Genomic DNA, 57,671 nt, shown 5'->3' with positions numbered 1-57,671 from the left:
GTATGACTATGGTACTCATTACAGGAGGTATTGATATTTCCATTGGCTCAGTTATTGGTATGAGTTGTATGATGCTGGCTTGGATGATGGAAAAACAGGGGATGAACCCTGTTGTGAGTATTGTCATTGTCCTTATTGTAGGAGGCGTATTTGGTCTAGTACAAGGCTTTTTTGTAGCTTATCTTAAAATACAACCGTTTATTGTGACTTTAGCGGGCATGTTCTTTGCGAGAGGTATGACGGCTGTCATCAGTTCAGATATGATTAGTATTACCAATGAGACTTTCTTAAAAATAGCTAACTCTAAAATCTACCTGCCTTTTCTAGCTATAGTGAATAAAAAGGGTAATCTCGTCTATCCGTATATTTACCCTAGTGTAGTTATTGCAGTAGTAATTTTAATCGTTGCCTTTATCGTACTTAGATATACAGCCTTTGGGCGATCTATCTATGCAGTAGGGGGAAACGAACAGTCCGCTCTTCTTATGGGGCTAAATGTAAGGCGTACTAAGCTGAAAGTTTACGTGCTCAATGGTTTTCTAGCAGGTCTAGCAGGCTTTGTATTTTGTCTCAACTCCTGTGGTGGTTTCGTAGAACAGGCACGTGGTTTTGAGATGGAAGCCATTGCTTCATCGGTTATAGGGGGAACTCTTCTAACTGGTGGTGTAGGAAGTGTGGTAGGTAGTTTATTTGGTGTACTCATTAAAGGAACTATTGAATCACTTATTACATTCCAAGGCACCTTATCTTCATGGTGGACTAAAATTGTTATTGCAGCATTACTTTGCTTCTTTATTATTCTGCAAAGTATTTTTGCAAAGCTTAAGGATAAGAAAAAATAATAAGTAATAAAAATAAGAATAGGGCAAATACAAACAAAGGAGTGGTTAAGGTGAGTAAACAAAAAGTTTGGTTTATTACAGGGAGTCAACATCTTTATGGAGAAGAGTGTTTAAGGCATGTAGCAGAAGATGCTAAATATATAGTAGATACATTTAATCAATCTTCTTATATTTCACTAGACATTGTATGGAAACCTACAGTGAAGACACCAGAAGAAGTACACACTTTATGTATGGAAGCAAGTAGGGATGAGGATTGTATAGGTGTCATTACTTGGATGCACACCTTCTCACCTTCTAAAATGTGGATTAATGGATTGAAAATTTTAACGAAGCCTGTCCTACATCTTCATACACAAAGAAATAGAGAGATTCCTTGGGATACTATTGATATGGACTTCATGAATCTGAATCAATCTGCTCATGGGGATCGTGAGCATGGCTTTATTTATACACGTATGGGTATTAATCGCAAAGTAGTAGTAGGTTACTTTGAAGATGAAAAGGTACAAAAACGTATTGGTAAGTGGGCACGTGTAGCCCTTGCAGCAAGTATGGGACACACTTTAAAGGTAGCAAGATTTGGAGAGAACATGCGTGAAGTAGCTGTGACAGAAGGGGATAAAGTAGAAGCTCAGGTGAAATTTAGGTGGTCTATTAATGGCTATGGTGTAGGCGATTTAGTAGAAGAAATGCAAAAGGTCACAGAAAAAGAAATTGATGAACTTATGGGAATTTATGAAGAGCATTATGACTTTGCACCAGATTGTATAGCTGGTGAGAAGTTCTACGAAAGTGTAAGAGAGCAGGCCAAAATGGAAATTGCCTTAGAGCGATTTTTAGAAGCTAGGGGCTGTAGTGCTTTTACTAACACCTTTGAAGACCTACATGGTATGAAACAGCTTCCAGGACTTGCAACCCAAAGATTAATGGAAAAAGGTTATGGTTATGGTGGTGAAGGTGACTGGAAAGTGGCTGCTTTAACAAGAGTGATGAAGATTATTGCAGATAACAGAGGCACTTCTTTTATGGAAGACTATACGTACAACATGGCACCAGAGTATGAATGTGTATTAGGTGCACATATGCTGGAGGTATGCCCAACTATTGCAAGTAATAAGCCACGTATTGAAGTGCATCCGTTAAGTATCGGGGATAAAGAAGACCCTGCAAGACTTGTCTTTAATGGAGGTGAAGGTGAAGCAGTCTGTGCATCTCTTATTGATATGGGTGGTAGATTTAGATTAGTCATTGCACAGGTAGAAGGCATAGAACTTGAAAAGGATATGCCAAACTTACCAGTAGCAAGAACTTTATGGAAGCTTAAACCTTCTATGGAGATAGGTGCTACAGCATGGATCTTGGCAGGAGGTGCTCATCACACAGTTTTTTCTTATGAGGTAACGTGTGAGGATTTAGTAGACTGGGCAGAAATGATGGATATTGAATATGTAGTGATTAATGAAAAGACAGATATTTTAGAGCTTAAACAGATGCTTAGAACGAATGAATTTATTTGGAAGTTCAGGTAGGGGGAAGAAATATGGATAAAAAATATGTCATTGGTATTGATTACGGCAGTGATTCCTGTAGGGGCGTTATTGTAGATACCACTAACGGGGCTGAACTTGCAAGTCATGTGTTTTACTACCCAAGGTGGCAGAAAGGTCTGTATTGCAATGCAGATAAATTCCAATTTAGACAACATCCATTAGACTACATAGAAGGATTAAAGGCTGTTATTGTAAATACTGTAGAAAAAGTAGGAACTGAAGTTACAAAAAATATTGTAGGTATTAGCGTAGATACAACAGGTTCTACACCTTGTGCTATTAATAAGGAAGGAACTCCTCTTGCACTTCTTCCAGAGTTTGCAGAAAATCCTAACGCCATGTTTATTTTATGGAAAGACCATACAGCAGTAAGAGAGGCAGCAGAAATTACAAACTATGCTAAGACTTGGGGGGGCACTGACTATACTCAGTATATAGGAGGTGTATATTCTTCAGAATGGTTCTGGGCAAAGCTCTTAAAGGTTATAAGAGATGATGAAGCTGTAAGAGAAGCGGCTTATAGCTGGGTAGAACACTGTGACTGGATTCCAGCACTGCTTACAGGTGTAAAAGATGCTAAAGCTATTAAAAGAGGAAGATGTGCTGCGGGACATAAAGTTATGTGGCATGAAGCCTATAATGGACTACCAAGTGAGGAATTTTTCAAAGGTATAGACCCTCTGCTTGAAGGCATGAGAGATAGAATGTTTGAAGAGACTTATACTGCTGATGAAGTAGCAGGTACACTAACAAAAGAATGGGCCAAGACACTAGGACTACCTGAAGGTATAAAAGTAGGATGTGGCGCCTTTGACTGCCATATGGGTGCTGTAGGTGGTAACATTAGACCTAAAGCGTTAGTGAAAGTTATGGGTACGTCTACTTGTGATATTCTAATGGAAGATATGGAGATTATGAAAGATATTTTAGTAGAAGGCATATGTGGGCAGGTAGATGGGTCCGTTATTAAAGGTATGCTAGGTATGGAAGCTGGTCAATCTGCTTTTGGTGATGTATATGCTTGGTATAAGAAGCTTTTAGGATGGCCGCTTAAGCATGTGCCCGAAGTGCAAAGAGCAGAGATTGAAAAGAAAATGCTTTATGAACTTGAAAAAGAAGCAAGTGAAGTAGACCCTGTAGAAAGTGGAGTCATTGCAATAGACTGGATGAATGGTAGAAGAACACCTTATGCTAATCAAAACTTAAAAGGTGCTATACTGGGGATTAGCCTAGGAACGGATGCAGCTAAAATTTACAGGGCCTTAATTGAAGCCACAGCTTATGGCGCACGTGCTATTGTAGAACAGTTTAGAAAATGTGGTGCTGAAATTAATGAGGTGATTGCCATCGGAGGTGTTGCTAAAAAGTCTCCACTCAATATGCAGATTGTAGCTAACGTACTCGGGATGCCTATCAATGTAGCCCAGGCGGAGCAGGCTGTAGCCTTAGGGGCAGCAATCTTTGCATCTGTAGTAGGTGGGGTGTATGAAACAGTAGAAGAGGCACAAGCTCACATGGCGAGTCCAACAGAGAAAGTCTATTTGCCAGAACCCGGAATGGTAAAGGTATATAACAAGCTGTATCAGGAATATGCAGAAATAGGCGGCTTTATAGAGAGGGGGAGTAAACTTTGTTAGAAGCATTAAAACAAGAGGTTTATGAAGCAAACTTAGAACTTCCTAAACATGGATTAGTCGTTTATACATGGGGGAATGTAAGCGGCATTGACAGAGAAAAAGGTTTGGTAGTCATTAAACCAAGTGGAGTAGAGTATGATGAACTTAAGCCTAGTGATATGGTTGTTGTAGATTTAGAAGGCAATGTAGTAGAAGGGCGCTACAGACCTTCTTCTGATACACCAACTCACCTAGAACTTTACAAGGCATTCCCTCAAATAGGGGGGATCGTGCATACCCATTCTTCTATGGCAGTAAGCTTTGCACAAGCTGGTCAAAGTGTAACAGCCCTAGGCACTACTCATGCAGATTATTTTTATGGTCCCATTCCTTGTACTAGGGCTATGACGAAGGCAGAGATAGAAGGTGAATATGAGAAAGAAACAGGTAAAGTCATTGTTAAAACCTTTAAAGACATTCATCCGCTAGAAGTACCTGGAGTGTTAGTAAGAGAACATGGACCTTTTACCTGGGGTCGTACACCTAAAGAGGCTGTATACCACTCTGTGGTACTAGAAGAAGTGAGCAAGATGGCTTTTCATACAGCGCTTTTAAGAGAAGGAGCCATGACATTAAACATGCAACAGGAACTACTAGATAAGCACTTTTTAAGAAAACATGGTAAAAATGCTTATTATGGGCAGGAGAAGATAGGTTAATTTAAAAGGAGCTAGAATATAAAGTCTAGCTTCTTTTTTTGTTGCATAAAGAAGCACTCGAGTATACGCCTAGAGTTTAAAAAAGCTTAGAGTTATGAGTAGAGAGAGCGTATAACCTAGAGAAAAATTAACAAAGAATATATATTCTTGTGAAAAAATTATACTGTAGTAAACGTTTTCTAATTGTCTTTTTATGTAAAGTATGCTATATGTAATAAGGACGTAAGGAGGGAAATATGCCGAATTGTATGGTAAGAATTACAGAGATAAAGATTAGAAACTTAAAGAACGTAAAACAAGGGGAGATAAAGTTTAAAAATTATTCCAAGCTCAGGAAAAATATGAATTTAGAAAAGGGAGATATGCTTGGGATTTATGGCCCCAATGGATCTGGAAAGAGTACCGTTATAGATGCGTGTATTATTTTACAGGCACTTATTTTAGGAGAGGCTTTGCCAGACAAGATGGCATATGTGATTTCAATAGATGAACCTACTGCAGTATTAGAGTTTGAATTTTTTGTTCAAGTTGGGGATGACAAATATAGAGTAGCATATGAGGTAGAACTAGGACGAGATGAAACAGGTGGACATTTAAATGTATTAGGAGAAAAACTAGTCTGTAGTACTTTAAAAGAGGGTAAATGGAAAGTACAACCTATACTCATAGAATATAGGGCGAATGAGGAGGAGTACTTTAAAATAGCGCCTCGTTATAAAAAAGTTCTTGGAGAAGATAGAAAGCTTCTCGTAAGGGACTTACAGCGTTCTTTCATTTTCAATAAACAAAATAAGCAGATTTTTAGAGAGAAACTAGGACTTGGGAATCTTTTAGTGGAAATCTTGCGTACCTTCCATCAATTTGGGTATTTTCAGCTGTTTGTTATGGCAACAGGCCATATTGGGATTATGGAGTGCCTAATTGATACTTCTTTAATAATGGGAAATCAATATGAAGTTTTTGTTAGGCGTGTGGAGCAGATGGATAAGGTGATAGGGATTCTTATACCAGGCTTAAACTTAGAGGTAGAGCATCAAGAAGATGGGAAGACTCAAGTTGTTTCTATAAGAGAGGGAAGAAAGATACCTTTAAAATATGAATCAGAAGGAATAAAGAAGTTGATTACTCTTTTAGGTGTACTTATTGCTGTGTATAATAAGCGAAATATTTGTATGATTGTGGATGATTTAGATAATAGAATTTTTGAACCCTTACTTAATCAGCTTATGGAAGTGTTCGCGAGTGAAATGGAAGGGCAACTTATTTTTACAGCTCAAAGTCTAAGCACCTTAGAAAAACTCGATAAGAACCATGTTATTTTTACAACTTTAAATAAGGACAACAAATATATTTATTTAGAAAAGATGCCTCGCAAGAAGAATATGAGGGAAAATTATTTAAAAGAGTTACATTTAAAAGTCCAAAAAGAAAGGCTTTATGTAAGTTCAGATAATGATACGCTCCGAGAAAGTTTAAGAAATGCGGGAAAAATGCGTGAAGTTATAAAATAAATACATATCCGAAATAGAATTTAAGGTATTTCCTTAGATTCTATTTTTTTATTTTAAAAGGGACACCCAGTAGGGCAAGTCTGCGTATTATATTAAAAAGAACCTATTAGTACAAAATAAATAGGTTAAAGGAGGGTTAAGATGAGTAAAGAGAGTTATAATCATGATCATTGCTGTAATGGAGGAACAGAGACGACAGGGGAAAGTATTTTGTCAAGACCGCAAGTTGCTAATGAGTTAAAAGAACTTTTGGGCCAATGTATACTAGTTACTCTAGCACCCAATCAATTAAATATACTCAACCAAGTTTTTAGACCTATTATGTGTGGGAGGTTAATAGAAGTAAGTGATCAGTATATTGAACTAGAAATTGTTAATATTAAAATGAGCAATGCACCAGAGTTTATTTTTCCAACAAAATTAATTATTCCACTTATACAGTTGATTTGGTATATGCCTTTTGATTGTAATACAAGATTTCCATTATATTAGGAGGGGTAGGAAATGACATTATCTGAAAAGTTAAGCCAGGGCATAGGAAGAAGAGCACTTGTGATGATAGAAGTTTTTCCATTCTTTATAGTGGGAACATTAGATGATGTGCAGGGGGACCATATTAATATTATTGCAGAATTTGGGGTACCACTGCAATTCCAAGGAAAAGACTTCAACTTAAATATTGCTAATATAGCAGCTTTATATGTAGAAGAAAATGAGGGGGAAATCCCGCGAATGCAATAGGGATATGGCGAAAGGGAGAGATGTAGATGATTAGACATTTTGATGTATCGGCCATTCAGGTGCCTATTGTATATAATAAATATGGAGACAATGACCCGAATGGGCTAATGTATGTTTTAAATGACAATATAGAAACTATAAGACAAGCAATTAAGGCAAATCCGCTAGGAATGGTAGAGCTTGTACAGCCACTTGTTATAAGAGCACATCAAGGAGACACAGTAGAAATAGCCTTTACAAACAGATTAAACTTTCCTGCATCGATTAATATAAAAGGCTTACCCTATAAAATACAGCAATCAGATGGAGCATTTGTAGGAGATAATGAGAATACAGTAGCGCAGCCAAATGAAACACTGATTTACACGTGGGAAGCAACTATTCAGGGGACTTTTCATTTTAGTGATTTAGGCAATGCCAAAAGTACAGAGGAAGGTAGCAATATTCATGGACTATTTGGGGCTATTGTAGTGGAGATGCCAGGTAGTAAATGGACTCATCCACAGACAGGGGAGTATCTTAAAAGTGGTGTTTTCGCAGATATTCATCATCCATTTGTACCCGATTGGAGGGAATATGTCACTATTTTCCATGATGAGGCACCTGTTAAGGATAAAAATGGTAATGTGCCAATAGATCCTATGACCAACGCACCCGAAATGACACATTCCATTAACTACAGGGCAGAGCCTATGCGTAATAAAATGCATCTTATTATGCATGAGTCATTGTGTCCTGAATGTGAAGGAGAAGAAGTTCATCATGACTCATGGGTATTTGGGGATCCACCAGATAATGTTTTGCCAAGAGCTTATGTAGGAGACCCTGTAAGATGGCATGTGGTGCATGGTGGTGTACAGGAAACGCATATTTTCCATCTTCACCTTCATCAATGGCTTTCAGAGAAAATGGATCAAGAGTCTTTCCTTAATGACTCAAGAGCATTAAGTCCAGGACAGTCTTTTACTTTCGATATTTTATATGGAGCAGGTAGCTTGCAGAAAGCTTATGGGGATGTTATTTATCACTGTCACTTATATCCTCACTTTACTGAAGGTATGTGGGGGATTTTTAGAATTCATGATGTGTTTGAGAATGGCACCAGATTTTACCCAGATGGTACACCTATTACAAAGCTTCAGCCTTTACCAGATAGGCCATGTCCACGAAAACCTACACCTAAGAGACCTGGATTTCCACTTTTTATCCCAGGTACAGTAGGCAGGAGGGCTCCCGTTCCACCTATTGGATGGGATAGAACCCATCCAAATGGAGATGATTTTCCAATTACAGAGAAGGAGTGTAACGCACTTGCACCAAATTGGCAGCCCGGGGCACTCTTTGTTAATCCATGCCCAAGATGTACTAAAATCAGACGTTATGATATTGTAGCTATACAGATGGAGTTAACTTATAATGAGGCAGGATGGCATGATCCGGAAGGTAGGTTTTATGTACTCAAAGAAGATGAAGCTGATATAAGGGCAGGCCGTAAGAAACCAGAACCTCTTTATATTAGGGCGAGGGCAGGGGAATGTATAGAGATTCACTTTACCAATAAATTACCTGAACAGCTTGGACCTAATGGCTTTCAACTTTTAACAAATACTATCTTTGCTTCTACACACGTACACTTTGTAAAATTTGATGTTTTATCTTCTGATGGAGCTAACACAGGATGGAACTATCTCACAGGTGCAAGGCATGAACAGGAAGTTATCTTCAGATGGTTTGCAGATGTAGATCTTAAAACTTGTTTCTTCCATGACCACTTATTTGCTAACTCCCATCAATTCCATGGCTTATTTGGTGGATTGATTATAGAACCAGAAGGTTCTACTTTTAGAGATAGTTTTACAGGTAAACCAATGCGTGCAGGAACGCAAGCTATTATTGAAAATCCATTTATCCCAGACTTTAGGGAGTTCTGCCTAGCTGTGCACGATTTTGTACCTCTTTACAATACTAAGAATGAGCCACTTAATCCACCAGAGGTACTAGGTATGATTGGAGATATGGGTGTTATGGCTTTCAACTATACCAATGCACCATTCCAAGTTAGAGGTGGAGAACCTGCGTATGTACTAAGTTCTTATTTACATGGTGATCCATGGACGCCAGTTTTCCAAGGTTATGCGGGTGACCCTGTCAGAGTAAGGCTTTTAGATGGTGCGCATGAAGAATCTCATTCTATTAACTTTAATCGATTCATCTGGCACAGAGACCGAATGGATGTAGATTCACCACTTACTCAGCAACAGCATATTGGTATTTCAGAGGCTTTTACTTTTGAATTTGAGCTTCCATCCAATGATTATAATCAAGATTTTGATACACTGTACTATTCAGGAGCAATAGATGATTTGTGGTTAGGAACATGGGGGATTACTAGAGTAAGAGGTACTTCTGTACCATTTCTTAAGAAACTACACGATAGGCCTAAATTGCCAGCAAGGACACAGCCATTACCTCGTCGAACAGGTATGCCACCTCAAAAGGCAGTACACCCAGGTAATCCTTATCCAGAAGGTGCTAAAGTGAATTACATTCATGTAGCAGCTGTTCAGGTGCCTATTGAATATAACAAATTTGGAGATCGGGATCCATTTGGTATGGTTTTTGTACCTTTTGACCAGGCAGAGGATGTATTAGAAGGCAAAATGAATCCGAAACCTTTTATTTTTACTATTAATGGAGGAGAAGGCATTGAATTGACGCTAACCAATCTTATGAAAGAAGAGGTAGAGGTGCCACAATTCCCAGAGGTGCCTGTTCAAGCAGAGTGGCCATATAGTCCAAGAGTTTCTATGCATAGTCAATATGCCATTTATGATGTACTAGGTTCTGATGGTGCTACAGTAGGTTTTAATCCAGATCAGACTATAGGTGTAGGCGAGAGCATTACTTATAGGTGGTACTATGAAGAGATGGTTAATGAAGCTTTAGTTGTAGATTTAGCAGATGTGATGAATCATAGAAAACATGGATTATTTGGGGCTATTGGTGTAGTAGAAGCAGGCTCAAAGCATTATGATTCCTTTAGTGGTGAACTAAAGGATTTAGGTGAGCAGTTGACCATCACGAATCCATTCATTCCAAATTATAGACAATTTATTGTTATGCCACACAATGGTATTTATCTTGAAAATAAAGGGGGAGAAATTCTGCCACCAGGTGCGGAGGAAGAATTTGATGATGAAGACCAAGGTATGAAGGGGTATAACCTTAGAAGTGAGCCATTCCTTAATAGATTAGAAGCTGGGGTAGAGATTAGTGAAGTGTTTGCTTCGCAAGGCGTGGGTGATCCAAGTACACCAATTCTGTATGCTAAAGTAAATGACCCTGTAACGGTTAAAGTCTTAATGCCAGCAGATAAACCAAGAGCCACCACGTTTGACTTACATGGTCATGCAAGTTATGCAGAAAGTGAAGATAAATACTCTGAGATTATAGGTGTACAAGGCGCAATCACCATTGGCGGCGATTACAAGAGAGAATTATTAGAAGGTGCTTCAGGCGGAACAGGTGAGCCAGGGGATTATATGTACCGTTCAGCTAATATTACGTGGGATATAGAACAAGGTATGTGGGGCATTATGAGAGTATTACGTCAAGATAATGAAAAGATTATTCCATTAAATGTGGTTTAAATTTTAGTTTTACTAAAAAAGTAAAAGCTATGATATACTAACAGTAAAAGTGAAATGAAGTAGAAAGAGAGAAATACCATGGCAAAAGTTTATCAGTTCCCAGGTAACGGGAAAAATACACAAAAAGTTAAAGCAAATCCAAATCCGATTCGTTCTGAAGAGGAGATGCAGCTTAAAAATACAGTGGTACTGCTTATTGTAAGCTATGAAGAAAGCAAAAGAGGTCTTGAAGAGATTAAGGCTGAGATTAAAGAGCTTGATGGTATGCATCTTAAAAGTGCTAAGGAAGTCATAAAATCTATTAAGGATTTGAATAAACGTTTTCTCAAATATGGTGTTAGTGTAGGGGGATACAGATTTATTGCTTCAGATGAAAGGGAAGTGATTTATACTAATGCCAATGAACTTTTTTACGTATGTGAAGATGATGAAAATGCGACTACTTATTTAGCGGGGGCTTTTATTGAGCAGTTTAATCATTATAAGTTTACCCTTCTACTAGATGAAAGTATTTATCATATTTTAGATGAACGTATGTATGAACTCGAAATCACAATTAAAACTTTAAAGAATACAAAGATTTAAGATTAAAGAAAAGCGTTGAGACTTATAAAAAGAAAGTGTATTTGGCATACTAATTTCTAAAAAGGAGGAATGACTTATGCCAAAATTAAGATGTACAGTGGATAACTGCTCTTATAATAAAGAACAATATTGTACCCTTAACGCTATTAATGTGGATGGAAATGGAGAAGGTGCAACGAATGTAGAAGATACATGCTGTGCCAGCTTTGATGCAACAGAATATACTTTAAGTAATAAAGAGCATGTAGTTCAAGCTGTCGTAGATGTAAAATGTACTGCAGATAATTGTATTTTCAACCACCATACAGTTTGTAATGCAGAAGAAATCGGTATTGCAGGTGCTTCTACATGTACTTGTAGCCATGATACACAATGTGGAACATTCCGTTGTGGAAGAGATTAAAGAATTAAAAATAGAAAATACAAAAAAGAAGCAGCTTACTGCTTCTTTTTTTAGCATTAAGTGTCTTTTGAAAGTTTTTGAGAATTTTTTTCAAAAAAGTATTGAAAAGCATTCTCAACTATGGTAATATAATCTTACCACAGACAAAAGCAATTACATATATTTCAAACTATTAACAACCTCCATCGTTAATAGAAAAGACCACCAGAAAATCCCTCTCTGGTGGTCTTTTGGTTTTTAAATGTGAATGTCTATACCCGTATTTTAGGTTTAACTTAAGCACCTTTAATAATTTTGCGACATAAGATATAAAATAAAGAATAAATATTGACAATATAGATTATTAATGTGCAAAATGGAACATTTATATTATAGGGAATGTGAAGTTTTTGAAAGAGCAATGGGGGTAGACAGATGGGGGATTCCGAAAATTTACTTATTGCGAGTGAAAGGTCAATGGAATGTTTAAAAAATTATTTAGCGATTGTACGTTCTCTTCAGAATGAGGCTATTGAAAATCTAAAAAATACAAGTAAGAAAATAATAGAAAAGAACAGGAACAATGAATCTCAAGATAGGTTTGAAGAGATAGAACAATCTTTAGAAGCCTTTTATGAAGCTGTTAAATTGTATCAAATAAGCATAGATAAGAAAATTACAGTATTAGATGAAATGAATGCTCTAGAAAGTAAATATTTGGAGAAGCAGGATATTGAAGAGGAAGTATTAGATCAGGAACACATTAATCATAAGCGTATTTCAGGGAATGAAGAGGTTAGTGTTCGTAAGGAAATAAAGCGACATAAGGAAATACCTACTGAAAATATAAATTCAAGGAGTTATAAGAGAGTTAACCATTACTGTAACAAAAAGAGGCCTCTTACTAAATATAGTTATTATGGTAGAGAGTATGAATCTTTCTTTTATAGGTATTGTGATAGGAATTATGATTTTTGACATTGCGATTAATGCAGAAATACTAAAGGATAAAAGATAGAAAATTGATATATTTTAATGAATCATGTAATCGTAAGGCACATTTTAAGGTAAAGGACATAGTATATTAGAGAGATAAATAAAAGATTATTAAAAGCAATAAGGAACAAGGTACGGCATTAAGAACTAAAATGCAGTTTAAAATTACCTTACTAAATATTATATAAAAGGAGGAGTTTTAAATGATTAAAGAAGTATTTGGGCAAGATGCTATGACTCAATTTATGAAAGAGGTATTCCCAGAAGGGACAGAAGGTAGTACAGAAAGCCTTGAAGAGCGTTTTGGATGGCTTGATTGTGGTTTTTGTCCTATCCTTTGGCCAGTTGCTATTTCTATTGCAGCAGTTGAATTTGGGATTGCAGGGGTACTAGTAAGTGCAGCTTTAACTAATAGTGTTGCAGAACTTAATGCTCTTGCTGCTATTATTGGAAATACTGCTACCTTTGAACAACAATCTGCTGGCAAACTTAATGCTTTATGTAAATGTAAAGATAGAGATCATAATTATCCATGTGTATAATACTATTGGTTTAATGATTTAAATCTTTATAATAAAGGATAAGTTGATATTTTATAAAAATAAGATATCAAAAATTCTTTTAAAGGCTTGAGAGTAGAGATGCTCTCAAGCTTTTTTCTTCTTGTTTTTAAGAAAAACTGGAAAGGTTAACATTTGTTATTTTTGCCCTATGAGCACTAGTGGTATAATAAATCTATATCAATGAAATGGGGGCGATAAAAATGGAAAAAGTAGTAAGCTGTATAGCTTGTGGCAAAGTAGATAAAGAGCATACTTTATACAATAATGAATTACATGATGACGAAAGATTTCAAATGCTTGTAACTTCAGATGGACAAAATCCAGTACTTTGCTTTGAGTGCTATGATGAACTATTAGAAATTACAGCAAGACTTTATAAGCTCTTTAATGAAGATACAGAAAAAATGATTCAGCTTTTAACAAGAAGTGATATTTTACATTGTTTACAAAATAAACTTTGTTTATAAAAGTCTAAATAAGATGCCCTTTACACATTTAAGTGTAGAGGGCATTTTTGATTTATTTAATTAAGATTCATATAGTCTACTATGCCTTTTACGATCGCTGTAGCACATTGTATTCTATAGGCATCTGAGCGTAGTAGCTGTGCTTCAGGTTTATAATCCATAAAACCACATTCACATAAAATAGCAGGCATATGTGTTTCTCTTAAGACAAAAAAGTTAGCAGTTTTAACACCACGGTTGCGGCGTTTAGTATGGATAATAAGTTGCTTCTGAACAACTTGGGCAAGTTTTAAACTACATGAACTACCAGTGGATAGATAATAGGTTTCGATTCCATTGGCTGTTCCCCAATTTTCACTCATAGCATTAGCATGTATAGAGATAAAAATACTATTAATATTAGTCTTACCATGGAGCCAAATGAAATTTTGTAAATAAGTATTTGCTCTACTACTTCTAATCCTTAAGGGAACATCTTTTTCTTCCTCGGATACCCACTTAAGCTGACAATCATATTCTTTGAGTTGATTAATCATTTCTTTGACAACTGCTTGGTTAAATGAGCGTTCATGCATAAAACTTCCATCTTTAAAGAGTGGTGTCCTTTTCCCTGCGGTGTCCATACCGTGGCCAGCATCTAAAATAATAAGGTTTCTCACCCTTAATCATCTCCTATAAAATTGTTGCATTATAATATATGAAGATGTAGCAGCATAACGATACCTTAAAGTTAATCAGATTTGTGAGCTTAATCCAGATAGAAGCATAGGTTGAAGTTGAAAATTGAGATTATTTTATTGAAGGTAGAAAAAAATGAATTTAAAATAAATATTGGGAGTACAGGTTATCTTTTAGGATGTGAGTGGTAACCAATATAGGAGGAAGATAAAATGAAAAAGATATTTAAGAAATTACTTCTAGTAGGTGTAGCCGTTATAATGGTCATGCCATGTCAAGCAAGAGGCTTAATAAATATTTATTATAATGAACAAGAAGTATACTTAGAGCAAGAACCTAAGCTCATTGATGATACCGTATTGCTGCCACTTAGAGCATTATCGCAGCAATTAGGTTACAGCGTTAATTGGGATCAGGAAGCAAGACAAATTGATGTGATTAATGGCAATGCAAAAGTTACATTGTTTATGGAGAGTGATAAAGCCCTAGTGAAAGGTGAGGAAGTTAAGCTTAGTGTACCAGCGCAAAGGATAGGAGGTACAACTTATGTGCCCTTACGATTTGTAGGAGAGGCTTTAGATCTAGAAGTAGCTTGGGATAGCAGTACGCAGAGTGTGAATTTAGAAGGTAAGTATACAGTAGATAGGGATAATAAAAAGTTAATGGTCAGAACAAAAGATGGGAAACAGGTGCTTGCAGACATTAAGACATTAGAAGGAGCTGAAGATCAGATACCAAGTGTAAGTTCTATCATTACTAAAAATGGAAGTGAAATTGTTTCAGTGTCAGAGGTGATTCAAGGTGCCTTAACAGGGACAACTTGTACCAATTTCTATATTAAGGATGGAAAAGTCATTGATAAAATTGAAAGACCTTTCCATTATATAGCGGAAAATGGTATTGCCTACTTAGAAGATAAAATTGCCTTTGGTTATGGACGTTACTTAAGAATTTATAATGATAAGACAGGAGAGCTCATTAAACAGTATGATCTAAATGCATTTCAAGAGGGCTTAACCTTAGATTTAATGAAGCTGGGACAAAACTATGCCATGGGAAGATATGAAAATACGCTTCACATCATTGACTTTGAAACGGGAAAGGTGACTAGGATTTTGGACCTTATTCCTAAAGAAGATCAAGGTTATGTTTTTGAAAGTGATATGCATCTTGCTACAGACAAATTCAAACTAGTATGGGAAACAGAAGATGCACTGGTATTTAAATATTATAGTATTACTGAAGGGATAGACAAAACAGTTACATGTCGACTGGGAGAATAAAAGATAAGTAAAAAGTGGAAGAAAATTTCATAAAGGGGTAGTCTATAATGAAAATGCTAGAAACTGAACGTTTAATACTTAGGGAGTGGCAGGAAAGTGATGCTACTGACCTATTTGCATTTAGTAAAAGTCCAAGTGTTATGCAGGCGGGTTGGAGGATCCATCAGAATAAGGATGAAAGCCTTCAATATATCCGTGCATCTATTAAGTATCAAGAATCTTGGGCCATTGTATTAAAAGAGAGCCATAAGGTTATTGGAACAGTTGAACTTTCTGATAGTAACAGACATGATAGATATAAAGAGATAGCCTATATTTTATCAGATGATTATCAGAATAAAGGCTATGCCACAGAAGCTGTAAAGCGTGTACTAACACATGCTTTTAGTGAACTTGATTTAATGGTCGTAGCAGTTTGTCATTATCCGTCTAATATAAAGTCCAAACGTGTGATTGAAAAATGTGGCTTCACTTATGAAGGAACATTACGGGGGTACAGCCGAAATTTAGAAGATAGCGTGAGATACTCCATGACCAAAGAGGAATGGGCGAGCTTATGAAAACACCAGAAGAAATCCAAAAACGTTATTCACAAATTATGAAGCAATCAAGTATGCAGATATTTTTAGTGCCGCTGCTTGCCATTGCAATGATAGTAGGGGTAGCAATGCATTCTCAAATCATCTCCTTAATAGGAATGCTGCCTATAATCGTCTATATGCTATGGTTTAGGTTGATAGTCTATAGATGTCCAAAATGTGGACATCTATTTGACCGATATCAAATTTATACATATGAGTGTAAACATTGTAAGACAAAGTTCGGAAGGAGGTAAGACAGAAATCGAGAGGCTTATAATCAATTCATGCAAAAGTTCTCTAAGGATAAGGAGAGAATTAAAACAGGAGCATAAAGTTGTTGGACTAATTCACTTATTCCAGGCGGATAAACGTGCTGTTTGGGCTTATGAAATAGGTTATGCTTATGAGGCCGTATCCTATGTGATGCAATAGTGTTTTGATGAAGTACATAGGGAGATGATGATCGCTAGTGTATTTCAAGGGAATGAAAAATCTATGCGTCTATTAAATAAATTAGGATTTGTAAAAGAAGGCATCACACATGAAGCAGCGAAGCAGGCATTGTCGATAGAAGTAATTATTATAAGATGAAGTCCTTATGACAGTAGGATAAGAGAAAGTGTTTGAAGAAATCAATAAAGTCATATATCAGATGATAGGGATTTTGATAGCTAGTTTATCTTATTATAATAACAATTGAAGAAAAGGATATTGTATTAGGAATGTCAATTTGAATCTAAGCAAGCACGCATTCAAAAATATCATAAAAATAGATTCAAGCTGATACTGATATAAAGAGTGAACAGTAAGGGTTTGACTTTGATAAAAGAAAGTATTTCATGATCAACTTTAAGTGTTTTAGATATGAATAAGGTAGGGAAGATGACTAGCGATATTATGGCACTAAAAAGAAGGTTTTTATAGAGGGATAAATTCTCTATAAAAACCTTCTTTTTATGATAGAATGCGGATTGAAATGCGCCTTATAGTGATTTGAAAGGGACTATTTCTATACTTATATTATAACATGAATTGTATATAAAATATAGACTTTTACTTTCTGTAGTAGATGATACAATATTAGAATCGTACTTTTCAATTTATTCATTGTAAGGAGGAAGATGATGATAATAGATGAATTTGAGTGGCAGTGTGAAAGTCAAAGGTTAGAAGAGGTAACAAAAGAGCTTATAAAGCAGGCTTATGAAGTAGGTGATTTAAAACAGGCATTGAGAACGGATACACTTGAAACACAGAGGGCGTTATGGGAAGATACGGGTTCTGTATCTATTATTAATGGATTAGATCAAATTGCAGACTTTATGCAAAGTATTCAGCTTATAAAAGAACAAAAGGCAGGGCATGAATTTAATAAAAAACTTGAAGAGCAATATAAGAGAATGCTTCTATCGCCTTATTTTGGGAGAATAGATTTCCTTGAAGAGGGGGAAGCATTAGCTGAAAAGTGTTACATTGGCATAGCTAATTTAATTTCTGATGATTACAACTTCCTTATATACGATTGGCGAGCACCTATTTCTAGCATGTTTTATGATTATGAAATAGGTGATGCGAGTTATACATGCCCTGAGGGACTTATAAGTGGTAAGCTTACAATGAAGAGACAGTACAAAATAGAAAATGGAAAAATTGAGTACATGTTTGATAGTAATCTTAAAATTGATGATGAAATACTACAGAGCCTTTTAGGAAAAAGTAGTGATAGCAAAATGAAAGCAATAGTCACTACAATTCAAAGGGAACAAAATAAAGTGATTCGTAATGATAGTTATAAGAATTTAATCGTTCAAGGCCCTGCAGGGAGTGGCAAAACATCTATTGCCCTTCATCGTATTGCCTACCTACTCTACAAGTATCGTAATAAAATAACCTCTAAAAATATCGTAATATTTTCACCTAATAATATTTTTAATGAGTATATTTCTAATGTATTGCCTCAGCTTGGGGAAGAGAATATGTGTCAAACAACCTTTAAAGACTATATGCATGAAGCTTTAGGGAATGAATTTCAAAAAGAAGGCTATTGTGAAATGATGGAATATATATTTAATGCTAAGCATGAAAGTTCTTATTTAATAAGGATTGATAATATACGGTTCAAATCTTCTATGCAATTTGTAGATGTATTAAAAGGATTTGTAGCACATTTGGAAACAGTCAATAAGAATTTTAAGGACATTATCATAAGAAATCAGTTAGTTATTTCGGCAAATGAAATACATGAACTCTATTCTAAAGATTATATACGTCTTCCACTTAAGAAGAAGCTTCAAAAGATACAAGAAAGACTCTTATTCCTTCTAGAGCCCTATGAAAAAAAGATGGTAGAAGAAAAAATAGCAGAGCTTGAAGAGTCAGGAGACTATGTAGATAGCAGAGAAATCATAGAGCGTAGTAAGGTGATTGTAAAAGATGAAATGAGTCCTATAACTTATGAGATAGATAAAATGACAAGGTTTAACCTGGTAGACAGTTATAAAGATTTTTATAAAGACTTAGAGATTTTCTTAGAGAGAGCAAATGTTAAGTATGATGATAAAAAGATTACCCAGATTAAGAACTATACTTTAGAAAATTTACGGGCAGGAAGGCTAGACTATGAGGATCAAATTGCTATTCTATATTTGAAAAATGCAACAGGTGATAGGCCGAAGACATCAGAAATCCAATATATCATTATTGATGAGGCGCAAGATTATACCCCTTTGCAATATGAAATATTTCATCAACTGTTTGGACAAGCACATAAGACTATACTTGGTGATATCGATCAATCTATCAATCCATTTATGAATGTAGGTGATTATAGAAATATCACGCAGATATTTGAAAAAGATAATACATGTGTGCTCAATTTGACAAAGAGCTATAGATCAACCATGGAAATCACGCAATTTGCAAGAGGTATACTGAATAATAAAGTTACAGAGGGATACGTAAAAAGAAGAGGAGAAGAACCTAAAGTTATAGGTTGTTTAGATAAAACCTCAATAAGGGAAAGTATTTTAGAAGATATAAAAGTATGTAGAAATAGAGGATATAAATCCATTGGCATTATAACAAAGACTATTGGAGAGGCAGAAGAGGTATACGATGCATTAAAAGATTCAGTTAATGTCAAAAAGATAGTAAGTGATGAGGATGAATATGTAAATGATATTGTGATTATTTCAGCATATCTTGCAAAAGGATTAGAATTCGATGTCGTTATGATATATAATGCAGGGCAAGAAATGTATAGTGGAGACGAGGATAGACTATTGCTTTATACTGCTTGTACAAGAGCACTACATGTTCTATGTATATACTATATAGGTAGTCTATCACCATTACTTATGAGTGAATACTAGATTATTGTAGGATAAATGATAAAGAGAGTTCAAGTGAAATAGAAAGTGTATAGATAAAGCTTAAGTGCGTTATTTATGCACTTTTATTTTTAAGAAATCTATTTATTTGATACTTCGCATAAATTAAAAAATTATATTATTATAAGTAAAATTTTTTATAGATACATTAGATATAAGGAATGAGATTTACTCGATAAGGATTACTTATTGGAGGAAAATAAGACTTAGGTATTTTTCAGGTTATATCTTATCAGAAACAGCCCAGATTTTAGAGATTCCACGAGGGACGGTTGTAACGAGACAAAGAAGAGCCTTGCAGTTATTGAGATTAGAATTAGGAGAGGGGATTAGAAAATGAAGAGAAATGAAGAATATTTAAAGTTGATGAAATCCTTGTAAAATACACCGCCACAACTTGAATATATAAGTATTGCGCCTATAGATGCAAATTATTTTTTGAATGTTTGATATTTATTATAAAATTATATTATAATTAAACTATATATAGACAAGCAACGGAGAACTTATTGATATGGGGGGAGTTCGGTGAAAAAGGTTATTATAAAGAAAGAGATGTTTTATTCATTACTGATACCTTATGTTTTATTAGGTATTGTCGGATTAATATCTTTTAGATATATGTATACGACATCTATAAAAAATGTGAATAATGAAGTTATTCGAGGTAACTATTCTATACTCAATAAAATCGTAAGGGAAATCGATTATTTAGTAAGTGATATTGAAAGATTAGTGATAGAAGTAGATTCTAATCCGAGGTTTGCAAGGATTTTAAACTTAGATAAAAATAGGACAGGCTCAGATAACTATAAACTTGCTATGGGAATTAATGAACTAAAAAAAATAAAGAAATATAATTACCTTATTGAAGATCTTATTTTATATTACCATAAGGGTGATTTTTTTATAAATGCATTAGGTATAAGGGATGCAGACTTATTATACACAGATTATTTGTTAGGGGAGAATAAGAATCAAGAAGAATGGAATCAAAAACTTAAGGGAAATTATCCAATAGGGAAGCTGATTAAAATATTAGATGAGATATTTTATATTGTTACAATTCCTACGAATGAAACAGTAGAGTATTCCAATGTTATTGTTAAAGTCAATACGGAGCAGTTTAATGCATTGATTGGAAGCTATAATAATCTTAATGAGGGCAAATTCTATATTTTAGATCGAGATTTTGAGCTTTTAGCGTCAAATGATGCTGATGGGTCTAGCAGTTTTGAAAAAGATATAGAGAATTTAAGAGCAGTAACAAGTACATTAAGCAATCAAGAAATAGGGAGTATTACTCTAAATAGTCAAAAGTACAGGGTATTTTATATTGAAGAAAATAGTTCAGATTTACACTACATATGGATGATAGAAGAGTATCAATTAAGAGCTAAATCAAGCTTTATTTTAGTTGCTTTTACAGGTATGGGGGTAGCATTTGTCCTGTTACTGATTTTAGGAATCAAGGGTGTTAAAAAAAATTATAAGAAAATAGAGCATATAATAAATCGATTAAGCAAAAGTAATTTATCTATAGAAGATCATAAGTATTCGGAGGTCACTTATATCAATAGCATTTTGAATAATATAGAGAAAAAATTAAAGAGTCAAGAAAAGATTATGATAGAAAGTATTCTACGTAAAGCGCTTTATGGCCTAATAGAAGAGACAGACGAAAATTATGCCTACATCTTAAAAAATCAAAAGACCCTTTGCACCCAAGGAAGTGTTATCACTCTTTTTGAGGATATGGATATAGAGAGAAAAAAGGCTAAAGATTTAAAGCTTAGTATTTTTATGATAGAGAATATTATTAAAGAAATTTTTAATGGGAATATCATGAGCTGGGTCATTCCTCTTAATGATTGGTATGTTATTATACTGAATGGGCAGGAAGAAGATGAAAATGAATTAGACTATATTTTAGAAGGCGTTGAAAGGACAAGGAAATTTTTAGCTGAGCAGCTTAAAATCGAGTACACTATAGGGGTTTCAAGCCCTATCATAGGGATCAGTAACTTTGGCGCCGGGTATAAAGAGGCATTAGAGGCGCTAGAGGAAAAGCAGATTATAGGTACGAAGCAAATGATTTATTATGGAAATATAGAAGAGCATCATAATCAATATGAATTTGATCAAACAAAACATAAGCAGTGGATAAATTCTCTGAAATTGGGTGATAGTGAGAAGGCTCATAAAATGATTGAGGAAATTTATCAAATTAATTTTAAGGAAAAGCAGATTTCAGCCGAATGTGGAAGACTTTTATTGCTTGACTGTCTAGAGACAATCAAACAGGTAGCAAAAGAATTAAACATTAGTCTAGAAATAGATACAAAGGATGTATTTAAAAAATCCTATACGGTTTATGATATAAGAGACAAAATAGATGATCTTATAGAAGAGATCTGTAAAATAACAGATCAAGTCAAAGAAAATGCTAAGGAGAGGGAAGAAAGAATTATTCAATATATTAAAGAGCATTATAAGGATATGAATCTCAATGTAGCTACAGTCGCTGACCAGTTTGAACTGAATGCGTCTTATCTCTCACGCTTATTTAAAGAGCAAACAGGAGAAAATCTATTAAGCTATATTAATAAATATAGAGTAGAACAGGCTAAGAAATTACTTCAAGGTACTACCAAGACGCTGATTAAGGTAGCTGAAGAGACAGGTTTCCTTAATACAGCAGCTTTAACGAGAGCTTTTAAGAAATACGAAGGGGTTATGCCGGGACAGTATAAAGAAATCTATGGGAATAAGAAATAATTTATAAATAAGGTAGTTATCCTTTTGTTATCTGATAAGATTAAGAAACGGATAGCTACCTTTTCCTATTTTATAAGCCTAAAAGCCTTTGTAAAGGCTAAAATTACTAAAGAAAAGTAAGAAAATATATAGGAGGTAAAAAAATGAAGGGGTCAAAAAGTAAAAAAATAAAGGTCATAAAACAATATGGGATATTTTAGAAAATGAAAAATGTGGTAGAGTGACCTTGTAATAAACAGTGAGAAAAAACTGAGGGGGAATAAAAATGAGTTTTAGAAAATTTGCAGTAGCATGTATGTGTGTGATGCTAGCAGTGGGGGCAACAGGATGTGGACAGAAGGAAGCAGGTACATCTTCTACAGATACATCTAAAGGATCAGCAGATAAGTCAATCACCTATTGGGCAGCTATGAATGGAAATGTTAGTCCAGTCGTCCAAAACTACGGAGAAGTAGAATACTATAAACAGCTAAAAGAAAAAACAGGTGTTGCTATAGAATTCTTACATCCACCAGTAGGTCAAGAGGCAGAACAATTTAAACTCTTAATTGCTTCAAGAAAAGATTTACCCGATGTTATTCAAGCACAATGGTTAAGTGAGTATCCAGGTGGGCCAGAAAAAGCAGTCAAAGATGGCATTATTATTCCTTTAAATGATTATTTAGATTTAGCACCAAACTATAAAGCAGCGATGGAAGCTAATCCAGAAATGTTTAAACAATGTAAAACAGATGAGGGGACCATTTATGCTTTCCAAGGACTTAACCAAGGAGATGTAAAAGCTTTCTCAGGTCTTGTATTAAGAGAGGACTGGTTAGAGGATTTAGGGCTTGAAGCACCAGAAACTATTGAAGAATGGGAAACAGTTCTTAGAGCTTTTAAAGAGGAAAAGGGTGTAGAAGTTCCACTAAGTATTAAAGCTTTAGATTTATCAGGAAATGGACTTAACTTATTTAATGCAGCTTATGAAATAGGTATTGATTTCTATTTAGATGATAATGGTAAGGTACAATATGGTCCAATACAGCCAGGCTATAAAGAGTATTTAACCACATTAAATAGATGGTATAAGGAAGGATTATTAGACCCAGATTTTGCTTCTATCGATAGTAAGATTATAGATGCAAATATTATTAATGGTAAAACAGGTGCTACTTTTGCATGGGTTGGAAGTAGTATAGGAACTTGGTATAAGGCAGCAACTGAGGAAGGGTATGAACTTGTAGGTGTGCCAAACCCTGTACTGAATAAGGGGGATGAAGGGAAATTTTTATCTGGGTATACAAATAGTATTGCAGGGCCAGCAGCAGCTATTACAGCAACAGCTGAAAATGTAGAAGAGATTGTGAAAATGTTTGACTATCTTTATACAGAAGAAGGAGCACTTCTTAAGAACTTTGGGGTAGAAGGGCTTACTTATAATATGGAAGATGGTAAACCTGTTTATACAGACCTTATCTTAAATAATCCAGATGGTTTATCCATTGGGCATGCAATGGGTAAATATATTCAAGCTAACTATGGTGCACCAGGACTTTGTGAAATACCAGAGTACCAAGAACAGTACTATCAATTAGATGCTCAAAAAGAAGCTGCGGCAGCATTTAATAAATATGTAGATAATGCAGCAAAACATGTTATCCCACCGCTTACAGCGACATCCGATGAATCTAAAGATCTAGCAACGATTATGACTGAAATAAATACATACAGAGATGAAATGTTTATTGCTTTTGTAACAGGTGCAGAATCGCTAGATAATTTCGATCAATATGTAGAGCAAATTAATAAATTTGGCATTGATCGTGCAATTGAGATTAAAGAAGCTGGTATTAAGAGATATGAGGCAAGGTAATTAACTGTAGACGAAGGGGACCAAACCAGGTTCCCTTTTAAAGAAAGGGGAGAAAAAATGGCAAAAGTAGCATTAGTGCAGGGGGAAGAAGTTAAGAAGCCAAAGGTATCTTTAGGAACAAAAATGAAGAAAGAATGGAATCGTAATAAGTATGTGTATGCATTAGCTATTCCACTTATCGCTTATTATGCAATCTTTCATTATGGCCCTATGTATGGCATTGTAATGGCTTTTCAAGATTATAGTATTGTAGACGGAATAAGTGGTAGTCCATTTATTGGACTTGATAACTTTATCAAATTCTTTGAAAGTCATTACTTTTGGCGCTTAATTAGAAATACACTGGCACTTAGTATCCAAAATATCCTGTGGGGATTTCCAGCACCCCTTATTTTGGCCTTATTGTTAAATGAGGTAAAACATAAAAAATTTAAAAAAGCTGTTCAAACGATTACTTACTTACCACATTTTATTTCCCTTGTTGTTGTATGTGGTATGCTCAATCAATTTTTAGCGAGAGATGGGTTCATTACCAGTCTCTTATCAAGTTTGGGATTAGTAGAACAGACTAACTTATTGGCGATAAAGGAATATTTTAGAACAATTTATGTAGCTAGTGGTATTTGGCAGGAGATTGGATGGGGAACGATTATTTATTTAGCAGCTCTATCAGGTGTAGATGAACAACTTTATGAGGCTGCTGCAATAGATGGTGCTAATCGATTTAAACGTCTTATTCATGTCACCTTGCCATCCATTGCACCAACAATCATTATGCTGTTCATCCTTCGAGTAGGTCAGGTTATGAGTGTAGGATTTGAAAAAGTCATTTTGTTGTACAATCCACAGACGTATGAAACAGCAGATGTACTATCAACGTATATTTACCGTTATGGACTGGGAGGAAGTTTTGACTATGGCTATACAACAGCTATTGGTCTATTCTCATCTTTAATTAATTTTATTTTAGTTATCTTAGCTAATCAGTTTAGTAAAAAAGTTTCAGAGACAAGTTTGTGGTAAAGGGGGATAAAGATGGTAGGTAAAGGGAGTTTAGGTGAAAGAATATTTGATAAGTTTAATATAGTCTTGCTTACATTCATAATGATTATTACATTGTATCCTGTTATCTATGTATTATTTGCCTCCTTAAGTGATTCCAATGCATTACTTGCACATACAGGATTACTCTTTAAACCACTAGGTCTTAATGTAGATGCTTATAAGGCAGTTATAAATAATCCTAATATTGTAACAGGTTATTGTGTTACGCTCTTTGTAGTGATAGTAGGAACTTTTTTGAATGTATTTGTTACAGCTATTTCAGCATTTGTATTAACACGTAAGCAGTTCCCGCTTAATAAAGTGCTCTTAGTATTTATCGTATTTACTATGTACTTTGGCGGGGGAATGATCCCTAGATATTTATTTATTAATGATACTTTAGGAATGGGAAATAGCATATGGGCGCTTATGCTTCCAGGACTTATTTCTACATATAATCTTATTATTATGAGAACCAATTTTCAATCTATACCAGATAGTTTAGAGGAATCCGCTAAAATAGATGGCGCTAATGATATTACAATTTTCTTCAAAATTATTTTGCCATTGTCTAAAGCCATTATAGCGGTTATGGTACTTATGTATGGAGTTGGACATTGGAATGCATGGTTTGATGCTATGTTATTTATTAGATCGAGAGATTTATATCCACTGCAAATTATATTAAGGGAAATTTTAATATCAAATTCTACAGATAGCATGATTGCTAGTGGAGCAGGTGGAGATATAGAAGCCATAGGTGAAAGTATTAAGTATGCAACCATTGTTGTATCAACCGTACCTATTTTATGTGTGTACCCATTTGTACAAAAGTATTTTACAAAAGGGGTCATGATAGGGGCAGTAAAAGGTTAATAGGGTAGGAAGAGAGACTTTTATTTAAAAGAAGTCTCTCTTTTTTATGTACTTACACATATGTAAGGTAGACAATGCATCCAATCTTTCGAATGCAGATTATTAGCTCCATAGGAGACTACTTACACGAGTATCTTGGTGTAGGCACTCCTAACCGTGGTTCGCTAAAGAACATAACCTTGAACATAAGCAAATCATCAGAAATATATCTACAAACATATGAAGTTGTGATATACTCGAGGAAGCAAAGCAGTAATTGTTATAGAGAAGCAGATGAAGCGATTTGAATTTTTATAATTTACACTGTATGAAACAGGAAGTATGAGGAAATGTTCTAAATAAACATAAGAAACAGCTCAAATAAAGGATGGTTATTACATGACAACTTCAATTAAAAGTACTGGCATTATTAAAGGTGCTTTAATCCTAGGTATTGCTATGTTTTTAAGTAAAATAATTGGATTTTTATATCGTATTCCTATGACGAGCATTTTAGGTGATACAGGTAATGCAATCTATGGGGTTGCTTTTAATATCTATGTGGTACTTCTTGGTGTATCTGCCATTGGTATCCCAGGTGGGATTTCTAAACTGGTTGCCGAATGTCTCGCTAAAGGTACCATGCAGGATGCTAAGAAGGTCTTCAGAGTTGCTCTGTTCTATACAGGTGCTGTAAGTGGGCTACTTAGTCTTGGCTTATTTGTAGGGGCTGAGTTTATTGCTGTTCAACTAAATGGGATGGAGGAACTTATTCTTCCACTTCGTATATTGTCCCCTACTATTTTTATAGCCAGTTTAATGGCTGTTGTAAGGGGATATTTCCAAGGAATGAATACGATGCTTCCTACAGCTATCTCTCAGGTAGTCGAGCAATTATTTAATGCTCTATTTAGTGTAGTTCTTGCTACTTACTTTATACAATACGGTGTAGCTATTGCAGCTGCTGGTAGTACTATAGGAACAGGTATTGGTGCTCTATGTGGCTTCATTATCCTTATTCTTCTTTATAAGAAAAATGACCCTACAAACCAAATACCAATTACATCTACCAAACCTCTATTCAAAAGTCGCAGGGAAATTATTTACAAGCTTCTTTCAATTATTATCCCAATGGTTATTACCACATCTATCTTCTCAATATTTTCGGTAATAGATGCTTCAATGCTTTCAAATAAGCTTCCTTCAGCTGTCGACTATCTTAGAGCCTCTGGGCTTGTAGAGACAATTCCTGTATCTGGTGCAGCAGCACTTTCTACGATGGAAATTGCTACAAGTTTGATTGGTCAATACACAACGAAGTACTTTACACTGATTAATATTCCTATTTCACTCATACTCATTGTATCTGTATCGGCTATTCCATCGATCTCAAAGTCTTACGCTTTGGGAGATAGGAATGGACTTACAGACAAAATCTCTCAAATTCTTCGTATAGGTCTTTTGCTTTCTATCCCAGCATCATTCGGACTTATGATTTTTGCAAAGCCTATTATGTATTTTATGTTTACGACACATCCTGATGGTGGTGAACTTGTCATGCATGGTGCCTTAACAATTATCTTTATTACCACTGCTCAGCTTTCTTCTAGTATCTTACAAGGTATGGGCAAACAATATGTGCCTACCTTATTTGCTATTATTGCGTTAAGTGTTAAATTCATCTTAAATAGCATTTTACTTTGTATACCTACTTTGCATATCTATAGTGTTATTTATAGTACATTGATTGCCTATATGGTTTTTGCACTACTTTGCGTATACTATCTAAAATATAAAGTTGGCTTAAATCTTCATCTTGGTTCACTTTATCTCTATCCGTTACTTTGTTCCGTTATCATGAGTATTCTTGGATTATCTAGTTTTTATATTCTTAATAACCTCTTTAATTTCCCAAATATTAATCTCATTTTAAGCATAGCCCTCTGTATTCTTATCTATGGTCTTAGTGGATTCTTGAGTGGTATGTTAAAAGCAGAAGATTTACCTCACTTTGGTAAAAAAATTTAAACTATTGTTTAATACTTTTGCAAATGATAGAGTATAAATATGAAATGTGTATAATAACTCCCCCTGGAATATGTGTAAGCGACTTCTGGGGTATTTTTATACCAAAAATTCAGGATGAAATAAGTTCATAAGAAATATCTATGGAGGGCAAAGAGATGAATAGGAAGAAGCTAAGTAGAATTATTTTAGGAATAGGTATGTTAGCAGGTATCCAGACAACAGCATGGGCAAAACCAGTAGAAACAACATTCTTTCTAAATGGCGAAGAAAGAGATGATGTTGAAGTTGTAGTGAAAAATGATGTGACTTATGTACCCCTAAGACTTGTAGGGGAAGAATTAGATGCTCAGGTTGAGTATGATGCAATGAGTAAAAAAGTAACAATTGTTAAAGATAAAGAGAAGTTAGAAGTGCTTATAGGCAGTAAGCAGGGAGCTTTAAATGGTGAAGAGGTAGAACTTATAGGTCCTATGTTTATGCATACCAATAAGTGGGGAGAAAGTCTTACCTATATACCACTTAGAAATATCTTTGAAATACTAGGGGGAATAGTAGACTATAATGAGGACGATAGATTCATCAATGCTTATAACCCTAATCACACTGCGTATAAGGCATTAGAAGGCTTAAAAAGTGATGATTTGACAGCTTATCGTTTTGCACAATTAGCCTTACCAAGAGTAAATGGAGAAGATGTATACCCTGGTGGAGGCTATGGAGAATCTTATATCTTCCCACTTAACACAAAATCAAACTATTTCTTATTAATAGGAGACCCTTCATTCGATATGCCTATTGAGAATATAGCTTACTATGAAATAGAAAATGGCGTGGCGTATTGTAAATGGTTTAAAGAAGTGAGAGGAGATGAAGAAGGTAGGCCTCATACACAAGAGACTGTATTTGATCGTTACTTAGGGGAAGGCAATGTGACACAGGAAGTAGGGACTTTACCAGAATTAGAAGAAAGTCTTTTTATAGTCTTTCATACCAGTTCGATGAGAGACCCATCACCAGAAGATGATATGAGTGTGTATTATGAGTATGTAGATATAAGGGAGAAAGTAGGTTTACTTGGAGTAGAAGATATGTATGGTGTACCAGAGAATATAGCTTTACAATACCCTATCTTTAGTCCATATGGGGATAGACATATTCTTTCAAAGGTAGATGAAGTAAGTTTAGCTGCTATGTTAGAGGAGTATAAATAAGCTACTTTAGGGGATTTTTATGCCTAAAATTCACAAGGAATTATAAAGCTTAATAAGACCATTAAGAGAAAGCTTTTTGAAGGGGGAGATATATGAGGTGCTACATAAAGCTTACTTTCTGTATAGGGTTAATAGGTGTTTGTTTGATCTTCAACCTACTCTTATTTCAGGCTGAGCAGCTTAAGCAACCTGTATTTCTAAAACATTACTATGAGTTAGGTTTAGAGGAATACACAATTTTTACTATAGGATGTTTGATGAATAAAAATGATACAAGGGAGCTTGTTCAAATAGAATTTCCGGAACTTACAGGAGAAGGACATTTCTTTAGAGTAAGCTTAGGTAATCAGTTTAATCTTAATGCACATCATGACCAAAGAGAGTACTGGATCGAGTATCATTATAAGGGGGAAGGCATGCCTATAGAAGAAGAGATAAGCCTAACGAGAGCAAAAGTGATGTTCAATAATGGTGAGGAAATGGATATACCTATTGGGCAAATCATCTTTTATCCTGTAGAACATGAAAGAGCTATACTAGAGAATGGTATGAGTCAGGCATCGAGTTCAGGAGAGACTTCTTTTAGTGGAATTTTTACTGAAGATGTTCGTTTTGATGGTATAAAAAGTACGCTAGATCCTTTGGTGAAAGATTTTATAGAAATTCGAATTAATGGCATGCCACCTGAACCACAGTCTTTTAAACAGGGAATGGCATGGAAATTAGAAGGTAAGATGGAGATAGATTCAAAGGATTCTAGGAGATTTAATTATTATGAGATTCAAAGTAGAATCTATTTTGAAGACCTTAAGGGCGAAGAGATTATAGACCAGGTTTTAAATTTGAGATACACCCCCTATTTTAGCAGGATAGATAGCTATAAATATCTTAGAGAAGAGGGGGGGATTAGATGAAATATGAAGGTTATAGAAGGATATTTTTAGGAACATTACTTGTGCTCGTTAATATTCAAATAGGTAGTGTAGTTATCTTTCCAGATATTGTAGGCTATATAGTCATTGCTGTAGGGATAGGTATGCTCCTACAAGAACATAACCATAAGGCATTAAGGGGAGCGAGACACTTAAGCTGGGCTATAGTTATAGTAGAAGGTGTAACTTGGCTTTTATTCAGGGGGGATTTGAGGCTAGTAGGATGGTCAGAAGGTATTATGATTGTGTTAGGAAGTATGAGTTTAGCAATGCGATACCTTATTATAGAAGCAGAAAAAGTGAGTATGGAGTTGGAAGTAGAACAGAAGGTATGGCAGAAAAAGCAAAATATTTATTTGGTACTTCATACCTTATCTTTAATAGGCCTAAGTTTTAGGATGAATGCCTCTGCTATCTCAGCGGTGCTTATGGTAGTAGCTATAAGCTATGAGATTTACTGGCTAAGTATGCTTGCTCAGCTAAAGCAAAAAGTTAAGAGAGTTCTATAAGAAAAGATGAGTAGATGAGATAATTTATAGGGGGAGATATATGTTTACTTTTTTTATGATTTTGACATACTTTCGGATGAAAAAATAACTCTAAAGGTTTGTGAAAAGTTTCAAGGAAATGATGTATTGTTGCCGTTTTATTACTATGATATTTATGATAATGGTACTGGAGAGCGTATAGGTAAGATAAGTATACGTATTGGTCACAATTATCATTCTTATTATAATGGTCACATTGGATATGAAATTGATGAACCTTATCGGGGAAATAGCTATTCCTATCATGGGATTAGGCTGGTGGTTGCTGTGGCAAGGGCCCATCAGATGAAATCACTTTATTTAACTTGTAAAGTTTCAAATGTAGCGTCAAGAAAGATCATTGAAAGAACGCATGCTACACTTCAAGAAGTTGCTAAGATACCTAGAGACTGCTTCTTTTGGCATGAGGGCATTGAGGACTATTGCATCTATCTTTTAAGACTCTAATTTTCATTTAACGGGTCTAGCTTATCAGACGGAATCATTAGTACTTATGCAATGGAAAAGATGGATGGAATTGTCGAATATTAAATAAATAACATGCAAATGGTGTCATTTATTAGGATAATAGCATAGGTTATTAGGGGAAGGTACTTTTGGTGCTACCGATATGAAACGAGGAGGAATAGCCTATGTGTTGTAGATGTAACCAACAGTGTTGTAGAAGAGAATGTGAAAGAGAATCTAGAAGAGAATGTGGAAGAGACCGTAGAAGTCAGAGAGACAGAGCAGTTGAACGAGCAATTGGAGAGTTGGGTAGAATTCCTTGTAGAGAAGTATCCTGTTCAACAAGATGTTGTTGTAGATAATTAAGAGGGTTAAAAATTGCATGGAGAATTATTTTTCCATGCAATTTTTAAGCTGGAAAGGTAGCCGGGCTATTAGGCTTTAAAGTTATTCCCACTACAATAAGATAGGCGTCATAGATGGTTGTGGTTGAAGTATAAAATTTAAACTATTGAATAATATTTTGGTAAATGATAGAGTATAAATATGAAATATGTATAACTCCCCCTGGAATATGTTTAAGCCACTTCTGGGGCATTTTTATACCCAAAATTCAGGATGGATTTGAGAAGGATAAGGCCTATTTAGTCAAGGATCATACGCAGGTATTATATAAAAATTAAGAGAATAGAAAGAGGAATTTTCATGAGTAAAAAGATTAAAGTAAAACCAGGGAAAAGTCAATCTATGGTAGGATTCTTTATAGGTATTATATTTTGTGCAATAGGATTATTTGTTGTCATTCCTACGTTCGGAGCTTTTGGAGTGCTTTGGAGTGTTATGGCACTTATTATTACAGTGACGAATGGTATTAATGCCTTTTCAGATAAGGGGATTGCTACACATAGCATTGAAATAGAAGATACAGACAAGTTCAGTCAAGAGAAAGAAAGTATGGAATCAAGGCTAGAAAAACTAAAAGGTCTTTATGAGAAAAATCTCATTACAGAAGAAGAGTATGAGAAGAAGAAAAAAGAATTACTTCAAGAACTCTAGTAGAACTTTATTATATAGATTTAAGTAAGGCGACCTTTCCCTTTGAATATGGAAGATTTATTGTATAATCTGCAAGTGGATACGGCCTCCATTATGATGGATTTAAAGGAGAATATGAGAAAGCTTCATTGCATTAAAAGTTCTAGGGTAGGAGACTTGAAGTATACTAGGGAAGAGTATTTTTCCTGTAAAGCCTATATTAAACAAGCTCTAGATGATGCATTCTTATATCTCTTTGAACATTATGAACCTATTACCAGATTAAAAGAGCAGTTAATGGGTATAAGCCATATGCTTTATACAAAGATTGAAGAAAGAAAAGAGTATGCGCTTATTCATTTTGAACTCGGACCTAACCCTATTATGGTAGACCAGAAAGGTCATACCTATCTCATAGACTTTGAAGGTATGAAGTATTTTGATTTACAATATGAATAGAGCTTCTTGTAGCTGCGTTTTGGAAAATACTATTTATCATGATTGTTATTGCAGAAAAAAGTTAATGTACGCGTATAGAGCATGTTTATAATTTTAGAATTTGTATATAGACTGAAAAACCAAGATGTATTGTTAAAGAAGATTGAAAAGTAAAGTTGATAAAAGTCTTGTAAACATTAAGTTTATAAGGCTTTTACTGCTCTATAGCATATTGTGGGTTCAATAAAATAAAGTATTAAGATACAATGATCTATAAAATAAGGATAGTTTAAGAGATATTTGTCTTATAAAGACATTTTGATATTTAGAATTAAAAAGATAAACTTCTAGTAACAAAGCAAGTAAAGATGAGTAACAAAGCAAGTAAAGATGAGTAACAAGGCAAGTAAGGATGAGTAACAAGGCAAGTAAAGATGAGTAACAAAGCAAGTAAAGATGAGTAACAAGGCAAGTAAGGATGAGTAACAAGGCAAGTAAAGATTAGTAACAGAGTAAGTAAAGATTAGTAACCAAGTAAGTAAGGGTTAGTAACCAAGTAAGTAAGGATTAGTAACCAAGTAAGTAAGGATTAGTAACAAAGCAAGTAAAGATTAGTAACTCGATCATATGATGGAGTAGAATTAGAATTTAACGCTACTATCTACTTCGGCCGGAAATAAGGCTAACATAGAAGTAAGAGATAGTCAACTTTTGATTTTCTTTAGAAGATAAGAGTTATTAGGCTATAATAGCTGAAAAAGATATATAAAAATTTTCGAATAATATACGAAATATACAGAATACTAAGCCTATATAAGGGGTAAGTGTATACATAATAAAATAATAGAGATGTAGAACAATAAAAAATTTGTCTAATTATGAAAAATATAGTTATAAAAAGTAAAAAAAATATACTGATGAGGAGAATGCATAAAGTTATAAGCATAACGAGTAGAGATAGGGAGAGTATACAAAGGATTATTAGAGATAAAAAAGGCCCTATAGGTGCATAAGGACCTATAGGGCAAATGAAAGAAAGTATTTAAATGAAGTTAAAAATTAGAAGCATCTAGCAGCGATGGCATCCGCATCCACGATGGCATCCACATCCACGATGGCATCCACATCCACGATGGCATCCGCATCCACAATGGCATCCACAACCACAACCATTACATCCGCCATTGTTATCGTTATCGTTTCTAATACAGCCTTCATCACGAAGTTCATCAAAAGCATCGTCTAAATCTTTAACATCTTCGATAAGGTCATTAATAATTTTTTGAACATCATTAGCTAAACATCTGCAGCCACGGCGAGAGTTATTGCCACAACCATTACATCCACAACCATTACATCCACAATTATTACATCCACAACATCTTCTACAACTCATATTTAATACCCCCTAAAAAGTTATTTACAATTATATCATATGACAAATAAGAAAAAGGGTGACAAAAAAGAGTCGAAATATGTAGAATGGCATAAAAAATAAAACTGAGAATGTCTAGAAACAATCCCAGTTTTATTTTTAGCACATTTGTTTATGAACATCCTCTTTAAGTTGAGTCCAAGCCTCGGGGTGAACTACATAATACTTAGGGCAGCATTTACCTGTTACGTCATAATGTCTTAAAAGGTCTTCGCGTGGGTCAAGTCCATACTTTTGGCAGAGCATAGCACAAAGGGCTATAAGTGCATTGTATGTGCAGCTACTAAATTTGCCTTCCCAGTCAGAATGGCAAGTTTCGATACCTAAGCTATAGCTATTGGCACTTTTGGCGTGATAAGCACGTTCATTGTCAGGGATACACTGGATGACTTCACCGTCTAGCCCCACAATATAGTGGCTACTAGCATAAGTTTTAGTCCTACCTAGCTTAAGATTTTCAAAGTAGTTACGGTTGCTAAGGGCAGAACTTTTAGGATTACCTACCCAGTGGATGACAAGTTTTGTAACCTTGTAAAGAGGTAGACGTGGGCGGCTGTAGGGATTAGAAGTAAGATAATGGGTTTGTATAGGCATAGAGAAATCTCCTTTAGGATTCATTCGATTTAGGGATAAAAATATAAAAGCAGCAAAAGCTGGCGCGAAGCCATTCCCCCTCATAAAAAATGGCAATGCACCAGCTTTTTGTGTGGCAGCATGAAAGCCTATTGAAAGTTTATACCTTATAGGAAAGGTTAGAGGTATTTCTTAGACCAGACTATAAGTACTAAATGGGTATTGCCAGAGGCTTTTAGTGAAAGGGATGACCATTCATTTATCACATTAAGACGCTGGGGTAGCATAGAGAAACTATAGGTAGGTGGTAGATAGCCCTTATTTATTTCAAAGTTAGGGATAAACTTTTTAAGACTTATGTATGGGTGATGCCCCTTGAAGTAGGAGTTGCCACAGCTCCAGCCTCAAGGTTAGGTAAGTTAAATCTCAACGTTTAGAGGGGGGATAAACTCTAAGATTTAAACTTACAAGAGGTAAGGGGATTCACTTTGCCTAGGATGTGTTTCATGCCCTTACATAACTCTATATACGGATAAGTCATGAAAATGCGTCACGAATTTATAAAAAAATTTAAAAAATGTTAAGAAAGCCCATACCGAGCCTCTATATAAGCTTGTTCTCTTGATTCTAATTCTTTAATGTCAAAGTTATGTGTATAAGTGCGAAGAAATTTAGGGACGCTAGAAGGATAGGTACAGGAAGAGGAGGAAGTAGGGGAGAGCCTTGAGGCTGTAGGTTTAGGCAAGAAAGACGTATAGTGTCCGCTGAGGATGTTAAAGAATTTATCAAGACGTATAATCCAACCAAAGGCAGCCTTCCAATTACTTGCTTCTTGTCTACCACATAGAAAGTCAGACTGTTCTACTAAGGTGAAGGCTTTCTTAAGGCAGCCAAGCACATCTTCCCCTTTGCTGGTGAGTTTATGATAGAGGGTATCTAAATTGGATTTACAGCCAGGTGTCAATTTACGAATAGGGTTAAGGCTAGGGCAGCATGTATGAAAAAGTTCTAGAATGTCTTCATAAGGAACTTGGTTAGGGGAAGCTGACTCTTTTAGATTAGAATTATAAGGTTGAGTAGTTTGTGAAGAAGGATAGTCTTTTGAATATGGAAATGCGAAATGGTGATCTCTTAGAAGTTTGGTAATAAGCGCATCGTTACGCATGTAATAAGTCAGTTTTCTAATACGGTCATAGTATGAAAGATAAAGTTTACCTTCAAATTTATCGGGGCTCTTTTTGTAGGCAGTTTTCGTCGTATAGACCTTACCAATTTTGCTAAAAGCTGTACGAAACTCAGATTTTGTAAAGCCTAATTCCTCCGTCCAGCTATCGCCCTCGTGGTAATGCTCATCTTGGCATGGACTTAGAAACTTATAAAAAGGTTTGTGATCTGTTTTATCAAACCAGTATTCAAGTTGGCACATGAGTAAACTTGAGGTTACACTTCCGGTAAGGGCATTAAGTTCTGGACAATATCTAAGAATTTGCATTTGTATCTCCTCCTAAATCACTTTTCTTAATTTGGCTTATATCTGTTATATACGGATAGGTGATGAAAAGGCGTCATCTTTTTTTCAAAAATGCAAAAAAGAAAGAGTGACGAGGCTTTAAATATTACTGCATAAGCAGGGAAGAGTGGAGCCGCTTAAGATAGCTTAGTGCTTGGGATGTAGTTAGAGCTGCCTATTTTTAATCTATCTTAAAAAACGGTACAGTAAAGGAGCGCAAAACAAAAAGGTTGCAGCCGGAAAGGTTACAGATGCAAAGTGAGATAGAGGAATTAGTTAAACGGAGTTTAGAAGATCAGTCTTATACGCTATACCTATGGGAGAAGATGAAGCCCTTATGCCTAAAATGGGCGCATAAACTTGGGCATATAGAAGGAGATAGAGAGGATTTATATCAAGAAAGTTACATATTACTCATAAGAGCGCTTAGGTGCTATGAGGTGTGCCAAAACATGAGCTTTGAGGCTTATTTTAAGATGGTTCTTTATAGATGGGGAAGAGATTATAAGTGCAGAAAAAGACCTGAACTCATGAAGGAGAGTAGTGAGGCATATTTTTGGGAAAGCCAAGTGGGCGAAGGGCAGCAAGTAGAAGAAAGTATTATTGGAAAAGAGAGGGCTACTTATCTTATAAAGGGATTAGAGAGCTTGTCAGAGTTTGAATACAACCTCCTTGTAGATTTTTATATAAGAGAACTTAAGATAGGTGATATAGCAAGTTCTCATCACATGAATTATAAGGCTTTAGAATCACGTAAAAGAAGAATACTAAAAAAACTTCGAGAAAGGATGACGCAATTTGAGAGCTCGTCCGTATATATAGAGTATAAGCAACCGGTGCTTAGAAAAAATTAAAATCCACAAAGGAGGAAATGAGAATGGCAGTAACAAGTAAACTTGAAGAAGTAAAAGTAGTCTTAAAATTTATGAAAGGTTCACAAACCATCTCCCATTGTAATCAACAAGCAACAGATGAAGGGCTTTATAACTTAGGTGAAGCCATTGGAAGCCTTAATGCTGAAAGTCTAGAAGAGATTATCAAAGTACAAGAAACCCTATTAGTAGGAACAAACTAAGGAGGAATAAAAAATGGAAATTGTAAAGAAAAGTCTAGTACTTACTTTTAGTACACCTAACAAGACAGAAGAAAATATTACGATTAACAACCCAGGAGAGTCTATTACAGGTGCTCAAATTAAAGCAGTCATGGACAAGGCATTAGAAAGTGGTGCTATTGGAGAGAAGGTAGCAGTAGATGCTATTGTTGGTGCAAAATATGTGATCCAACAAGTAGATGCAGTCGATTTTAGTGAGGAGTAAAGATTAAAGTAGGCAAAGAGCAAGGGAGCTTTTTCCTTGCTCTTTATTAAAAAAGGAGGAATAAAACAATGAATGAAGTATTAACGCAGATTGGTAATTTTGGCTTTCCCATTATCTTATCCATGTATTTACTTATAAGAATTGAGGGAAAGATTGAGACACTAGCCGGAACGATTACCCATCTTAGTAATGTATTAGAAAGTAACCGTGAACGTTAAGAGACCCATCTGTAAGATTCCATGTCGTGGAGTTATACAGATGGGCTTTTATAAGTCAGACATAAGATTTAGGGGAGATATGCTGCAATATAAGTTCCTTATAACGATAGTTCAATAGTTCAGCTTCACGGAGTTTCTTGGCAATATAGGGGGCGGAAGAAAGCGTCTTTATGATCGCGCCATTATATAAAGTAATGGTATAGTTGTCATAATGGGCGATAGCACTCGTTAGGACATAGCCTAGGCATCCATCATGCATAGGAACATTTGTCCGGATTTTAATAGGAATAAAGAGCTGATCGGCATTTAGGATGATTGGTACATGAGTTCTCATCTGTAAAATTTGTTGGCTTAGGCGTCTAAGCATAAGTGGATCTAGCCATAAGGTATGAAGCTTGTCAGTAATAAAATGCTTAATCGGAAAAGGGTGCACCCCTTTTGAACCATCTTCTAAAATATAATAGGTTGCATTAGTCCCTACCTCGTCATAATAAGGTAAAAATGCACAATATGTGCTCTTTTTCATAATAACTCCCCCTAATGTTAGTATTTATGAAACGAATTTCATATTTGTAAAGGTATTATACAGTATTTTACAAAAAATTAAAATATTATTTAATTAAAATATAAAAATTTATACAATATTAACAATATATTCACGTAAAATAAGTCTTTATATGGAATAATTATACAGCAAGAACTTTTGTTATAAAGTATGAATTGATGAGCTAAGTAATAAGAAATAGAAAAGTAAAATAACATCTGCAATATTAAAATGTCGAAAAATGAACAAATTTTGGGTGTTAATCATATAGTATAGGGAAGGTGAACTGAATCGAGTGGGGGGATTAAGGTGAGGTGTGTAGAGGATATAAGTTTTACTGCATGTGAAGAGATTAAGTGTGTTGAAGCAGGCGTTCATATTGATGATGAAGGACATATGCTCACCGTTCCTGTTTATCTTTATGATGTATGCCCTTGTAGAGAGGTTATAGTAGGGGTACAAGTGTATGTAGATGGAAGGTTATACGCCATGAAGACGCAAAAAGTCTATACGGGTGGTTGCCGATACTGTAGAAAAATTCATGAAAAGTATGTGGATGACTTTTACTTCTTGTTTACCGAACTTTGTGATGAAAAGATTCGCATTAAGATGCTCGCTCACTATCTTTATTAAAAGTTTAAAAGGGGAGGAATGAAGAATGGAAGAATTAAAAGTTATAAGCTTAGAGGATGAAAGGCTAGACTTACCAGAAGTAGAGGAAGTGCTAACAACAGGCGTAGTGGTGACCGTTGGGATTGAGCCAGTAGAAGAAAAAGATTGCCGCTTTAAATTTACTTTTACAGCCAAAAACTATGATGCTCAAAACACAGCAAAATTAGGTAAATTCTTCTTTAGAATGCCACCTAATACTTTTACAAATTTTGGAGATTTTGTTCCTAATGATAATGACCTTAAGTTAAATGGGACTGAGAAGATGTGGACATTTGGAGAGCTTGGTTCAGGAGAAGAAAAGACAGTGTCTTTTGAAGCAGACTATGTAGGCCAAGATACAGGCATTATACTTGCACTTGATGGTATGAAGTATAAATATAAATACGATAAGCAAAGTGTAACATGGGGAACAATACAGGATAAAAGGCTTGATGTAGGAGAGTGTGGAGGGGAGCCCCCAGTAGAACAGGATTGCTGTGAAGAATGTCCGACTTGTAATGAATATACAGTTGAGCCTTGTGAGCACAAAATTGCAGAAGAACCTATTCCTGTTGTGATTCAATCAAGAGGTAGAAGACTTTCTGTACACCTTGCCCCTGAAATGGCTTGTCCTAACAAAACACTTAATGTAGGTGTATTTTTATATGAAGTAAAGAACCCAGGCACTACAGCTGAATATGAGATTCCTTATGCTTATAAAGTTGTACAATTACCACCAAGAGATTGTGAATGTGAAAATGGAGGAAGCTGCCAATGTGGTTGTGATACGAGAAGTTGCAATTGTGTCGACTTTGAAATTGCGGATGATGAGAGTACAGCATGTGAAACAAGAACATTCAGAGTAAAGACAAAAGCAAATTATGTATCAGATCAAGATATGTTTGCGTGCCCATGCACCAATGGGGGCTGCCCTCAGTGTGAAGCAGAGGAAGCAGAAGAGGAAGCTTAGGCTTTCGAACCTAGAAAAGTAAGCATGGAGTAATAAAAAAGCCCCTCCCTTTATGAAGCTTTCATAAAGGGAGGGGCTTTTTTATTAGAGTCTTTAAGTTTGCAAGGGATTAGAATTTACGATAAGTTGCCTTGGTAATAGGAAGTCCTGTAGCATAGTCACACTCTCTGACTTCATCATAATCAGGCTCTTTTTGTCTTGTCATACAAGAATCGTACCAAGTAGCAGGTGGTGCATCGGTTCTCCAAGGACGTCTTGACCAGTAATAACCTCTAAAAGGGTCACGTGTTTCATTCATCCAGTTAAGGAGCTGGTCATGAAGGGCATCACGGATTTTAGAAGTAGCTGGTTCGTCAATTAAGTTGTGCATTTCATGGGGGTCTTTTTTGAGGTCATAAAGCTCATCTGTGCAAAGGAGATTAAGCACGAGTTTATAACGGTCTGTACGAATACAGCGAATAGGTTGGAAGCCTCCAAAAGAGTCATGAGCGATTTCGTAGCGACCAAATTCACTGAAAATAGCATCATTAATTTTAGCTGTAGGTTCATCAAGTACTTTAATGAGAGAATGACCTTGTAACATACTATAAGGTGTTGCATTAAAGTAGTCTAAAATAGTTGGCACTACATCAGCATGCGATACAACATGTTCATTAACGACCTTGTTCCCTTTAACAGGTGTGCCACTTAAAATAAAAGGAATATGTATAATTTCTTCGTACATACTAGCTCCTTTACTATCTATGCGGTGAGCATCTAAATGATCACCATGATCAGATGTATAAAGGATAAGCGCATCCTTTGTATAAGTTCTATAAGCCTCTAATACACGACCTATCTCAGAGTCAACAAAGCTGTTAGCACCAAAGAGAAGTGGATATTTGACTTTGTGGTTACTACGGTCATGATGAATACGGTCACCAGCCCATACTTTATGATGTTCAGGTTTGTTTTCAAGTGTATCATGGATATTTTCACTTACAGGGAATTCATAGTCTTTATACATTTCAGGGTATTTCTTAGGAGCGATAAAAGGCCCATGTGGTTCATCATAAGAAACAACAAGGAAGAAGTCTTTATCTTGATGTTCTTTAATAAATTCAATGGCACGATTCGAACACTTATGCGCAAAAGTAAATTCTGCTTCATAGCCGTCGCCTTCCCAAATCGTTCCTGCATTTCTTGAACGCATGCGGTCTTCGGTAGAAAGCTCATCTAAGAAGTTACGCATATCATACCAGTACTTAGGGTTCCAACCATCTGGACATCTACCAGTGCCAAAGTAATCTCCGCCATCTAAATGCCATTTACCAATATAACCTGTAGCAATATTTTCATGTGTGAGACGTTGACCTATGGTTTTAACAGTAGACTCAAGTGCTACACAGTTAGACCAACTTCCATTACTGTGAGGATAAAGGCCTGTAAACAGTGTGGAACGTGCAGGACCACATACAGGTTGAGCGGTATAAGCTTTATCAAAACGAATACCATTTTCACATAAACTATCAATACAAGGGGTTACCATACCAGAGTTGCCGTAGCAGCCTAGCATATCTGTGCGTTGGGTGTCTGTCATAATCATAATAAATTGTTTAGGCATAAAAGTATCTCCTTTAATGTATGTTAAGGTAAAAAGAGTGATGCTTTTAGTAATATTATAGTATAAATTTAATGAAAGTAAATTGAAATATATATAATTTAATATAAAAATATTATATATAAAATATTAAGATTATATATATTTTAAAAATACATTTTTTGTAAAAAGACAAAGTCATACATCTTATCTAAGTTTAGGTACATACTAAACTTATTATGATATCTAGATAAGGAGGTTCATTATGGAACATATATCTGCAAAAGAATTATCAGCACTTCAAGATTTATTAACTGAGGAAGAACTTCTCATTAAAAAGTTCCAGATGTTAGCAGAGCATACTCAAGATCCAGAAATTAAACAACAATTTACTGAAATCGCAGCTAAACATCAAGGTCATTTTAACTCATTATACGCACAATTAAATTAATGGAGGTTCGATTATGCAAGAAATATATACTGATAAAGAAATATTAACAGATGCACTTTCAGCAGAAAAAGCAGCAACAGGTAACTATAATACTTTTGCCAATGAATGTGTTCATGATAACGTGAGAAATGCTATTTTACATTGTCTTGAACAAGAACATAGCATTCAAGTAGATGTGTTCAATATGATGCATGCACGTGGTCTTTATCCAACTCCAGCAGCTGAACAACAAAAAATTGATGATGCAAAACAAAAATTTGCTCAGTGTGTAAAAAATATCTAGAATAAATAAGATGAATAAAAAACTGCAAAGCTTAGGTTTTGCAGTTTTTTTGTATAGGCATTGAGAGAGCAGAAAAGAGTTCAAAATTTGCCATGTTTCTAATCGTAAATACCAAGAAATTGAGATTATAGTATGCTAGACTTAAAAAAGAAGGATTATTTTATATTTTAATAATAATGAAGATAAGAGGGGAAAATAGTGAATAGATTAGCATGTTATAAAGAGATCACAACGAAAGAACTTCAAGAAGCTCTTGTAAGAGGGAAAAATCAAACACATAAAGCAGTAAGGAGCTTAGGCGAGCAGTTTAAAAGCTGTGTAAGTCAGAAAGGTATGTACCATGGCACAGGCCAGTGTGACTGGACAGAAGGTTTTTATACAGGTGAGCTTTGGCTTATGTATGAAATGACAGGAGAGGAAAGTTTTAAAGAGCTTGCACTTAAACATGTACATAGTTTTCATGAACGTATTGAAAAACGTATAGCAGTGGACCATCACGATATGGGCTTTCTTTACTCTTTATCCTGCGTAGCCGCTTACAAATTAGTGGGTTCTAAGGAAGGGTATGAGGCAGCGCTTATGGCAGCAGATAACCTGATTGGGAGATTCCAAGAAAAGGGTGAGTTTATTCAGGCATGGGGGCCATTTGGCGCAAAAGAAAATTATAGGCTTATTATAGATTGCCTTCTTAATTTGCCACTTTTGTACTGGGCAAGTGAGGTAACAGGTGATCTGAAGTATGAGACCATTGCTAAGAAGCATATTCATACTTGCTTAAAATACATTGTAAGAGAGGACCATTCCACTTACCATACTTATTACTTTGATCCAGAGACAGGACTTCCTGTAAAGGGTGTAACAGCACAGGGCTATCGTAATGATTCAGCTTGGGCAAGAGGGCAAGCGTGGGGAATTTATGGTTTAGCTTTAAGTTATAAGTATACAAAAGAGGAAAGTTACATTGGGCTTTTTAAAGATGTAACAGATTTCTTCATTAATCATCTTCCAGAGGATTTAGTGCCTTATTGGGACTTTGATTTTACAGATGGTAGCAGTGAACCTAAAGACTCTTCAGCAGCAGCTATTGCTGTATGCGGTATGCTCGAAATGAGTAAATATTTAGGGAAAGAAGAAGCTACGTATTATACAAGTGTAGCTAAAAAGATTTTAAAAGCTTTAGTCGATCATTATGCAGTGAAGGAAGAGGATGCTTCGAATGGGCAGCTTTTACATGGCACTTATGCGAAAAAGTCACCTTATAACACAGTCCGCGATAATGGGGTAGATGAATGTACAGTATGGGGTGATTATTACTACCTTGAAGCCATCGTAAGATGTCTTAAAGATTGGGAACTTTACTGGTAAGGGGGATAGAGTCATGCATAAGGTAATAGAAAGAATTAAGGAAGCGAAATTGGTACCTGTTGTTAAAATCGAGTATATAGAAGATGCAGTGCCCGTTGCGAAAGCTTTATGTGAGGGGGGGCTCTATCTAGCAGAGGTGACTTTCCGTACTGTATGTGCAGAAGAAGCCATTAGAAGAATGAAAGAGGCATGCCCACAAATGCTTATAGGCGCAGGTACTGTACTAAATACACAACAAGTAGATGAGGCGCTAGCAAGTGGTGCAGCTTTTATTGTTGCCCCAGGGTTTAATGAAAAAGTTGTAAATTATTGCACCCAAAAGGGTGTACCTATTTTCCCAGGTTGTTCTCATGCTTCAGATATCGAAAGAGCCATTGAACATGGGTTAGAGGTGGTAAAATTCTTCCCAGCTAAAGAGCTAGGAGGTCTTGCCACCATTAAAGCACTTGCAGCACCTTATGGGCAAGTAAATTTTATGCCTACGGGGGGGATTACACCTGATACCATGATGGAATACTTAGGCTATGAACGTATTGTTGCATGTGGTGGGAGCTGGATGGTTAAAGAGGATTTGATACGCCAAAAAGACTTTAAAGCCATTACGAAACTTACAGCCGAAGCTGTTAAACGCATTCAAAAAGGGAAGCAAGGGCAGGAGACTCAGCAGCACTTAACAAAAGAGGAATGTGCAGCAAGTCAGCTTACTCTAGAAGGCTTAGGAGAAGGTGTTGTAGCTGGTTTTGGAGAAATGCTCCTTCGTTTATCTGCACCTGACCATTTAAGGCTTAGTCAGGCACACCAATTAAAGATGCACTATGGTGGTGCAGAAGCCAATGTGGTTGTATCTCTTGCTCAGTTTGGACTCAATACCCGCTTTATGACCAAACTTCCTGAAAATGATTTAGGACAAAGTGCTGTCAATGAACTTAGAAAGTATGGTGTGGATACTCACTTTATTTTAAGAGGTGGGGAGCGTATGGGGCTTTATTTCTTAGAAAAGGGTGCTTCCCAAAGAGCTTCTAAAGTCGTCTATGATAGAGCCCATTCTGCTATGAGTGACATAAGGAGTGAGGAATTGGATTGGGATAAGGCACTAGAAGGTGTTAAACACTTCTTTATAACAGGTATTACACCTGCTCTGGGAGAGGAAGTGGCAAGAGTAGCGCTTAAAGTGTGTAAAAAATGCCAAGAAAAAGGCATTACCGTTTGGTGTGACCTTAATTATAGAGAAAAGCTTTGGACCAAGGAAGAGGCAAGTCGTACTTTACAAGAAATGATGCAGTATGTGGATTGCTGCCTAACGAATGAGCACCATGCTATAAGCATGCTGGATTTAGACTTAGTAGTAGAAGGTCAGGCAGAAGTAGGCCGTATAGACCAAATAGCAGATGAAAAGACAAGGCTAAGTGCCATAGCTTATGCCATGACACGTAAATATGGCTTTAAACAAGTGGCACTTACGATTAGACATTCTGTATCAGCTAGCTTAAATAGTCTATCAGCGCTTTTATATACAGAAGGAAAGAGTTATTTTGCACCTTTTTATGACGTGCAGATTGTGGATAGAGTAGGTGGGGGAGATGCCTTTGCGTCAGGACTTATTTATGCCACAGTAAAAGGGTATGATCCGCAAGAAAGTGTTGCCTTTGCCTTAGCGTCAGAGTGCTTAAAGCATACGATAGAAGGCGATTTTAATGAAGTAAGTGTAGCAGAAGTTTGTGCGCTTATGAATGGAAATGGGAAAGGATTAGTTCAGCGATAGGGGAAAATGATATGAGAGAATATATAGATGATTTAGATCAAATTATAGATTATTGCAAGTGTTATAATGAACTGGATATAGAGGAAGCATGCTGTATGGCAGACTTTGTGGTGGAGCATACTTTCTTATTTCAAAGTAAATGGGAAATGGAAAGAACATACAAGCCTGTTACCTTTAAAAAAGGGGAAATAGAGTGGGACTATATACCTTTTAACGACCCTGAGTGGACTTACGCTATGAATCGAAATCGTTATTTCCTTATTTTATCCCAGGCCTATGTATTCACTGGAAAAGAAGAGTATGTGAAAACATTCATAAGGCTTATGAAGCACTGGATTACCCATAATCCATGTGAGCCTAAGTATTATGGGAGTACTTGGCGTACCATTGAGGCGGGCTTAAGATGTGAAAACTGGCTTAAGGCACGTGAGCTTGTCTATGGAAGCCCTTATTGGGATGAGGAAGTAGAAGCGCTGTTTAGACAGAGTATGGAGGATCATGCTCACTATATTATAGGACATAATGATGATTTTAGAAGACTAAGTAACTGGGGAATTATTGAGAATCACGGACTTTTTGTAGCAGGGCTTTACTTAGAAAAGGATACCTACATCCATGTAGCAAAGGAGCGTTTAACAAAGGCGGTTAAACTGCAGGTGCTAGAAGACGGTCTCCACTGGGAGCAGTCTAGCCTTTATCATAATGAAGTACTGCGTGCTCTTTTAGATGTAGCCATTGCAGCAAAGAATAATGGTATTGTATTAGAGGACGTTTATCATGAAATCGTGAAGAAGATGGTGTATGCACATCTTTATATGACAAAGCCGAATCATATCCAGCTGGCTAATGGAGATAGCGATCATATAGATGTAAGAGACTTACTTGTAAGGGGGGCTTACCTTTATGAGGAACCAGCCTTTAAAGCTTTAGCTTACGAAAAGGTAGACTTTGAAAGTATATGGGATATAGGTATGAAAGGCGTAAAGGTTTATGACCAGTTAGAAGCTCAGGTACCCAATAAGCCTTCACATGCTTTAGCAGCCAGTGGGAACTACTGCATGCGTGATGGTTGGGAAGAAGCAAGTACTTATGTGCATTTTAAATGTGGGTCTTTAGGCGGCGGTCATGGACACTTAGATATGCTGCATGTAGATGTGGCCTACTTAGGAGAGGACATTTTAAAGGACTCAGGCCGTTACACTTATACAGATACGAAAGAACGTTATGAGCTTAAAAAGGCTTATGCTCATAATACAACCATGGTGGATGGTAAGCCCTTCACACAGCTTATTGATACATGGGGCTATGATAAGGTGGCCCAACCTGTACAAGGCCGTTTCATCACACATCCACTCTATGACTATGTAGAAGGGGCACACCTTGGCTATATGGATCTAGAGGATAGTGTTTATGTAAGCCGTAAAGTGCTTTTTATTAAACCACAAATTGTTGTTATAGCAGATACCTTTAAGGCTAAAGGAAATCATACTTATAATCAGTATTTCCACTTTGGCAAAGGAGAACTTACGGTTAAAAAGTCACAGGCTCTCTTTACAGGCAAACAGGCAAAAGCTACTTTATACAGCTTATCAGAGGTACATATGGCTAAGACTTCTATGCTTTCCTCTGAAACCTACAATCATCTAGAAAAGTTAGACGTATTAACCACCGAAAAAGAAAATACAGGCAATACTACACTTATAACAGTACTCGTCCTTGAAGACCAAAACAATCCTATGCCACATACCCTAAGATGTGTTCCTATTTGTACACAAGGACAGATATTAGAAAGCAATGAAAGTATCAGTGCTTTCAACATTACTTTGCCAGAGGAGACTTACACCGTAGTCATGAGACATGACGAATCCTTAAGAAGACTCATGGTAGTAGAAGGCGAAGATGTCTTTGCTAAAGTAGCACTTATCCATGAAAAGGATGGAGAGAAGAAGGTTTATCCTATAGTTTATTAAATAAAAAGTTTAAAAATGTGAAATCTTAGTTGCTCTGAAGAGGGTAACTAAGATTTTTTTATTAGAAGGATATCGTATAGCATTTGTTGAAAAAATTATGAGATAATCATGTCTATAGGGATACGAATATTTTAACCGTTAATGTAAATATAGAGAGGGTTTACTGTTTCTAAGATATAATCTAAAAAGAAAAATGAGATAAGAATAGTAGAATAAAAAATGTAACAATAAAATATCTATAATAATATAAAAAATGTTTAATTTTATGTATAAATTAAAAATATTTTAAATATTACTTTACAATGTGCACATAAATGATATAATAATAATGAAAATTTTAAAAAAGTATGTACATTTAATTAAAGGGGGCCAACAATATGAAAAAGATAGTATCAGGTACGTTAGTAGCATTAATGGTAGCATCGAGTATGGTTGGGTGTACTAGCGATCAAGGAGGGGAAAAAGAGACAGCATCTAATTCATCAAAAGATACAAGCAGTAGCAAAGAACCTGTAATCAATGCCTATGGATGGGAGGTTCCAGATGAGACTTTAGTAATCAATGTGTATGCTGGACAAGGTAGCCCAGATAGTATGAAGGAGGATACAGAGGCATTAAATGCGTACTTAAAAGAAGAATTTAATGTTGTCGTCAATAAATTTGTTTATGATACAGATCAATCAGAGCGTCTTAACCTAATGTTGGCATCAAATGATTATCCAGAAGCTATTATGGGGCTAAGTCAACAGACTGTTGAACAATGGAAAGAGTTAGGAAAAGTTCTTGAACTAACAGATCTCGTTCAAGATCAGCCTAATTTAATGCAAAAGTTTGGTCCTTACATACCTAGATTTGAGGATGAAGAAGGTCGCTTATGGAATCTATCTACTGGATATTACGGAATTGATCAAAATAATATTATTCCTTGTGCAGACTATGCACCTATGATCAGAGAAGATTGGTATAAGGAAATTGGCTCACCTGATATTTCTACACCACAGGGTTACTTTGATGCAATTAAGAAGATTGTAGAAAAGCATCCAGAGACACCTAGTGGTCACAAAGTATATGGTCTTGCAACTTATAAGACTGCGCCCGCACTTTCACAAATGTTAAATACAAATGTTGGGGGAGCATTTGGTTTAAAGAATGGATTCGAGATTTCTGAGAATGGTGATTTTAAACATTGGGTAAATAGTGATATTGGCTTAGAAGTGGTTAAGTATATTAACCAGTTTGCAAGAGCAGGTTTGCTTGACCCAGATTCACTTACACAGACAGTAGAAGAGTGGGGACAAAAAGGTACAGATGAAAGATATGCAGCCTATGTTGGACCATGGTGGCAGCCAGGGTATTATATTTCAGATAATTGGATGAAGAAAATGGAAGCAGAAAAACCAGGTTCTTATCCAGAAGATATGCGTTATGTACACTACTTGGTAAAGGATCCAGACATTGAACAAGCAACTTATAATGGATACTCTACATTAGGATGGGGACGGGTTATTTTAACAGATAAGTGTGAGAATCCAGAGGATTATATGCGTTGGTTCGATTTTGAAAATAGTGATTTAGGAACAAAGCTTTTAGGATATGGGGTTCCAAATCAACCAGATTCTATTTGGGATTTCAACGAAGAAACTGGAGAAGCGACATTTAGAGCGGATAAGGTAGAACAAATTACATCAGCAACACCAACATTTGATTTCGAACCGTACATGAAGTTAGGAGGAGAGTGTGCACTACAAATTTCATTTGGTAGTGATAAGTTAGCAGATGGTACAAATTGTTGGTTTAACCAATCTAATAAAGACCCTTGGAAAGAATTAAAGGATGAGAGATTAAAAGATACAATGTATGATGCTACAGCTATTAGCGCAGTTGTATTTGATCCTTTTGATCCACTAACGGATACAAGACAAAGATGTATTGATATTGTAAGCAGTGGATGGTCTAGAGCAATTTTTGCAAAGACAGAAGAAGAATGTGAAGCTATTTATATGGAGACAAGAGAAAAAGCAAATAAAGCAGGAATGCAAGAGGTTGAAGCTTACTATTCACAAGAGTATAAGAAGAACTTAGAGCAGTGGGAAAATTAAAAAGCTAGCTAGACCTAGTGATTATACCTACATTTATTTAGGTATAATCACTAGGTTATATATACACAACAAGAGTTTTGAGCATAGAAAAAATTCTATTTAAATGAGCTGTGTACATTAATCTGAAGTTAGGGATTTTATAAAAGGAGAGATGAGATGAATCAAGAATATGAACAAGCTGACTTTTTACAACAAAAACAAAAATGGAATTTAAAAGCGATTAAAAGAGAGTTTAAATCACAAAAGCAGTTATGGATTATAACGGCAATATTATTAATATGGGTTGCTATTTTTGCATATTTCCCAATGTATGGGTTAATTATCTCATTTCAAAACTATATGCCAGGTAAATCTATGTTTGTGGATGTAGATTGGGCAGGGTTTAAGAATTTTATAGACTTTTTTTCATCTCCTGATTTTGGAATGATTATGAGAAACACACTTGTAATTAGTGGATTAAATATTGTAATAGGATTTCCAGCCCCTATTATCCTTGCCATACTTTTAAATGAAGTAAGGAACAAACATGCGCAGAAATTCTACCAAACAATTTCCTATGTTCCACACTTTATTTCATGGGTGGTAGTAGCGAGTATACTTTTCTCTATTTTGGGGACAGAAGGGTTGTTGAACAATATATTAGTAGGCTTAGGGCTATTAGATGAGCCGATTAATTATTTAAATGAAGGAAAGTATTTCTGGGCTATATTGACATCAGCTAATATTTGGAAGAGTATAGGGTGGTCTTCTATTATTTACTTATCAGCTATTTCTGGAATAGATAAGGAATTATATGAAGCGGGTGCAGTTGATGGACTTGGAAGATTTGGTATGATACGTTATATTACCATACCATGTATTGCGCCAACGATTATTCTGTTATGGATTTTAGGTATAGGTGGCATCCTAAATGCAGGATTTGAACAACAACTTCTTATTGGTACAGCACAAACACGTGAGTACTATGAGGTTATTGATACATATGCATATAAGTATGGTATCCAACAAGGACGTTATGCATATGGAACAGCTGTAGGATTAATGAAGGGACTTATATCAGTCGTACTTGTATTTGGAGTCAACCATTTAGCTAAGAAAAAGATGGATATATCCGTAATGTAGGGAGGCATAGAATGGAAAAATATTGGAAAGAGACCAAATACACAAAGTTATTTGATGTAGTTAACCATATTTTCTTGATTACTTTTACAATTATGATGTTGTATCCATTGTGGGATCAATTTGTAATCTCTATAACAGATACAAGCTATCAAACCATTGGAAGTGCATTTTTATGGCCAGAAAAAGTAACACTGGATGCCTATAAAGAGTTATTTTCAGATACAAAGATGTTAAGAGGACTGGGTGTATCTGTACTAAGAGTAGTAGTAGGAACAGCTTCTACACTATTTTGTACCGGGTTACTTGCCTATGTGACCACAATTAAGCAATTTAAAGGGAGAACATTCTTAAGGCGTGTATACATTTTCACTATGTATTTTAGTGGTGGACTTATTCCATTTTATTTATTAATGATTTCTTTAAAATTAAATAATACATTTTGGATTTATATCTTACCAGGATTATGTAGTGCCTATTATATGTTACTGATTGCTTCTTACATACAAAATATCCCAGCGTCTTTATTTGAAGCTGCAAGAATTGATGGGTGTCATGAACTAGGGATTTATGTAAGGCTTGTACTTCCTATCTGTAAGCCAGTATTTGCCGCTATTGCAGTATATTTAGCAGTAGGACACTGGAACTCATGGTTTGATGTTTTGATTTATAATCCATCAGGTGCATGGGATACTTTACAGGTTTACTTAAGAAGAATATTGTTAGAGGCAGAGGCATTTTCAAGAATTCAAAATGTAAGTCAAGCAGAAGCAGCTGCAAGAGCAATATCAGGGGAGAATCTAAAAGCAGCAACGACTATGGCTGTTACGGTGCCTATTCTTATTGTTTATCCATTTTTCCAGAAATATTTTATTTCAGGAATTACGATTGGTGCAGTAAAAGAATAATATTTGATCATTAGTGTTTCATTCCAATAGGATTGGATAGACTTATGTCATGTTGTACCAAGCTTTGCAAGGTACTCATCCTTTGTAAGCTTTTCAATAACTGTTTTAATAAGTTTTCTATGACTGGGATAAATACTTTGATTTAGGTGCCTTAAGCTATTATGTTCACATGCAGGGAAGTAAATCCTATTTGTTAAGTACTTAGGGTTTAAATCTGTACTCTGTTTAATAGTACATTTCTGAAGGAATTTCCACTCGACAAGACCTATAAATTGTTCAAATAAAGTAATATTATTGTTCCTAGTCAGTGTCCGTCTTTGGGGGATAGAATCTGTCCATTATATTTAGCCTTAAGGCACTGGCTATTTTCAGGTCTAAAATTATGGAAATTAATAATGGAATACAAGTAACTATACAAAAAAGAGTTCATATCATTAGGTATGAACTCTTTTTATACTCAAAAACTCGAAAAGGAGTAACAAATAAGGGGCTAGTAAGCACAATTACATTTATCTTAATGCAAAATGGATATAAGGATAGCTAACATTTTAGATGGATTAATTGAGGATGATGTATTTATAACTGTTGAAGATGGACGAATTGGAAGAAATTTAAGGATGTATAGGTTATTTATGAAAAGAATGAGGATAGGATATTAAAGAGCTATGGACTGTACTACACAGGGAAAATAGGGTTTGATTTAAGGAAAATATTAGATATAAACATAAGAGTTTATAGAGGATTATGATAAAATAGATAGTATAGGAAGCAGATAAATTTGGATTTATGGAGATACAGGAGATAAATATGAGTGATATTAGTAATTTTTTAAATCAGCTTTCTCGAATCAATTGGTTTGAAAAGAGTGGAACACCGACTGAAGAGTATCATGTGATATATTCTATCTTTGAGGCTTATGATGGTTGGAGCCAACAAATGTTTAAGACATGGGAGCCCCAAGTCTGTCTTTTGGAAAAAGAAGCTCAAGAAGTGTTAGGGGATGCACAAATAGATGAAATTTTTTTAAATATTTCAAGAGCTATTGGGGATAAACTTTGGGATAGATACAGTATATTTATAGAAAAATATAATTTAAAAGAAGAATGTGGATTGGAAAATGAGATTATGGACTTTGTCAAGAGGGATATAGCATGGGCATGTATTGAAGTGATATTAAATAAAGAGGGCTTTTTTACTAGGCTATTAAGTATTTACAAGAGAGGATACTTTCCATGTTCATGGCTGGGGGATTACCCTAGTGGTATTCCAGTTGTTATATAATACATACAGTTTATTAGGAAGGAATATAGGTCAAAAGGCTATCCAATAGATTGGAGTAGACAATATGAAAAACTTTAGATATGAAAGCAGAAATAGAAGATTTATTAATTAAGGTTGGATTAGAGGACTCTTTAATGGAATGAATCCCCATGAACTTTCAGGTGGGCAGATGCAAAGAGTCTGCATAGCAAGAGCCATTGTTTCTAGAACTATGCTTATTGATTTTTAAAGTAAAGGAGAAATATGAGTATGAAATTAGGCAATACCTTAATAGAAAAAGGTCAAAAATGGCAAGGAGAGTTAAAGGTTACAGATCATTATAGTATGCCCATATATGGGATATGTGGGGAGGAGGAAGGGAAAACTTTAGTGATTACTGCGGGAGTCCATGGATGTGAATATGTAGGCGTGCAAACCGCTCGTAAGCTGTGGAAAAGCCTTAATCCTAGGGAAATGAAGGGGCAAGTTATCCTATTGCCACTAGTGAATCAGTATGGTTTTTATGAAGGTGCTAAACAAATTGTGCCAGAAGATGGCGAGAATTTGAATCGTGTATTTCCAGGGAAATCAGATGGAACGCTGACGCAAAGAATCGCCTATGTCATTGAAAAAGAGATTTATCCTCATGCTGATTTCCTTATTGATTTACATGGTGGAGATTGTAATGAAGCAATGGAACCCTTAGTATTCTTTCCAATAGCAGCAAAAAGTCTTGTAAATGAAATATCATGGGAGGCAGCAAGTTATTTACCGGTGACTTATCGTGTAAGTTCTACAGCAAAAAATGGACTTTATAGTTATGCCACTCAAAAAGGTATTCCAGCACTTTTATTAGAGATTGGCGGTGAAGGTAAGTGGCAAGAAAGCGAAGTAGAACATTGCGAAAGTTGTATATATCATTTGATGAGTTATTTAAATATATTACAGACTAATGTATCTAAGAAAGAACAAAAAGAAATTATACAAGCTGTTTATGATGAAGTAGGAGTAAATGGTTTTTGGTATCCTAGGGTTAAGCCAGGTCAATCTGTGTCAAAGGGAGACTTATTAGGAAAAATATGTGATTTAGAAGGTAATGACCTACAACAATATATAGCACAGCTAGATGGTGAAGTTTTATATCATACGACAGCACTTGGAATAAAAAAAGGAGATCCATTAATTGCTTATGGTGCGTACTGATCAGAGGATAAGAAAAAGATAAAGCTCATATAAATAATAGAAATCTAAAAAAGAGGATTAAAGCCCTGCAAATAATAAGTTTATAGAAAAACAAGTGTTTTTCTATATCTTATAAAAAATATTTTTTACGGTTTGCTAAACCGTGCGTCGTAGGATCTCATCCTATCAGGTGTAATGAAATGAGACTTGTAACTTGCCCACTACCAGCGGCTTGCAAGTTTTTGTTTGTTATAAAAAAATAATGAGCATTTTTAAGTAGTATCAGGTAATTTCAATTAGCCGTCGTTACTACGACGTCGCAAGGTCGGCATGAACGTTGGGTTAAGTATATAAAGAACTAAGTACAAAAGGGAGAAAACGATGAATAGTACACTTATTGAAAGAATTGCAGTACAGAGAGTAGAAGATGAAGTAATTGAAAATGAAGAATTGTGTCCTGAGATTCCAGTAAATGATAAAAGTCCATCTTTTGATGGAGAGATATTAGTGTATAACTCAGGCTCTCATAAGAAGTCGAATCTAGTAGGAAAAGTTCCTGTACAAGTTAAAGGAAAGCATGTTGAGCAATTAAGCGAAAAAATAAGGAAATATTCAATAGAACGAGCAGATTTAGAGAATTATTTTAAGGCAAAAGGTGTTATTTTTTTTGTTGTTGAGATTACAGAGAAAAAGTCGTATAGGGTGTTTTATAAAAGTTTATTACCAGTAGATATAAAAAGAATTTTGAATGAAACACAAGGGAAAAGTAAAACTATTGAATTTCAAGTATTAGAACAAACAAAATTAAGACTTAATACAATATGTAGACATTTTTTAACACATCAAGAGGCTCAGTATACAACGATAAATTTTGCGATAGAGGATATGCCATCAGAAACTGCAATATTTACTACTACATTTCCGAACGTTGGAGATGAAATGTGGGGATTAGAAACATATATGTATATGCAAAAAGATAAACATGATATTCCGCATCCAATAATGGGGAAGTTTAAAATGTTTTTAGAGAAGAAGCGAAGCGTATCAGTAGGAGTTGATGGAAAGATATATTTTAACAAAATTAACATAATTGAATCAAAAGATTTACAACAAATTAAGATAGGTCAGAATACAATTCTTGACCTTGCTAATCGTAAAATTGAGATGAAAATTATCGGCAAGTTAGAAGATAGTATACAAGAATTAACATTTATAATTGAGGTAATGCGTAAAGGAAAGATGGAAATAGACGGTATGCCTATTACATTTATTATGGACAAAACAGAGGATGAGTTAAAAGAGTGGGAAAAACAGCTATATCAATTGAAGTTAATTAAAGATATATTAGATTATTTAAAGATAGAGAAGCAATTAGAGTTACAAGGAATAACCAAGCAAGAAATTAACCATTTAAATCTTCTCAAAAGAGGGATAGTAGATAAAGAGGAGTTAATACCTATAGAAATAGAATGTTCAGCTCCATATGTCCTAGAAATTAGAAATTTGAATATATTGATTTTTATGGACAAGCAAAAAAATAAAGTTAATATTTATGATTTCTTTGACTTAGTTTTCCATCATAAAGTGAAGGTGACAGGAATATTTGAAGGAGAAACTATACAAACTAATTTATTTGCACTTTTTAATGACAGAGAATTAATAGGAATAGATAACATTAATTTTGGGGTTATATTGAAGGCGATTAAAGATACGCCAATATCGAAAAAACATACTAAGGTTGTTATTTTACAAACATTGACTTATATTGCAAATTATGATTTGTCAGGTGATAAGCGTTTTCTTCAATTGGTACTAGATATTTATGAATGGATTAAGACGTTAGAGGTATATGAAGATGTAAAAGATGTAGTTAAAATAAATGAAATGCAAATTATTCGCAGACTAAGGAGTTTTAATGAAGAAGAGGAAATCCATTTGATAGAGTATAAAAAAGAGTTGGGAGAAAATGAATTACCTATGCTTTTGGCAGTAGCAATATTATTAGAATCAAAAACAGAAGTAAAAATTTATATTAAACAGTTACCACAACAAGAGATAGACTACCTTAAGAAAATGCCTATATATACGTTAGGACAACAACTTGGTGTTATAGAAGAATAAAATCATCTTTAAAGATCTAAAAACGAAACAAGTAACAGGGGGGATTGAATTGCCATCTGCTTTATTAAACCTACTACAAGTAGAAAGAAAACGTTATCTTACTAATAAGTTAAAGATGAGTGAACAGTTTGAAGATAATGACTTAGTAGTATGTTGGGATGATGGAAAATGTATCAATCCAGATACATTAAGCTAAAAGCTTAGAAGGGTGATTGAAAAAATAGGATTAAAGCATCTAAGATTATATGATTTAAGACATACCAATGCAACATTAATGTTTGAATATGGTGTTAACGTCAAGATTGCTCAACAAAGGTTTGGACATGCATCTATCTTGACTACAATGGATATTTGCTCACATGTAACAGAGAAGGTTGAAAAAGAAGCTGCTGAAAAATTGGATAAAAATATTTTTGAGACTCTTGATATAGGTTGATACCTATGTTGAGAGTTTGTTTGTTATTTGGAATATTATTTTGAAGTTCTAGAAAATAAATTATATAGTAAAAGTAGTGACACAGTGAGTTTAAACTAGAATTAAGCTGTAGTATAATTAAATTAAGATACTTATACACAAAGGGGGCATATATGAATTATAGTAACAGAAAAAAAATAGTGGAGATTTTGAATAACAATGGTTCTAATGAGCTTGAATATAAATTATTATCTCGTGATGTTCCTAGGAGTGATGCTAGAATAAAAATTGGACACATAGAATGGAGATTTGAGTTATAATAGAAATAACTATAATGAACGAGGTGTCCTAAAACAATGGCTAAGAGATATGACAAAGAATTTAAACTTCATGCTGTAAAGCAAATAACAGAATTGAACAAACCTGCAACACAAGTTGCTAGAGATCTAGATGTTGCTTATCAAACATTATGTAAGTGGGTACAAAAGTACAATGAAAATCAAGAAGAACCTTTTGTAGGTAGTGGGAATCTTCGAAGTGATGATAAAGCAATGCGTGACATGGAAAAAAGGCTCCGTGATCTCGAAGAGGAAAATGCTATCTTAAAAAAGGCTATGGGCATATTTGCAAAAGACCTGAAGTAATTTATAGCTTCATTAAACAACACCAGCACGAATTTCGTGTCGCAAAGATGTGCCAAGTATTAGGTGTTTCTAAAAGTGGTTACTATGAATGGTTAAAACGACCAGTATCTAACCAAAAGAAGGCTAAGGCGAAACTAGTAGCTAAGATTAGACGTATTCATCTTCAATCAAGAGGTATTTATGGTAGCCCTAAGATTACGAAGGTTCTAGATTCAGAAGGGATTAAGGTATCTCAAAAGACAGTCTCAAAGATTATGAAGGAAAATAACATTAAATCTAAAACAGTTAAAAAGTATAAGGCAACCACAAACTCTAATCACCAACTACCTGTTTCGCCAAACTTACTTAATCAAAACTTTAGGGTAGATGCACCCGGCAAGGCTTGGGTCGCTGATATTACTTATATATGGACTTCACAAGGATGGCTTTATCTAGCGACAGTTATGGACCTTTATTCGAGGAGGATACTTGGCTGGGCAATGGATAAACGAATGACTAAAGAGTTAGTAATAAGTGCTCTTCAAAGAGCCATCGATAGACAGCCACCTAAAGAGGGACTTATCCAT

General features: G+C 35.2%; 60 protein-coding genes (1 of these 60 running past the window's edge). 54 read left to right on the top strand and 6 right to left on the bottom strand.

Annotated features, from left to right (window positions below; all coding sequences use genetic code 11):
- From H8718_RS05705 to H8718_RS05645, 13 genes are all read left to right on the top strand, one after another.
- Nucleotides 1-842: the 3' portion of an ABC transporter permease subunit gene (locus H8718_RS05705; RefSeq protein WP_249332179.1), read on the top strand. 181 nt of this gene lie to the left of the window's left edge; the window shows 842 of its 1,023 coding nt (coding positions 182-1,023); its start codon lies beyond the left edge, outside the window; its stop codon occupies nucleotides 840-842.
- A 50-nt stretch (nucleotides 843-892) separates the two neighbouring features.
- Nucleotides 893-2,374 (top strand): L-arabinose isomerase, encoded by a 1,482-nt coding sequence (araA, locus tag H8718_RS05700; protein ID WP_330597586.1) that lies wholly within the window; start codon nucleotides 893-895, stop codon nucleotides 2,372-2,374.
- A gap of 11 nt (nucleotides 2,375-2,385) precedes the next feature.
- Entirely contained in the window at nucleotides 2,386-4,032 is a 1,647-nt protein-coding gene (locus H8718_RS05695) for a ribulokinase (protein ID WP_249332177.1), read from the top strand.
- Nucleotides 4,026-4,730: an L-ribulose-5-phosphate 4-epimerase gene (locus H8718_RS05690; protein WP_249332176.1), complete on the top strand. Its 705-nt coding sequence runs from the start codon at nucleotides 4,026-4,028 to the stop codon at nucleotides 4,728-4,730. Before H8718_RS05695 ends, H8718_RS05690 begins: the two co-directional genes overlap by 7 nt.
- A gap of 236 nt (nucleotides 4,731-4,966) precedes the next feature.
- Nucleotides 4,967-6,241 carry an AAA family ATPase gene (locus H8718_RS05685; RefSeq protein ID WP_249332175.1) on the top strand — a complete coding sequence of 425 codons (1,275 nt, stop codon included), beginning with the start codon at nucleotides 4,967-4,969 and terminating at the stop codon, nucleotides 6,239-6,241.
- A gap of 141 nt (nucleotides 6,242-6,382) precedes the next feature.
- Nucleotides 6,383-6,733, top strand: coding sequence for a hypothetical protein (locus tag H8718_RS05680; protein WP_177671377.1), 351 nt, complete (start codon nucleotides 6,383-6,385; stop codon nucleotides 6,731-6,733).
- A 12-nt stretch (nucleotides 6,734-6,745) separates the two neighbouring features.
- Entirely contained in the window at nucleotides 6,746-6,982 is a 237-nt protein-coding gene (locus tag H8718_RS05675; protein ID WP_249332174.1) for a hypothetical protein, read from the top strand.
- A 26-nt stretch (nucleotides 6,983-7,008) separates the two neighbouring features.
- Nucleotides 7,009-10,632, top strand: a complete 3,624-nt coding sequence (locus H8718_RS05670) for a multicopper oxidase domain-containing protein (RefSeq protein WP_177671379.1) — start codon at nucleotides 7,009-7,011, stop codon at nucleotides 10,630-10,632.
- 78 nt (nucleotides 10,633-10,710) lie between these two features.
- Nucleotides 10,711-11,217, top strand: coding sequence for a hypothetical protein (locus H8718_RS05665; protein ID WP_249332173.1), 507 nt, complete (start codon nucleotides 10,711-10,713; stop codon nucleotides 11,215-11,217).
- A gap of 76 nt (nucleotides 11,218-11,293) precedes the next feature.
- Nucleotides 11,294-11,620 (top strand): DUF1540 domain-containing protein, encoded by a 327-nt coding sequence (locus H8718_RS05660; RefSeq protein WP_177671381.1) that lies wholly within the window; start codon nucleotides 11,294-11,296, stop codon nucleotides 11,618-11,620.
- 414 nt (nucleotides 11,621-12,034) lie between these two features.
- Nucleotides 12,035-12,577 (top strand): hypothetical protein, encoded by a 543-nt coding sequence (locus H8718_RS05655; protein ID WP_177671382.1) that lies wholly within the window; start codon nucleotides 12,035-12,037, stop codon nucleotides 12,575-12,577.
- A 221-nt stretch (nucleotides 12,578-12,798) separates the two neighbouring features.
- Nucleotides 12,799-13,137, top strand: a complete 339-nt coding sequence (locus tag H8718_RS05650) for a hypothetical protein (RefSeq protein WP_249332172.1) — start codon at nucleotides 12,799-12,801, stop codon at nucleotides 13,135-13,137.
- A gap of 221 nt (nucleotides 13,138-13,358) precedes the next feature.
- Nucleotides 13,359-13,625 carry a hypothetical protein gene (locus tag H8718_RS05645; protein ID WP_177671384.1) on the top strand — a complete coding sequence of 89 codons (267 nt, stop codon included), beginning with the start codon at nucleotides 13,359-13,361 and terminating at the stop codon, nucleotides 13,623-13,625.
- A gap of 56 nt (nucleotides 13,626-13,681) precedes the next feature.
- On the opposite strand, the gene H8718_RS05640 is transcribed toward H8718_RS05645, so the two are convergent.
- Entirely contained in the window at nucleotides 13,682-14,284 is a 603-nt protein-coding gene (locus H8718_RS05640) for an N-acetylmuramoyl-L-alanine amidase family protein (protein ID WP_249332171.1), read from the bottom strand.
- A 231-nt stretch (nucleotides 14,285-14,515) separates the two neighbouring features.
- Between H8718_RS05640 and H8718_RS05635 the strand changes: the two genes are divergently transcribed.
- From H8718_RS05635 to H8718_RS05555, 18 genes are all read left to right on the top strand, one after another.
- A complete protein-coding gene (locus tag H8718_RS05635; RefSeq protein ID WP_249332170.1) occupies nucleotides 14,516-15,586 on the top strand; it encodes a copper amine oxidase N-terminal domain-containing protein in 1,071 nt (356 codons plus the stop codon).
- Between the two features lie 47 nt (nucleotides 15,587-15,633).
- Nucleotides 15,634-16,146: a GNAT family N-acetyltransferase gene (locus H8718_RS05630; RefSeq protein WP_249332169.1), complete on the top strand. Its 513-nt coding sequence runs from the start codon at nucleotides 15,634-15,636 to the stop codon at nucleotides 16,144-16,146.
- Nucleotides 16,143-16,421 (top strand): zinc ribbon domain-containing protein, encoded by a 279-nt coding sequence (locus H8718_RS05625; protein ID WP_249332168.1) that lies wholly within the window; start codon nucleotides 16,143-16,145, stop codon nucleotides 16,419-16,421. The genes H8718_RS05630 and H8718_RS05625 overlap by 4 nt, the downstream gene beginning before the upstream one ends.
- 202 nt (nucleotides 16,422-16,623) lie before the next feature.
- The gene (locus H8718_RS20530; RefSeq protein ID WP_283246161.1) at nucleotides 16,624-16,758 is read left to right on the top strand and encodes a hypothetical protein; all 135 of its coding nucleotides are present in this window, start codon (nucleotides 16,624-16,626) and stop codon (nucleotides 16,756-16,758) included.
- Between the two features lie 533 nt (nucleotides 16,759-17,291).
- Nucleotides 17,292-19,538, top strand: coding sequence for an RNA polymerase recycling motor HelD (gene helD, locus H8718_RS05620; RefSeq protein ID WP_249332167.1), 2,247 nt, complete (start codon nucleotides 17,292-17,294; stop codon nucleotides 19,536-19,538).
- 157 nt (nucleotides 19,539-19,695) lie between these two features.
- Complete coding sequence (locus H8718_RS20940; RefSeq protein WP_334299077.1) at nucleotides 19,696-19,896, top strand: sigma factor-like helix-turn-helix DNA-binding protein; 201 nt, start codon at nucleotides 19,696-19,698, stop codon at nucleotides 19,894-19,896.
- 188 nt (nucleotides 19,897-20,084) lie between these two features.
- The gene (locus H8718_RS20775; protein ID WP_249332166.1) at nucleotides 20,085-22,334 is read left to right on the top strand and encodes a helix-turn-helix domain-containing protein; all 2,250 of its coding nucleotides are present in this window, start codon (nucleotides 20,085-20,087) and stop codon (nucleotides 22,332-22,334) included.
- A 265-nt stretch (nucleotides 22,335-22,599) separates the two neighbouring features.
- On the top strand, nucleotides 22,600-24,189 hold the full coding sequence (locus H8718_RS05605) for a type 2 periplasmic-binding domain-containing protein (RefSeq protein WP_249332165.1): 1,590 nt from the start codon (nucleotides 22,600-22,602) through the stop codon (nucleotides 24,187-24,189).
- Nucleotides 24,190-24,246: 57 nt separating this feature from the next.
- Nucleotides 24,247-25,212: an ABC transporter permease gene (locus H8718_RS05600; protein ID WP_177669036.1), complete on the top strand. Its 966-nt coding sequence runs from the start codon at nucleotides 24,247-24,249 to the stop codon at nucleotides 25,210-25,212.
- A gap of 12 nt (nucleotides 25,213-25,224) precedes the next feature.
- On the top strand, nucleotides 25,225-26,109 hold the full coding sequence (locus H8718_RS05595; protein ID WP_177669038.1) for a carbohydrate ABC transporter permease: 885 nt from the start codon (nucleotides 25,225-25,227) through the stop codon (nucleotides 26,107-26,109).
- Between the two features lie 378 nt (nucleotides 26,110-26,487).
- A complete protein-coding gene (locus tag H8718_RS05590; protein WP_249332164.1) occupies nucleotides 26,488-28,116 on the top strand; it encodes a putative polysaccharide biosynthesis protein in 1,629 nt (542 codons plus the stop codon).
- 155 nt (nucleotides 28,117-28,271) lie between these two features.
- Nucleotides 28,272-29,327: a copper amine oxidase N-terminal domain-containing protein gene (locus tag H8718_RS05585; protein WP_249332163.1), complete on the top strand. Its 1,056-nt coding sequence runs from the start codon at nucleotides 28,272-28,274 to the stop codon at nucleotides 29,325-29,327.
- A 92-nt stretch (nucleotides 29,328-29,419) separates the two neighbouring features.
- Nucleotides 29,420-30,241: a hypothetical protein gene (locus tag H8718_RS05580; RefSeq protein WP_249332162.1), complete on the top strand. Its 822-nt coding sequence runs from the start codon at nucleotides 29,420-29,422 to the stop codon at nucleotides 30,239-30,241.
- Entirely contained in the window at nucleotides 30,238-30,768 is a 531-nt protein-coding gene (locus tag H8718_RS05575) for a hypothetical protein (RefSeq protein WP_249332161.1), read from the top strand. The genes H8718_RS05580 and H8718_RS05575 overlap by 4 nt, the downstream gene beginning before the upstream one ends.
- 126 nt (nucleotides 30,769-30,894) lie before the next feature.
- Nucleotides 30,895-31,254, top strand: coding sequence for a GNAT family N-acetyltransferase (locus H8718_RS05570; RefSeq protein ID WP_249332160.1), 360 nt, complete (start codon nucleotides 30,895-30,897; stop codon nucleotides 31,252-31,254).
- A 225-nt stretch (nucleotides 31,255-31,479) separates the two neighbouring features.
- Nucleotides 31,480-31,620 carry a hypothetical protein gene (locus H8718_RS05565; protein ID WP_249332159.1) on the top strand — a complete coding sequence of 47 codons (141 nt, stop codon included), beginning with the start codon at nucleotides 31,480-31,482 and terminating at the stop codon, nucleotides 31,618-31,620.
- A 339-nt stretch (nucleotides 31,621-31,959) separates the two neighbouring features.
- The gene (locus H8718_RS05560) at nucleotides 31,960-32,310 is read left to right on the top strand and encodes an SHOCT domain-containing protein (RefSeq protein ID WP_249332158.1); all 351 of its coding nucleotides are present in this window, start codon (nucleotides 31,960-31,962) and stop codon (nucleotides 32,308-32,310) included.
- Nucleotides 32,311-32,352: 42 nt separating this feature from the next.
- A complete protein-coding gene (locus H8718_RS05555; protein WP_249332157.1) occupies nucleotides 32,353-32,748 on the top strand; it encodes a hypothetical protein in 396 nt (131 codons plus the stop codon).
- 1,048 nt (nucleotides 32,749-33,796) lie between these two features.
- Here the strand turns inward: H8718_RS05555 and H8718_RS05550 are convergent.
- The 3 genes from H8718_RS05550 to H8718_RS05540 all read right to left on the bottom strand — a co-directional run bounded on the left by H8718_RS05550 (nucleotide 33,797) and on the right by H8718_RS05540 (nucleotide 36,227).
- Nucleotides 33,797-34,123: a hypothetical protein gene (locus H8718_RS05550; protein ID WP_249332156.1), complete on the bottom strand. Its 327-nt coding sequence runs from the start codon at nucleotides 34,121-34,123 to the stop codon at nucleotides 33,797-33,799.
- A 138-nt stretch (nucleotides 34,124-34,261) separates the two neighbouring features.
- Nucleotides 34,262-34,756: a peptidoglycan recognition protein family protein gene (locus H8718_RS05545; protein WP_249332155.1), complete on the bottom strand. Its 495-nt coding sequence runs from the start codon at nucleotides 34,754-34,756 to the stop codon at nucleotides 34,262-34,264.
- Nucleotides 34,757-35,315: 559 nt separating this feature from the next.
- Nucleotides 35,316-36,227, bottom strand: coding sequence for a hypothetical protein (locus H8718_RS05540; protein WP_249332154.1), 912 nt, complete (start codon nucleotides 36,225-36,227; stop codon nucleotides 35,316-35,318).
- A 269-nt stretch (nucleotides 36,228-36,496) separates the two neighbouring features.
- On the opposite strand from H8718_RS05540, the gene H8718_RS05535 reads away from it, so the two are divergent.
- The 4 genes from H8718_RS05535 to H8718_RS05520 all read left to right on the top strand — a co-directional run bounded on the left by H8718_RS05535 (nucleotide 36,497) and on the right by H8718_RS05520 (nucleotide 37,782).
- A complete protein-coding gene (locus tag H8718_RS05535) occupies nucleotides 36,497-37,099 on the top strand; it encodes a sigma-70 family RNA polymerase sigma factor (RefSeq protein ID WP_249332153.1) in 603 nt (200 codons plus the stop codon).
- Nucleotides 37,100-37,122: 23 nt separating this feature from the next.
- Entirely contained in the window at nucleotides 37,123-37,320 is a 198-nt protein-coding gene (locus H8718_RS05530) for a DUF1659 domain-containing protein (protein WP_177669061.1), read from the top strand.
- A gap of 13 nt (nucleotides 37,321-37,333) precedes the next feature.
- Entirely contained in the window at nucleotides 37,334-37,564 is a 231-nt protein-coding gene (locus H8718_RS05525) for a DUF2922 domain-containing protein (RefSeq protein ID WP_177669063.1), read from the top strand.
- Between the two features lie 68 nt (nucleotides 37,565-37,632).
- Entirely contained in the window at nucleotides 37,633-37,782 is a 150-nt protein-coding gene (locus H8718_RS05520; RefSeq protein WP_177669065.1) for a YvrJ family protein, read from the top strand.
- Between the two features lie 55 nt (nucleotides 37,783-37,837).
- Here the strand turns inward: H8718_RS05520 and H8718_RS05515 are convergent, their stop codons facing one another.
- Nucleotides 37,838-38,308 carry a hypothetical protein gene (locus H8718_RS05515; RefSeq protein ID WP_249332152.1) on the bottom strand — a complete coding sequence of 157 codons (471 nt, stop codon included), beginning with the start codon at nucleotides 38,306-38,308 and terminating at the stop codon, nucleotides 37,838-37,840.
- Between the two features lie 327 nt (nucleotides 38,309-38,635).
- Here H8718_RS05515 and H8718_RS05510 point away from each other — a divergent pair, with 327 nt between their 5' ends.
- Nucleotides 38,636-38,959, top strand: a complete 324-nt coding sequence (locus H8718_RS05510; protein WP_177669069.1) for a hypothetical protein — start codon at nucleotides 38,636-38,638, stop codon at nucleotides 38,957-38,959.
- A 25-nt stretch (nucleotides 38,960-38,984) separates the two neighbouring features.
- Nucleotides 38,985-39,947 carry a hypothetical protein gene (locus H8718_RS05505; protein ID WP_249332151.1) on the top strand — a complete coding sequence of 321 codons (963 nt, stop codon included), beginning with the start codon at nucleotides 38,985-38,987 and terminating at the stop codon, nucleotides 39,945-39,947.
- A gap of 109 nt (nucleotides 39,948-40,056) precedes the next feature.
- Here H8718_RS05505 and H8718_RS05500 read toward each other — a convergent pair whose 3' ends face one another.
- Nucleotides 40,057-41,550 carry a sulfatase-like hydrolase/transferase gene (locus H8718_RS05500; RefSeq protein ID WP_249332150.1) on the bottom strand — a complete coding sequence of 498 codons (1,494 nt, stop codon included), beginning with the start codon at nucleotides 41,548-41,550 and terminating at the stop codon, nucleotides 40,057-40,059.
- Nucleotides 41,551-41,791: 241 nt separating this feature from the next.
- On the opposite strand from H8718_RS05500, the gene H8718_RS05495 reads away from it, so the two are divergent.
- From H8718_RS05495 to H8718_RS05410, 17 genes are all read left to right on the top strand, one after another.
- Nucleotides 41,792-41,977 carry a hypothetical protein gene (locus H8718_RS05495; RefSeq protein WP_177669075.1) on the top strand — a complete coding sequence of 62 codons (186 nt, stop codon included), beginning with the start codon at nucleotides 41,792-41,794 and terminating at the stop codon, nucleotides 41,975-41,977.
- 13 nt (nucleotides 41,978-41,990) lie between these two features.
- A complete protein-coding gene (locus tag H8718_RS05490) occupies nucleotides 41,991-42,260 on the top strand; it encodes a spore coat protein (RefSeq protein WP_249332149.1) in 270 nt (89 codons plus the stop codon).
- A gap of 198 nt (nucleotides 42,261-42,458) precedes the next feature.
- Nucleotides 42,459-43,625, top strand: coding sequence for a glycoside hydrolase family 88 protein (locus H8718_RS05485; protein ID WP_249332148.1), 1,167 nt, complete (start codon nucleotides 42,459-42,461; stop codon nucleotides 43,623-43,625).
- A gap of 13 nt (nucleotides 43,626-43,638) precedes the next feature.
- Nucleotides 43,639-45,387 (top strand): KHG/KDPG aldolase/sugar kinase fusion protein, encoded by a 1,749-nt coding sequence (locus tag H8718_RS20520; protein WP_283246160.1) that lies wholly within the window; start codon nucleotides 43,639-43,641, stop codon nucleotides 45,385-45,387.
- 11 nt (nucleotides 45,388-45,398) lie between these two features.
- On the top strand, nucleotides 45,399-47,357 hold the full coding sequence (locus tag H8718_RS05470) for a heparinase II/III family protein (protein WP_249332147.1): 1,959 nt from the start codon (nucleotides 45,399-45,401) through the stop codon (nucleotides 47,355-47,357).
- Nucleotides 47,358-47,734: 377 nt separating this feature from the next.
- Nucleotides 47,735-49,456 carry a type 2 periplasmic-binding domain-containing protein gene (locus H8718_RS05465; RefSeq protein WP_249332146.1) on the top strand — a complete coding sequence of 574 codons (1,722 nt, stop codon included), beginning with the start codon at nucleotides 47,735-47,737 and terminating at the stop codon, nucleotides 49,454-49,456.
- Nucleotides 49,457-49,612: 156 nt separating this feature from the next.
- Entirely contained in the window at nucleotides 49,613-50,578 is a 966-nt protein-coding gene (locus tag H8718_RS05460) for an ABC transporter permease (protein ID WP_249332145.1), read from the top strand.
- Between the two features lie 11 nt (nucleotides 50,579-50,589).
- The gene (locus H8718_RS05455; protein ID WP_249332144.1) at nucleotides 50,590-51,483 is read left to right on the top strand and encodes a carbohydrate ABC transporter permease; all 894 of its coding nucleotides are present in this window, start codon (nucleotides 50,590-50,592) and stop codon (nucleotides 51,481-51,483) included.
- Between the two features lie 807 nt (nucleotides 51,484-52,290).
- On the top strand, nucleotides 52,291-52,764 hold the full coding sequence (locus tag H8718_RS05450; protein WP_249332143.1) for a hypothetical protein: 474 nt from the start codon (nucleotides 52,291-52,293) through the stop codon (nucleotides 52,762-52,764).
- 139 nt (nucleotides 52,765-52,903) lie between these two features.
- A complete protein-coding gene (locus H8718_RS21035; protein ID WP_408646568.1) occupies nucleotides 52,904-52,993 on the top strand; it encodes an ATP-binding cassette domain-containing protein in 90 nt (29 codons plus the stop codon).
- A 20-nt stretch (nucleotides 52,994-53,013) separates the two neighbouring features.
- Nucleotides 53,014-53,946, top strand: coding sequence for a M14 family metallopeptidase (locus H8718_RS05440; RefSeq protein ID WP_249332142.1), 933 nt, complete (start codon nucleotides 53,014-53,016; stop codon nucleotides 53,944-53,946).
- A gap of 360 nt (nucleotides 53,947-54,306) precedes the next feature.
- A complete protein-coding gene (locus H8718_RS05435; protein ID WP_249332141.1) occupies nucleotides 54,307-56,046 on the top strand; it encodes a hypothetical protein in 1,740 nt (579 codons plus the stop codon).
- Nucleotides 56,047-56,095: 49 nt separating this feature from the next.
- On the top strand, nucleotides 56,096-56,242 hold the full coding sequence (locus H8718_RS05430; protein ID WP_249332140.1) for a hypothetical protein: 147 nt from the start codon (nucleotides 56,096-56,098) through the stop codon (nucleotides 56,240-56,242).
- A gap of 12 nt (nucleotides 56,243-56,254) precedes the next feature.
- A complete protein-coding gene (locus H8718_RS05425) occupies nucleotides 56,255-56,482 on the top strand; it encodes a tyrosine-type recombinase/integrase (RefSeq protein ID WP_249332139.1) in 228 nt (75 codons plus the stop codon).
- 152 nt (nucleotides 56,483-56,634) lie between these two features.
- Nucleotides 56,635-56,781, top strand: a complete 147-nt coding sequence (locus H8718_RS05420) for a hypothetical protein (RefSeq protein ID WP_249332138.1) — start codon at nucleotides 56,635-56,637, stop codon at nucleotides 56,779-56,781.
- A gap of 36 nt (nucleotides 56,782-56,817) precedes the next feature.
- Nucleotides 56,818-57,105, top strand: a complete 288-nt coding sequence (locus tag H8718_RS05415) for a transposase (RefSeq protein WP_249332137.1) — start codon at nucleotides 56,818-56,820, stop codon at nucleotides 57,103-57,105.
- A partial coding sequence (locus H8718_RS05410) for an IS3 family transposase (RefSeq protein ID WP_330597588.1) occupies nucleotides 57,084-57,671 on the top strand: 588 nt, incomplete at its 3' end. The genes H8718_RS05415 and H8718_RS05410, both read left to right, overlap by 22 nt.

The organism is Zhenhengia yiwuensis (assembly GCF_014384995.1).
GTDB classification, from domain to species: domain Bacteria; phylum Bacillota; class Clostridia; order Lachnospirales; family Cellulosilyticaceae; genus Zhenhengia; species Zhenhengia yiwuensis.
Note: the sequence above shows the minus strand (reverse complement) of the source record. Positions and strands in the feature narration are given on the sequence as shown.

Bases quoted from the DNA above. Each gene is read 5' to 3' on its own strand.
- H8718_RS05600 (WP_177669036.1), top strand. From the start codon at position 24,247: ATGGCAAAAGTAGCATTAGTGCAGGGGGAAGAAGTTAAGAAGCCAAAG.
- H8718_RS05440 (WP_249332142.1), top strand. From the start codon at position 53,014: ATGAAATTAGGCAATACCTTAATAGAAAAAGGTCAAAAATGGCAAGGA.
- H8718_RS05420 (WP_249332138.1), top strand. From the start codon at position 56,635: ATGAATTATAGTAACAGAAAAAAAATAGTGGAGATTTTGAATAACAAT.
- H8718_RS05685 (WP_249332175.1), top strand. From the start codon at position 4,967: ATGCCGAATTGTATGGTAAGAATTACAGAGATAAAGATTAGAAACTTA.
- H8718_RS05655 (WP_177671382.1), top strand. From the start codon at position 12,035: ATGGGGGATTCCGAAAATTTACTTATTGCGAGTGAAAGGTCAATGGAA.
- H8718_RS05665 (WP_249332173.1), top strand. From the start codon at position 10,711: ATGGCAAAAGTTTATCAGTTCCCAGGTAACGGGAAAAATACACAAAAA.
- H8718_RS05500 (WP_249332150.1), bottom strand. From the start codon at position 41,550: ATGCCTAAACAATTTATTATGATTATGACAGACACCCAACGCACAGAT.
- H8718_RS05680 (WP_177671377.1), top strand. From the start codon at position 6,383: ATGAGTAAAGAGAGTTATAATCATGATCATTGCTGTAATGGAGGAACA.
- H8718_RS05450 (WP_249332143.1), top strand. From the start codon at position 52,291: ATGAGTGATATTAGTAATTTTTTAAATCAGCTTTCTCGAATCAATTGG.
- H8718_RS20530 (WP_283246161.1), top strand. From the start codon at position 16,624: ATGATGATCGCTAGTGTATTTCAAGGGAATGAAAAATCTATGCGTCTA.
- H8718_RS05495 (WP_177669075.1), top strand. From the start codon at position 41,792: ATGGAACATATATCTGCAAAAGAATTATCAGCACTTCAAGATTTATTA.
- H8718_RS05435 (WP_249332141.1), top strand. From the start codon at position 54,307: ATGAATAGTACACTTATTGAAAGAATTGCAGTACAGAGAGTAGAAGAT.
- H8718_RS05605 (WP_249332165.1), top strand. From the start codon at position 22,600: ATGAGTTTTAGAAAATTTGCAGTAGCATGTATGTGTGTGATGCTAGCA.
- H8718_RS20520 (WP_283246160.1), top strand. From the start codon at position 43,639: ATGCATAAGGTAATAGAAAGAATTAAGGAAGCGAAATTGGTACCTGTT.
- H8718_RS05535 (WP_249332153.1), top strand. From the start codon at position 36,497: ATGCAAAGTGAGATAGAGGAATTAGTTAAACGGAGTTTAGAAGATCAG.
- H8718_RS05525 (WP_177669063.1), top strand. From the start codon at position 37,334: ATGGAAATTGTAAAGAAAAGTCTAGTACTTACTTTTAGTACACCTAAC.
- H8718_RS05560 (WP_249332158.1), top strand. From the start codon at position 31,960: ATGAGTAAAAAGATTAAAGTAAAACCAGGGAAAAGTCAATCTATGGTA.
- H8718_RS05520 (WP_177669065.1), top strand. From the start codon at position 37,633: ATGAATGAAGTATTAACGCAGATTGGTAATTTTGGCTTTCCCATTATC.
- H8718_RS05585 (WP_249332163.1), top strand. From the start codon at position 28,272: ATGAATAGGAAGAAGCTAAGTAGAATTATTTTAGGAATAGGTATGTTA.
- H8718_RS05645 (WP_177671384.1), top strand. From the start codon at position 13,359: ATGGAAAAAGTAGTAAGCTGTATAGCTTGTGGCAAAGTAGATAAAGAG.
- H8718_RS05625 (WP_249332168.1), top strand. From the start codon at position 16,143: ATGAAAACACCAGAAGAAATCCAAAAACGTTATTCACAAATTATGAAG.
- H8718_RS05455 (WP_249332144.1), top strand. From the start codon at position 50,590: ATGGAAAAATATTGGAAAGAGACCAAATACACAAAGTTATTTGATGTA.
- H8718_RS05465 (WP_249332146.1), top strand. From the start codon at position 47,735: ATGAAAAAGATAGTATCAGGTACGTTAGTAGCATTAATGGTAGCATCG.
- H8718_RS05490 (WP_249332149.1), top strand. From the start codon at position 41,991: ATGCAAGAAATATATACTGATAAAGAAATATTAACAGATGCACTTTCA.
- helD (WP_249332167.1), top strand. From the start codon at position 17,292: ATGATAATAGATGAATTTGAGTGGCAGTGTGAAAGTCAAAGGTTAGAA.
- H8718_RS21035 (WP_408646568.1), top strand. From the start codon at position 52,904: ATGAATCCCCATGAACTTTCAGGTGGGCAGATGCAAAGAGTCTGCATA.
- H8718_RS05660 (WP_177671381.1), top strand. From the start codon at position 11,294: ATGCCAAAATTAAGATGTACAGTGGATAACTGCTCTTATAATAAAGAA.
- H8718_RS05635 (WP_249332170.1), top strand. From the start codon at position 14,516: ATGAAAAAGATATTTAAGAAATTACTTCTAGTAGGTGTAGCCGTTATA.
- H8718_RS05630 (WP_249332169.1), top strand. From the start codon at position 15,634: ATGAAAATGCTAGAAACTGAACGTTTAATACTTAGGGAGTGGCAGGAA.
- H8718_RS05650 (WP_249332172.1), top strand. From the start codon at position 12,799: ATGATTAAAGAAGTATTTGGGCAAGATGCTATGACTCAATTTATGAAA.
- H8718_RS05460 (WP_249332145.1), top strand. From the start codon at position 49,613: ATGAATCAAGAATATGAACAAGCTGACTTTTTACAACAAAAACAAAAA.
- H8718_RS05595 (WP_177669038.1), top strand. From the start codon at position 25,225: ATGGTAGGTAAAGGGAGTTTAGGTGAAAGAATATTTGATAAGTTTAAT.
- H8718_RS05580 (WP_249332162.1), top strand. From the start codon at position 29,420: ATGAGGTGCTACATAAAGCTTACTTTCTGTATAGGGTTAATAGGTGTT.
- H8718_RS05540 (WP_249332154.1), bottom strand. From the start codon at position 36,227: ATGCAAATTCTTAGATATTGTCCAGAACTTAATGCCCTTACCGGAAGT.
- H8718_RS05415 (WP_249332137.1), top strand. From the start codon at position 56,818: ATGGCTAAGAGATATGACAAAGAATTTAAACTTCATGCTGTAAAGCAA.
- H8718_RS05550 (WP_249332156.1), bottom strand. From the start codon at position 34,123: ATGAGTTGTAGAAGATGTTGTGGATGTAATAATTGTGGATGTAATGGT.
- H8718_RS05505 (WP_249332151.1), top strand. From the start codon at position 38,985: ATGGAAGAATTAAAAGTTATAAGCTTAGAGGATGAAAGGCTAGACTTA.
- H8718_RS05590 (WP_249332164.1), top strand. From the start codon at position 26,488: ATGACAACTTCAATTAAAAGTACTGGCATTATTAAAGGTGCTTTAATC.
- H8718_RS05575 (WP_249332161.1), top strand. From the start codon at position 30,238: ATGAAATATGAAGGTTATAGAAGGATATTTTTAGGAACATTACTTGTG.
- H8718_RS05675 (WP_249332174.1), top strand. From the start codon at position 6,746: ATGACATTATCTGAAAAGTTAAGCCAGGGCATAGGAAGAAGAGCACTT.
- H8718_RS05515 (WP_249332152.1), bottom strand. From the start codon at position 38,308: ATGAAAAAGAGCACATATTGTGCATTTTTACCTTATTATGACGAGGTA.
- H8718_RS05670 (WP_177671379.1), top strand. From the start codon at position 7,009: ATGATTAGACATTTTGATGTATCGGCCATTCAGGTGCCTATTGTATAT.
- H8718_RS05545 (WP_249332155.1), bottom strand. From the start codon at position 34,756: ATGCCTATACAAACCCATTATCTTACTTCTAATCCCTACAGCCGCCCA.
- H8718_RS05470 (WP_249332147.1), top strand. From the start codon at position 45,399: ATGAGAGAATATATAGATGATTTAGATCAAATTATAGATTATTGCAAG.
- H8718_RS05530 (WP_177669061.1), top strand. From the start codon at position 37,123: ATGGCAGTAACAAGTAAACTTGAAGAAGTAAAAGTAGTCTTAAAATTT.
- H8718_RS05695 (WP_249332177.1), top strand. From the start codon at position 2,386: ATGGATAAAAAATATGTCATTGGTATTGATTACGGCAGTGATTCCTGT.